The organism is Microbacterium invictum (assembly GCF_014197265.1).
In the GTDB taxonomy this organism is placed as follows: domain Bacteria; phylum Actinomycetota; class Actinomycetes; order Actinomycetales; family Microbacteriaceae; genus Microbacterium; species Microbacterium invictum.
On sequence record NZ_JACIFH010000001.1, the window covers coordinates 1,471,304 to 1,527,989 of the forward strand.

Below are 56,686 nucleotides of genomic sequence, written 5' to 3' on the forward strand. Positions count from 1 at the left end.
CTGAGCGTCGGCGCACTCGTGGCCGCGCTGGCCGCCCTGGGCGTCGCGATCTTCGGGCGCCGACGCCGCGGCTGACACATCCCGCACGGGCGCGGGTGAGAAGATGGACGGGCTATGCCGACTCCGCCTCCCGCCACCCCGCCCGTGCTCCGCCCGGAGCATCCTCCCGTCCGGCCGCTCGATGAGATCGCGGCCCGCTTCTCGTACGAGGTGCGCGGCGATCTGACCGGCCGCAGTGCCACCGGCGTCACCCTCGCGACCAGCGATCTGCGAGCGGGCGACATCTTCGTCGGCATCCACGGCGTCCGCCGTCACGGCGCCGAGTTCGCAGCCGAAGCGGCCGAGAAGGGCGCTGTGGCGATCCTCACCGACGCCGGCGGCGCGGAGATCGCGCGGGATGCCGGACTGCCGATCCTCGTGACCGACGACCCCCGAGGACGCATGGCCGATCTCGCGGCATGGGTCTACGGCAACGTCGGTGCGATGCCCGTCATGCTCGGCGTGACCGGCACCAACGGCAAGACTTCGACGGTGCACCTGCAGGATGCGCTGCTGCGTCAGCTGGGTCTGACGTCGGGCATGTCGTCGTCCGCACGCCGCCATATCGACGGCGATGTCGTGATGGCCCGGCTGACCACCCCGGAGTCGAGCGAACTGCATGCGCTCATCGCGTACATGAAGGAGCGCGGCGTCACCGTCATGGCTTTCGAGGTCAGCGTGCAGGCGATCGTCCGGCACCGCGTCGACGGCGTCTTCTACGACGTCGCAGGGTTCACGAACCTGCAGAACGACCACATGGACGACTTCGCCGATATGGAGGAGTACCTCGCGGGCAAGCTGCGCATGTTCCGCTCCGACCGCGCGGGCCGCGCCGTCGTCTCCCTCGACACTCCCGCCGGGCGCCGCGTCGTCGAACACGCCGACATCCCGGTCACGACCATCGCGACCGCCGAGATCGCCGAAGACGCCGAGCTGGCAGCCACCGCCCAGTGGCAGGTGCGTATGCTCGACGAGGCCATCAACGCGACCGTCATGGAGCTGACCGGCCCCGACGGGCAGCGGCTCGTCACGACCGTTCCGGTCACGGGCCCGCACATGGCGGCCAACGCGGGGCTCGCGATCGTGATGATCCTGGAGTCCGGTGTTGCCACATGGGAGCAGATCGTCGACACGCTCGCCCGGGACGGCGGCATCCGCGCCGAACTCCCGGGCCGCACGGAGGTGGTCACCACCGGCCGCGGACCCACGGTCTACCTGGACTTCGCCCACACCCCCGACGGCTTCGAGATGACCGCCCGGGCGGTGCGCCGCCAGACCAAGGGCACGCTGCTGATCATGTTCGGCGCGGACGGCTCACGCGACACGACCAAGCGTCCCGCGATGGGGCTGGCTGCGGCGCACAACAGTGACATCGCGATCGTCACCGACCACCACCCGCGCTGGGAGGACCCGCAGGAGATCCGCGACGGCCTGTACTCCGGCGCGGCACAGGCGCCGCCCGCCGGCGGCCTGTTCAACATCACGCCGCCCGAAGACGCGATCGTGAAGGCCGTCTCGATGGTCGGCGAGGGCGACGCGATCCTGTGGTTCGGCCCCGGGCACCAGGACCACCGCGAGATCCAGGGCGTGCGCCACCCCTACAACCCGCGCGCCATGGCCCTGAAAGCCCTCGCCGACGCCGGCTGGTGACGTCCGGCGAGACCGAGTGACCGCTGTGCAGCCGCACGGGTGACCATCGTCGACGGCAGATGGTCAGAACGGGTCGGAGGCGAACCAGCCGAAGCTCGCGGGCCCGACGTCGTCCGGTTCGGCAGGGGCCCCATCGGGCTCGGTCCCGAGCATGCGCCGGGTGAGGTGGCGTCGCGCGCTCATCAGCTCGTCGAGCGCCGCCCGCAGGTGGGCGTCGGCCATGTCTTCGCCCTGTGCTGCGGCCAGCAGCACACTCCGGCGGATCAGCTCCTTGGCGAACGAACCTGTGACGCCGTCCGTGCGTGCGGCGGCAGCGGTCAAGGTCTCGTCGGTGAGATCCAGCCCGTGCGCGTAGTGGCGGAACAGGCGCTCGCGCTCTCCGAGTGCGGGCAGCGGGACCTCGACGGCGAGGTCCACTCGACCCGGGCGCTCTGCGAGTGCCCGTTCGAGCACCTCGACGCGGTTCGTGGTCATCACGAAGGCGACGTCGGCGTCGCCGTCCAGTCCGTCCAGCGCCTCCAGCACCTCGAACAGCAGCGGCTGCGGTGAGGTGTGTCGCTCCATCGCGACCAGGTCGATGTCCTCGAGGACGACGATCGAGGGCTGGAAGGTGCGTGCGATCTCTGCGGCGGCGCTGATGAACCGGATGCTGGTGCCGGTGAGCAGGATGACCGTCGTGCCGACCGATCGGGTCAGCAGATGCCGGATGGTGAGCGTCTTGCCCGTTCCCGGCGGCCCGTACAGGAGCACTCCGCGTTTGAGGTGCTGACCCGCAGCGCGCAGGAGTTCGCGGTGCTCGCCGATGCCGATGACGTGCTGCACGATCTCATCGAGCACTCCCTCGGGGAGGATGACGTCGTCGACCGTGACGATCGGCCGGTTCAGGAACGTCGCCCCCGCATCGCTGCGCCCGAACTCGGTCGGCGTGAACGAGAGGACCTGGCCGCGCAGCACGCTGTGCTCCACCATCAGCGCGCGCACGCGCGCCAGGAAGGAGGACACGACGTCCGGGTCGGCGCCCATCACCTCGAGCACGGCGGACGGCCGCCCCATCTGCTCTGATGCGGCACGCTGGGTCAGCGCGATCGGCGCGCCCTCGTGCATGAGCAGCCGCACCCCCATCGCCACCACGCGACGGCTCGTGGCCGGCCCCGTCGCCCGCTCGGCGAAGTCGACCGGGCCGGGCGCGAAACGCAGGTACGCGTTGCTCACCAGTTCGGCCATGCTGTTGTGCAGTCGCTGCTCGCCGCCGCTGACCCCCACCAGCCGGCCGCCCGCCTCTGCGGCGATCAGTTCCAGCGCGATGTCCGCATCGACGAGTCGATGGTCGGCGATCACCTCCTGCACCACCGCGATCTGAGCCGCGTCGACGTTCAGGTGCTCACTGATCAGATCGCCCAGCGGGGTGCGCGTGGGCCGGAGCTCCTGTTGCTGCAGGGCGTTCACATGCTCGAGGTACCGCGCGACTTCGCGCATCAGATCCCGGTCTTGATCGCCCACTGTCCATCCTCCACGTGTCGGAGTTCGTACCGTAGCAGGGGCAGGAGTCGCCGAACCGGCATCCATCGCCTTTTGTGGTCCTACCACAACGGCGGAGCCATCGATCTCGTTCCCCGCTTAGCGGTATCGTGCACGATCGGAGAGTGGTCTGACCACGAGTTCTAGCCTGGAGCAACGGACCCGCCGACACACCGCTCGGCATGCCGGCAGGCCCGACTCCCACAAGGACGAAGGAAGCACCATGACCACCGTCACCCCCGACAACGTCGACACGATCCCCGCCGCCTGGAGCGGCTTCACCCCGGGCGAATGGCAGGACGGCATCGACGTCCGCGACTTCATCCAGCGCAACTACACGCCCTACTCCGGCGACAGGGCCTTCCTCGCCGGGCCGACCGCCCGCACCACCCGCATCTGGGACGCCCTGTCGGGCATGTTCCCGGCCGAGCGCGAAAAGGGCGTGTACGACATCGACGTCCACACGCCGGCCGGCATCACCGCGCACGCCCCCGGATACATCGGCACGGACGAAGAGGTCATCGTCGGCCTGCAGACCGATGCTCCCCTCAAGCGCGCGATCATGCCCAACGGCGGGTGGCGCATGGTCGAGGGCGCCCTCGACACCTACGGCTACGAGATCGACGAGACACTCAAGACCGTCTTCACCCGATATCGCAAGACCCACAACCAGGGCGTCTTCGACGTCTATCCCCCGAGCGTGCGGGCCGCACGCAACTCGCACATCATCACCGGCCTGCCCGACGCGTACGGCCGCGGCCGGATCATCGGCGACTACCGCCGCGTCGCCCTCTACGGCGTCGACGCCCTGATCGCGGCGAAGAATGTCGACAAGCTCACCCTCGACACGACCCCGTTCAGCGAAGAGATCCTACGGCGCCGCGAAGAGCACGCCGAGCAGATCCGCGCCCTCGGCGAGCTGAAGCAGCTGGCCGCCTCGTACGGGTTCGACATCTCCGGCCCCGCCACCAGCGCCCGCGAGGCCGTGCAGTGGCTGTACTTCGCCTACCTCGGCGCGGTCAAGGAGCAGAACGGCGCCGCGATGTCGCTCGGCCGCACCTCGACGTTCCTCGACATCTTCATCGAGCGTGACCTGCAGGCCGGCGCCGTCACCGAGTCCGAGGCGCAGGAGATCATCGACGACTTCGTGATCAAGCTGCGCATCGTCCGGTTCCTCCGCACCCCCGAGTACGACGCCCTGTTCTCGGGCGACCCCACCTGGGTCACCGAGACGATCGGCGGCATGGGCGAAGACGGACGCCCCCTCGTGACGAAGAACTCGTTCCGCTACCTGCAGACCCTGTACAACCTGGGCCCCGCCCCCGAGCCGAACATGACCGTCTTCTGGAGCCCCGAGCTTCCGCAGGGCTTCAAGGACTACTGCGCGCAGGTGTCGATCGACACGTCGGCTGTGCAGTACGAGTCCGATGAGCTCATCCGCGCCGCGTGGGGCGACGACGCCGCGATCGCGTGCTGCGTCTCGCCGATGCGCATCGGCAAGCAGATGCAGTTCTTCGGGGCACGGGTGAACCTCGCCAAGACCCTCCTGTACGCCATCAACGGCGGCCGAGACGAGGTCACCGGAAAGCAGGTCTCCCCCCTGGCCGCCCCGGTCGGCGACGGGCCGCTGGAGTTCGACGACGTCATGGCGAAGTTCGACCTGACGATGGACTGGCTCGCCGAGACGTACGTGGAAGCACTCAACTGCATCCACTGGTCGCACGACAAGTACGCCTATGAGCGGCTCGAGATGGCACTGCACGACAAGGACGTGCTGCGCACCATGGCCTGCGGCATCGCCGGCCTGTCTGTGGCCGCCGACTCGCTGTCGGCCATCAAGTACGCCACCGTCACCCCGGTGCGCGACGAGCGCGGCGTCGTCGTCGACTACGTCACCGAGGGCGACTTCCCGACGTACGGCAACGACGATGATCGAGTGGATGCCATCGCCGTCGACCTCGTCGAACGCTTCATGGCCAAGATCCGGCGTCACCCCATGTACCGCGACGCGCTGCCCACCCAGTCGGTGCTGACGATCACCTCGAACGTCGTCTACGGCAAGGCGACCGGAAACACCCCCGACGGCCGCCGCGCGGGCGAGCCGTTCGCACCCGGCGCCAACCCGATGAACGGCCGCGACACCCACGGCATGCTCGCCTCCGCCCTGTCGGTCGCGAAGCTCCCCTACGCCCAGGCGCAGGACGGCATCTCGCTCACCAACACGGTGGTCCCCACGGGCCTGGGCCGTACGAAGGGCGAGCAGGTGCAGAACCTCGCCGGTCTGCTCGACGCCTACATCGGCTCGAACGGCTATCACATGAACGTCAACGTGCTCAACCGCGAGACGCTCGTGGATGCCATGGAGCACCCCGAGCAGTACCCGCAACTCACGATCCGCGTGTCCGGCTACGCCGTGAACTTCGTGCGGCTGACCCGCGAGCAGCAGCTCGACGTGCTGTCGCGCACGTTCCACGGCTCGGTCTGAGCGGGAGCAAGGACGTGACCTGACATGCCTGCGACCCTGATCCGCGTCCCCACCGAGGCCGACGCGTCGACCGGCACGGCGCTGCCCGGCGGTGCAGCACCGCTGCCCGACGACGCGACGCGTCTGGACCTGCCCGTCCAGGCGCGCCGCGTCGGCGCCGGCGTCGACGGACTGACGGTCGAAGACCTCGACCGTCATGAGCGACTCGCGGCCATGCGCGACGGCCGTCTCGGCTCGGTGCACTCCTGGGAACTGGTGACCGCGGTCGACGGCCCCGGCACGCGGCTCACGACGTTCGTGAACGGCTGCCCGCTGCGCTGCCTGTACTGCCACAACCCCGACACCTTCGCGATGAAGGACGGGCAGCTGGTCATGGCCGATGAGATCCTGTCGCGGGTCCGGAGGTATCTGGGAGTTTTCCGGGCCACCGGCGGGGGCATCACCCTGTCGGGCGGCGAGGTGCTCATGCAGCCCGCCTTCGCCGCTCGCATCCTCCGCGGGGCGAAGGAACTCGGCGTCCACACGGCACTCGACACGTCCGGGTACCTCGGCGCGCACGCAACCGATGCGATGCTCGACGACACCGACCTCGTGCTCCTCGACGTCAAGAGTGGCGACCCCGACACCTACCAGCGTGTCACCGGCCGTGAGCTCGCCCCCACCCTCGCGTTCGGCCGCCGCCTGGCCACCATGTCCCACGGACCCGAGGTGTGGATCCGGTTCGTCCTGGTTCCGGGTCTCACCGACGACGTCGACGACGTCGAGCGGGTCGCCGCGTACGCCGCATCGCTGAACGAGATCCGCACCGGCACGGTCACCCGCGTCGAGGTGCTGCCCTTCCACCAGATGGGCCGAGACAAGTGGGACGCACTCGGCCTGCGGTACGAACTGGCCGGCACGCCGGCACCACCGGCAGCGCTGGTGGACCGCGTGCGCGACCAGTTCCGCGTGCACGGTCTCATGACGTATTGACGCGGCATCCGGCACAGATCCTCTTCGCTATGCTCTTCGCGGAGGACACCCGCATGGCGCAACCCCACACCCCCTGGGTGTCCATCGTTGTTCCTGTCTTCGATCCCGGTCCGTGGATCCGGCCGCTGCTGGATTCGTTCGACGCGCAGACGCTGCCGCATGAGGACATGGAGGTGCTGCTCGTCGACGACGGCAGCACCGACGGCACCGAGCGCCTGCTCGACCGGTGGACGGCCGACCGTGCATGGGCCCGGGTGATCCACCAGCCGCCGTCGGGATGGCCGAGCCGCCCACGCAACACCGGGCTCTCGCAGGCGCGCGGCGAGTACGTGTACCTCGTCGACCACGACGACTGGCTCGCCCCCGACGCCCTCCAGCAGCTTCGCGACTTCGCCCGCGGGACCGGCCCCGACGTCGTCGTCGGCCGCATGGCCGGAATGGGTCGCAAGGTGCCCAAGGTGCTCTTCCGCAGCACCGTCACCGACGCCCACTCCCCCGCCCAGCCGCTGCAGGACAGCATGACCACCCATGCGCTGTTCCGCCGCGAGTTCCTCGACGAGATCGGTCTGCGCTTCGACGAGGAGCTCCGGCGTCTCGAGGACCACCTGTTCATGGCGCACGCCTACACCGAGGCGCGGCAGGTCGCCGTGTACGGTGACTCGACCGTATACATCCACGCCGAGCGCGACGACGGTGAAGGTGCCGGCTACCGGCGGTATCGGGCGAACGAGTACTACCCGGCGCTGCGCCGGTGCATCGACACGATGGTCGAGGCTCTGCCGGCGGGACCGGAGCGCGATGCCTACCTGACCCGATGGATCAGGATCGAGCTCGTCGGGCGTCTGCAGTCGGATGCCGTGCGCTGGCTGCCGCGCGATGAGCGCGACGCGTTCTTCGCCAACGTGCAGCAGGTGCTCGCCGAGCACGTTCCCGCCGATGCCGCCGCGTCGCTGTCGCCGGCGTGGCGCTGGCCGGGCGCACTGGCGCGCACCGTGAGCGCAGACGAGTTCTACCGCGCCGAAGACGCGATGACGACGGCGCTGCGAGCGCAGGTGGCCGATCGGCCGGGCAGCGCCGTGCTGAGGGACGTGCTGTCGCAGGCCGCACTGGAGCGGGCGATCACCGCGCTGGGCGAGGACGAACCCCTGCCGGCCGGCCGGGCCGCGTCCGATACGCGCCAGGCGTCACGGCGGCGACTGCGGCTGCGCGCGATGGGCCTGGTCAGCCGCTTTCCCGGGGGCGGGCTGCACCGGGTGATGGTCACCTGGGGCCGCACCCCACGACTGCTCGCCCGACGGGTCGCTGCCGTCGGCACCGTCATCGCGCCCGTGGTCGCAGCCGTGCTCGTGGGCCTGCCGGTCTGGTCGCTCATCGTCACGGCGGCGGGGCTGGCGCTGACCACCTGGCTCGCGCTGCGCTCACTGCGCGGGTGGCCCACCGCCGCGCGCCAGGCGCTCGCACTCCTGCCCGGTGTGGTCGCCGTCGTGGCGGCTCCCGCCGGCGGCACAGTGGCCGCCACCGTCGTGGCCGGAACCGCGATCGTCGCCGCACTGTTCATCGACGCCCGGTGGCGCCGTACCGACGTCCGCGCGCACGCGTCGCGGACGGGTGGGCCGTTCGCCCGGCTCGGCTGGATCGCCCTCACCGCCGCCGGCGTGAGCGCGCTGGTCCTGGCTGCCGACGCGTGGGCGCTGCTGGCCTGACGTAATCGGCTCAGCGTGAGGCGATCGTGCGGTCCGCGGCATCCCGGGCCCATCGCTCCGCCTCGGCGAGCGCGGCGCGATCCAGCGCCGACGGCGCATCGTGCCGGTCCACGACGCGCTGCACCGTATCGAGGATGCCGAGGAAGTCGAGACGCCCCTCGTGGAACGCGTCGACGGCCTGCTCGTTCGCGGCGTTGAACACGGCGGGATACGTGCCGCCCGCGCGACCGACCTGCTTCGCGAGGCCCACGGCGGGGAAGGCGGCGTCGTCGAGGGGCTCGAAGGTCCAGGACGACGCGGTGGTCCAGTCGAGCGGACGCCCGACGCCGGCGACGCGGTGCGGCCAGTCGAGACCGAGCGAGATCGGCAGCCGCATGTCGGGCGGCGACGCCTGGGCGATCGTCGACCCGTCGATGAACTCGACCATCGAGTGCACGATCGACTGCGGGTGCACCGCGACGTCGATCTGGTCATACGGGACGCCGAAGAGCAGGTGGGCCTCGATCACCTCGAGCCCCTTGTTGACCAGCGTCGCCGAGTTGGTCGTGACGACCCGGCCCATGTCCCAGGTCGGGTGAGCGAGCGCCTCGGCGGGGGTGACATCGGCGAGCGACTCGCGGGTGCGACCGCGGAACGGGCCTCCGGATGCCGTGAGCACCAGCCTGCGCACCTCTTCGGGCGTGCCCGAGCGCAGCGCCTGTGCAAGCGCGGAATGCTCCGAGTCGACGGGCACGATCTGGCCCGGGGCGGCGAGCGCGGTCACGAGGTCGCCGCCGACGATGAGCGACTCCTTGTTCGCCAGCGCCAGGGTGCTGCCGGTCTCGAGCGCCGCGAGCGTGGGACCGAGCCCGACCGAACCGGTGATGCCGTTGAGCACGACGTCGGCAGCCACATCGCGCACGAGCTGTTCGGCGTCATCGGCACCGAGCGCGGTGTGCGCGACCCCGAACTCGGCGGCCTGCGCGTCGAGCTGCGTGCGGTTGCTGCCTGCGGCGAGGCCCACGACCTCGAACCGGTCGCGGCGCTCGCGGATGACGTCCAGCGCCTGCGTTCCGATCGACCCGGTGGAGCCGAGGATCAGGACGCGACGCATGACGCCAGCCTACCGGCGCGCGCCGGCCCGGGTCACTCGGTCGCCGCGGCCTTCTGCGCGCCGAGGATGTCGACGACGAACACGAGCGTCTCACCGACGAGGTCGTCTTCGTTGATCTCACCCTCGCCGTAGCCTTCGGCGGGCGGGATCACCGCCACGACCTGCGAGCCGACGGTCTGGCCGACGAGCGCCTTCTGGAACCCCTCGACGAAGCGCGTCGTCTGCTCGGCGATCGGCACTCCGCCCCGATCCCATGTCGAGTCGAAGACCTCGCCGTTCGAGACGCGCACGCCGTGGTACTGGATCAGCACGTAGTCGCCCTCCTGCACGGTGTAGCCGTCGCCCTTCTTGGCCGTGGCGACCTCGGTCTCGTCGGGTGTGCCGGTGTCGCCGATCGTCACCGACGGCGCGCCGTCCTCGGCGACGGTGACCTCCGGCATCCCCTCGGAAAGCTCCTGCGGCTCGCCGGTTGCGACGGTGGGGACGGTGCTGAGGACGTCGAAGACGTAGATCTCGGCGTCGGCGGTCTCGGATGCCGGGAGGGCGGCGACCACGCGCTGCCCGGGCGCCGGGCAGCCGAGGATCTGGCCGAGCGGGCTTTCGGCGGACACCTGCGAGGGCATGACCTCGCCGGGCTCGTACCCGATCGTGATGATCTCGTCGCCGGTCTCGGCGCTGTAGGCGGTGAAGGCGTACGAGATGAAGTCGCCGGACTCGACCGGGTCACCCTCTCCCTCGGCGACGATCGTCACCTGCGGCTCGGTGAACTCGAGCGGTGCGGTGAAGGTCGCGGTGGACGGCGTGCCCGGGTCGCCCTCGACCGTGACCGAGTCCGATGCCTCGCCGGGATCGGGGAGCGCCGCGCACAGATCGTCCGAGGCCGACGGTGTCTCTGACGCGTCGGGTTCGGCCGTACTGCCGCACCCCGCGAGCAGGAGCATCGCGATGGCGACGGTGGACAGGGCGGCGATCGGACGCAGGCGCACGGAGAGACCTCACAGTGTGTGGAGCGGGGGAAGCTCTCATCCTGCCGCACTTTCTTCTGTCCCCGCTGTGAGAAGCGCCATGCCCGGATCGGCATGAAAATCGGAGTACCCTCGACGGGTGACCGATGCGCAGCCGCCTGCCCCCGACGAGGCGCCCTCCGCCTCTGAGGAGCTGCCTCGGGCCGGATTCCTGTACTACTTCGTGCGGTGGGGCATCGCACCGCTGGCCCGGCTGATCTACCGTCCGCACATCGAAGGCCGGCAGAACATCCCCCGCACGGGACCGGTGATCCTCGCGAGCAACCACCTGTCGTTCATCGACTCGTTCGTGATTCCCACGTTCGCACCGCGCCCGGTCTACTACCTCGCGAAGTCGTCGTACTTCGACGGCACCGGTGTCATCGGGTGGCTCAGCCGGCAGTTCTTCACCGCGCTGGGGGCCACGCCCGTGCAGCGCGGCGCCGGCCAGGCGGCGATGGACGCGCTCGAACAGCAGAAGCGCCTGCTGGAGTCCGATCGTGCGATCGCGCTCTACCCCGAAGGCACCCGGTCGCTCGACGGCCGGCTGTACAAGGGCCGCACGGGCGTCGCCTTCCTCGCGCTGCAGACCGGCGCGAAGGTGGTGCCGGTCGGACTCGCCGGCACGAATGAGGCCATGCCGGTGGGTGCGAAGTGGCCGAAGATGCGCCCGCGGGTCACGATCCGGTTCGGTGAGCCACTCGACCTCTCGCATCACGGGACGGCGTCGTCGGGCAAGGCCCGGCGCCTGGCGACCGACGAGATCATGTCCGCGATCCACGCCCTGTCGGGGCAGGAGCTCGCGAACGCCTACAACGAGGCGCCGGCGCAGAACCCGGTCGAACGCATCCGGCAGGCCCTCCCGCACGAGCGCCGCTGACGCGCCGGCGCTACGGCGTCGGGCCCGCGACGGTGACTGTCGGCTCGTGACGCACGGGGAAGTTCACCGAGTTCGCGATGAAGCACCAGGCATTGGCCTGTGCGTGCGCCGCGATCGCGGCATCCATCATCTCCGCGGTCTCGACCTCGACCCGCGGCCGCAGCGTGACCTCGGTGAACGCGCCGCCGCCGCGCCCGTCCAGGGCCATGGTGCCGGTGGCCTCGTCGGTGTACGAGACGACGACCACACCCGCGGTCACGCAGGCGTGCAGGTAGGAGAGCAGGTGGCATTCGCTCAGCGCGGCCAGCAGCAGGTCTTCCGGGTTCCACCGGGTCGGGTCGCCGCGGAAGGGCTTGTCGGCGGATGCCGCGAGGTCGGGCTTGCCGTCGATCGAGATCGTCACGGCACGGTCGTAGTCCCGGTATCCGCTCGTGCCGGTGCCCCGGTTGCCGGTCCAGGTGGTCCTCAGCCCGTAGTGGTGCTCGCCGATCATGGCGTCAGTCTCGCATGCGGGGTGGATAGGCTGGGAGCGTGGCGCAGACACTCTCAGTCTCAGATGCAGTCGAGCTGGCCGTCGTCGAGCGCAGCGGATTCATCGAGTCCCGGCATGCCGGTGCCGCCATCGTCCTCGACCCCGAGGGCACGCCCGTGCTCACCCTCGGCGGGGTGGATCAGCCGATCCTCCCCCGGTCGAGCCTCAAGCCGCTGCAGGCCCTCGCGTGCGTGACCGCCGGGGCCGCGCTCGAGGACGAACGGCTCGTGCTGGCGACCGGCAGTCACTCCGGGACCGACCGGCACGTCGCGATCGTCCGGGACATCCTCGACGCGGCCGGTGTCGAGGAGTCGGCGCTGGGCTGTCCGCCGGCCTGGCCGGGCGATTCGGCCACGCGCGACGAGCTCATCCGCGAGCTCGGGCAGCCCGACCGCCTGCGCATGAACTGCTCGGGCAAGCACGCCGCCATGCTGCTGGCCTGCCGGGCGAGCGGGTGGGACACCGACGGCTACCTCGATCCGAGCCACCCCCTGCAACTGCACATCCGCGAGGTCGTCGAGCGGCTGACCGGAGCCAAGACGCTCGCCACGGCCGTCGACGGCTGCGGCGCGCCGGTGTACGCCATGCCGCTGTCGGCGCTGGCGCGCGCGATCCATCGCATCGGCACGTCGTCCGAGCGTTCGCCTTTCGCGCTGCACCGCAGCGCCGGACTGCTCGTGCAGGCCGTGCGCGCCCATCCATGGGCGATCGACGGTCCGGGCCGGGCCGACACGATCGCGATCGAGTCGCTCGGCGTCTTCGCCAAGGGCGGGGCCGAGGGCGTCATGGTGATGGTCGCGCCCGACGGCACGACCGTGGCGCTGAAGATCCTCGACGGCAGCGGGCGCGCCGCCACCGTCATCGCTCTCACCCTGCTCGTGCGCATCGGTGCCCTCGCGGCCGCCGACGTCGCGCAGACGCTCACCAGGCTTCCGCTGACCATATCCGGCGGCGGACAGGACGTCGGCTCCATCAGGCCGACCGTGTAGCGGCTCCCACAAGGAGCACGGGAAGGAAGAACGATGAGGATCTGCGTTCCCACCGAGGTGAAGAACAGCGAGTACCGGGTGGCACTGACGCCGGCCGGCGTGCACGACCTCGCCTCGGCCGGGCATGAGGTGTTCGTACAGCGCGGGGCGGGCCTGGGGTCATCCATGCCGGACGCCGAGTACGAAGACGCCGGTGCCACTCTGCTCGATGATGCCGCCGAGCTCTGGGCACGGGCCGAACTGCTGCTGAAGGTCAAGGAACCCGTCGAGAGCGAGTACGGGTACCTCCGCGAGGACCTGACGCTGTTCGCCTACCTGCATCTGGCGGCCGACCGCCCGCTCACGCAGCGACTGGTCGATGCGCGCGTCACGGCCATCGCGTACGAGACGGTGCAGGGTGCGAGCGGCGGGCTGCCGCTGCTGGCGCCGATGAGCGAGGTCGCCGGGCGCCTGGCCCCGACCGTCGGCGCGGCCACGCTGCTGCGCTCGGCGGGTGGTCGCGGACTGCTCATGTCGGGTGTTCCGGGCACCAGACCGGCGACGGTCACGGTGATCGGCGGGGGCGTCGCCGGTGCCAACGCCGCCGTCATCGCCGCGGGACTCGGCGCCGACGTCACGATCTTCGACACCAACATCGCGCGCCTGCGGCTGCTGGACGATCACTTCCGGAGCCGGGTGAAGACGGCGGCGTCGAACCCGCTCGACCTGGACGCGCAGGTGGTGGCGAGCGACATGGTGATCGGCTCGGTGCTGATCCCCGGGGCGAAGGCGCCGAAGCTCGTCACCAACGAGATGGTCAGCCGCATGCGCCCCGGATCGGTGCTCGTCGACATCGCCGTCGACCAGGGCGGATGCTTCGAGGACAGCCGGCCCACCACCCACGCCGACCCGACCTTCACGGTGCACGACACAGTGTTCTACTGTGTGGCCAACATGCCCGGTGCGGTGCCGAACACGTCCACCTCGGCACTGACGAACGCGACGATGCCCTACATCCGGCGCATCGCGGCGCTGGGCTGGCGCGAGGCGCTGCGCACCGATGCGGGACTGGCCGCGGGGCTCAACGCCGCCGGCGGCGCGGTCGTCAACGAGGGCGTCGCGAACGCCCACGACCTCCCCCCGACGCCCGTGGCCGACGCGCTGCGCTGACCGACGCGTTGAACTGACACCCGTCAGCGACGCGCCGCCGCGGAAGCGGTCAGCGACGCCCCGCGGCGGCCCGGGTCTCCGGAGCGGGGCCGGGCAGCAGCACACGCCTGACGGCCTCGTCGCGGTCGGCGCGGTGCAGCCACGCGCGTCCCGCCCCGGCGAGCGCGAACGGCGGGAGGTCGCGGCTTCCCGTCACCGACCGGTACTCGGCGGCGCACGCGGCGTCGACGAGCAGGTCGGCATCGGTGCGCGCAAGTGCCAGCATCCGCCACTGCGCGAGCCACGCGTCCGGCGGTCCCCACACGACGGCGCCGGGCGGCAGCTTCCGCGTGCCGGCGGCCGCAACCTCGTCGAGTGCGTGGGTGGGCACTCCGGCATCCATCCACTCGCGCAGCACGGCGCGCGTCGCGGCGCCGCCCGGCGTGACGAACGCGGTCGCGCGCCGACCCGGGTAGTGGCACGCCGCGGCCTGGCCCCGGGCGTGCCTGAGATCGTCGATGGATGCCGCGGGCGCATCGCCCGGGTCGGCGACCTGCAGCAACGTCCGGCCCCATCGGCCGCGCCCAGGAGGAGCGTCAGGAACGTGGTCGCGACTGTCGCCGCCGGCAGCGACATGGTCGGCGCGCGAGGGCAGAGCCAGCAGCAGACGTCGCGGCAGCAGGTCGGCGATGCGCGCGACGGGGCCACCCAGGCGCTGGGTGGAGAGCACGAGCAGGATGCCGCGGGCGCGCGCCTCGCGGGCGCTGCGCTCGAGGCGCTCCGCCGCCTGGATGGCGTAGTCGCCCGGCAGTCTGGTAAGGAGTGCGTCGACGTCGTCGACGAGCACGACCGTGCCCCGCTCGGCAGCGGTGATCTCGCCGATGGCGTCCCACGCCTGCTCGGGTGAGCCGCCCACCCAGTGCTGACGCGCCGCCTGGGCTGCGATGGCGCGCAGCACCGTGGTGCGGCCCGCGCCGGCCTGGCCGACCACCACGAGGCCGGGCTCCCCCGGATCGAGCACGACGGTCGGCTGCCGCTGGTGCTCGGGTTCGTCGGCCACGCCGAGCACGATCGCCTCCGGACGGCGCAACGGCTGGAGCGGGATCTTCTCGGGCAGGGCGGGCAGCCAGGGCCGGCGTGCCTTGCCGGCGCCCGCGTGCCGGACGGCGAGCGCGGCGATCGTGCCGGGTTCGCAACGGGCGACCCGTACGGTGCGAGCCGCGCTGTCGGCCGCCCTGCGGACCAGCGCGGTGCCCACCGCATCGGCTGCGCCCGACAGCAGCGCCGCCTCGTCTGTGCCCAGCACGGCGCGGGAGTCGCCGGCGTCGGCGACGCGAAGGCTGATCCGCAGCGGCGCATTGGCGAGCACGGCGTCGCGGAAGACGCCGGCGGCGCGCTGCGACGCGAGGACGAGGTGCATGCCCAGCGCCCTTCCCCGTGCGGCGATGTCGCCGAACAGCTCGTGCAGTGCGGGGTGCGCGGCAACCAGCGCGGCATACTCGTCCACGACGATCACCAGACGCGGCAGCGCACCATCGGCCTCGGCGACGTCGCGCGCATCGGCATCGGCGAGCACACGCTCGCGGTGGCGGATCTCGGCGCGCAGACTCTCGACGGCCCGCAGTGCCGCAGTCTCATCGAGGTCGGTGAGCACCCCGGTCACGTGCGGCAGCGGTTCGAGTGCATCGAAGGTGCGCCCCCCTTTGAAATCCACCAGCAGGAAGCACACGTCGGACGGCGTGTGCGCAGCGCACAGGGCCACGATCCAGCTGGTGAGCAGTTCGCTCTTACCCGAACCGGTGACGCCGATGACGATCGCGTGCGGGCCGTCGGCGACGAGGTCGAGAACTGCCGGCCGGTCGGCCGTCGTCCCGATCGGCGCGGCGAGACTCGACGGATGCGGCCGGGGCGCCGCGTCGAGAAGGGCCGTGAGGGTCGTGGGGGCATCGGCCGCGCCGGCGAGGGTCGCGGCGCGGTCACGCAGCGCCTCGGCCACCGCCGCCGCCTGCCCGGCCGACACCGCTTCGACGCGCACGTCCCGCGAGGTGCCGTCGTGGTCGAGGCGTGCCGTGTCCGCTCCCGTGAGGGTGAGCACGGCCGCGCAGCGAGGAGGCGGCGGGGCGCCGGGGGCGACTCGCACGAGCGGGATGTCGATGTCGTTCGGCAGCCGGCGCCCCGCGTCGCCGGCGTACAGCGTGCGTCCGCCGTGCGCGTGCGGCAGACCCGGCGGGCAGAGGGTGCCCTCATCGAGCACCCGCACCGTGCCGGGAGGCTGCGCGAGACACACCTGGAGCGCGAGCGCGCGCACGACGGCCGCGGCGGGCGTGGGCGGGCCGACGACGGCGACTCCCGCGTGCAACGGCACGGTCACCGGGGCGTCGTCGAGCCGCTGGGCGCGCCGGCGCAGGTCGCGGGCGCGCGCGGTGTCGTCGCCACCCGAGACGCGCACGGCACTGGCATCCAGCCCTCGCCCGATGACGAGCGCGTCGCCGCGCCCGGGGACGGCCCGCCAGACGTCGTCGCCGGTGCGGGCGTAACCGGCGACGTCCGGGTAGCGCACCCACCGCGCATGCCGCTCACGATCGTGTCGCCGTCGCAGCGATGCGTCGGCACGGTCGAAGGCGGCGTCGGCCTCGCGTGCCGCTGCTCGCCGCTGCTTGCGCCTGCCGCGCAGCCCGTCGAGCACGGACGCGGCCGCCATCAGCGGGCCGAGTGCCGCGAACCACAGGGCGAACATCGAGCCGGTCACGCGCCACAGCACGACCGCGCCCACGACCGGCACGATCGCCGCCATCAGCGGCAGCGGAGGCCGGGAGACGGGCGCGGGCGGCGTCGGCAGACGCAGCGGCTCGTCAGCACCCGGCGGCTCGGCCGAGTGCAGGGGTCCGTGGGTGCCCGTCAGGTCATCGCCTTCGAGATGTTCGTCGGTGGCCGGTCGGCCAGGGTCTGCAGTGCGCACGTCCGACAGTCAAGCTCGACTGCGCCCCGTCACGGCGCGACCTCGACCGGTCGGTGGAGGGATCGGCTCAGTCCGCCTCTGGGGAGGAGGCGACGCGTTCCACGTTCAGCACGATGATCGTGACGTTGTCGCGACCGCCGTTCTCGAGGGCGGCCTCGAGCATGGCGGAGATCGCCTCGGCGGGGTCGTCGTGAGCGAGCAGGAAGTGCAGGATGCCGTAGTCGGTGAGTTCTTTGGTCAGCCCGTCGCTGCAGATGACGAAGCGGTCGCCATCGACCACTTCGAGGCGGACGTAGTCGGGGACGACATCGTCGCTCGGTCCGACGGCACGCGTGATGACGTTGCCGTAGGGGTGGTTCTCGGCCTCTTCGGGGCTGAGCCGGCCCGACGAGATCAGCTCCTGGACGACCGAGTGATCGGTCGTGACCTGGGCGAGGCTGTCGTCTCGGAACAGGTACACCCGCGAGTCGCCGATGTTCAGCGTCACCCAGGTGGGCTCGTCGCCGGTGAGGTCGAGGTACACGCCGGTCACCGTGGTGCCGGTGCCGTCGTCGGTGGCTCCCGGGTGGGCCGAGATGTCGGCGACCGCACGCGAGAGGGCCTTCTCGATGGTCTTCGGGGTGACCGCGCCCTTCTCCGCGACTGCGGAGAGCCGCTCGATGGTGCTCGAGCTGGCGATCTCGCCGCCGATGTGGCCGCCCATGCCGTCGGCGACCACGAACAGCGGATAATGCGCGAGCATCGCGTCCTGGTTCACGTCACGGCGCCGACCGCGATCGGTCACCTCCGCCCAGCGCAACTCGAACGTACCGTCCGAGGTCGGGACAGTCCGTGACTGGGTCGTGGGCTCGGGCACGCTCCACCCTTCCCTGGTCGACGACACCGCGCCTTCACACTCTAGTGGACGCCGTTCGCTGTGCTCGGTTGTCACGCGGCCGGGTCGGGAACGAGGGGGAACAGCGCATCGACGGCGTCGAGGTCGTCGGACGTCGGCATCCAGGCGGATGCCGCTGCCGCATTCGCCTGCACCTGGGCCGGCGTGGTGGCGCCGGCGATGACGCTGGTCAGCTCCGGGCGCGACAGCAGCCAGCCGATCGTGGCCTGCAGCATCGTGATGCCGCGCTCGTCGCAGAACGCCTGGAACTGTTCGAGCGCGTCCCACGGCGCATCCTCGTGCAGCTGCGGCCGCTGCCGCATGATGCGGCTGTCGGCGGGGCCGCCCGACCGGGTGAACTTCCCGGTGAGGAGCCCGTTGTGCAGGGGGAAGTACGGCAGGAACCCGAGTCCGAACCGCTCCACGGCCGGCAGCACGTCCCGCTCGGCGCCGCGGCGCAGCAGGCTGTAGTGGTTCTGCGCCGATACGAACGCGGTGGACCGGCGGTCGCGGGCGGTGAAGTCCGCCTCGGCGATCTGCCATCCGGTGAAGTTCGAGTGGCCGATGTAGCGCACCTTGCCCTCGCGGACGAGATCGTCGAGCACATCGAGCGTCTCGTCGATGGGCGTGCCCGGATCGGGCGTGTGCAGCTGGTACAGGTCGATCCAGTCCGTCTGCAGACGGGCCAGTGACGCCTCCACGGCGCGTCGCACGTAGCTGCGCGATCCGCGCGAGCCGGCGATGATTCCCGCACCGAACTGGCTGTGCCCGAACTTGGTCGCAAGGACCACCTGGTCGCGTCGCCCGCGGAGCGCCTCGCCCATGAGCGTCTCGGACAGCCCGGGCTCCCTGCCGTAGATGTCTGCCGTGTCGAGGAATGTGACACCGGCATCCAGTGCCGCATCGATGACCGCCGTGGTGCCTTCGAGAGTCTCGGTGACGCTGCCGGCCCGGCCGAAGTTGTTGCAGCCGAGGCCGACGGCCGGCACGAGCAGGCCTGACGGGCCCAAGCGGCGCTGAGGAATGTCCATGTACTCCACGCTACTGGCCCGGCGCCACCGGGAGCGCCGGATCCTGGTCCTCGTCGGCCGGAGCCTCGAACTGCGCGTTGTACAGGCGCCAGTAGGCGCCTCGGGCAGCCAGCAGCTCGTCGTGCGCGCCCTGCTCGACGATCGCGCCGTTCTCCATCACCAGGATCAGGTCGGCGTCGCGGATCGTCGACAGCCGGTGGGCGATGACGAACGCGGTGCGGTCTTCGCGGAGCCTCGACATGGCGCGCTGGATGAGCAGCTCGGTGCGCGTGTCGACCGAGCTGGTCGCCTCGTCGAGGATCAGCAGGCGCGGATCGGCCAGGAACGCGCGTGCGATGGTGACCAGCTGCCGTTCGCCGACGCTGAGGTTGGTGGCCTCGTCGTCGAGCTCCGTGTCGTACCCGTCGGGCAGCGCGTGAACGAACCGGTCGACGTACGCCGCGGTGGCCGCCGCGACGATCTCCTCCTCGGTCGCGTCGGGACAACCGTAGGCGATGTTCTCGCGGATCGTGCCGGCGAACAGCCAGGTGTCCTGCAGCACCATCCCGGTGCGCGAACGCAGGTCCTGCCGGGTCATCCGGCGGGTGTCGAGCCCGCCGAGGGCGATCGTGCCCTCGTCGACGTCGTAGAACCGCATGATGAGGTTGACGAGCGTCGTCTTACCCGCTCCCGTAGGCCCCACGATGGCCACGGTGCTCCCCTGCCGCGCCTCGAGCGAGAGATCGTCGATGAGGGGCGTGTCGGGCGTGTACCGGAACGAGACACCGTCGAACGACAGGTGTCCCTCGATCTCGGAAACCGTCTCGGACGGCTCGGGATCGGGCGTCTGCTCGTCCTCGTCGAGCAGCTCGAACACGCGCTCGGCGCTGGCGATGCCCGACTGCAGCAGGTTCGCCATCGAGCCGAGCTGACTGAGCGGCTGCGTGAACTGCCGCGAGTACTGGATGAAGGCCTGCACATCGCCGATCGACATGAGTCCGCCCGCGACCTGCAGGCCGCCGACGACCGCGATCGCGACGTAGACGAGGTTCCCGATGAACATCATCGCGGGCATGATGATGCCCGAGAGGAACTGGGCGCCGAAGCTCGCGCGGTACACCTCGTCGTTCTCGGTGCGGAAGTCGGCCTCGGCCTCGGCCTGGTGGCCGAACACCTTCACGACCGCGTGTCCGGAGAACGTCTCCTCGACGCGGGCGTTGAGGACGCCGGTGGCCTTCCACTGCGCGACGAACAGCTTCTGCGAGCGCTTGGCGATGACCACGGTGATCACGAGGGTGAGCGGAATGGTGACCAGTGCGATCACGGCCAGCAGCGGCGAGATGACGAACATCATGATGAGCACGCCGATCACCGTCAGCAGTGAGATCACCACTTGAGAGAGCGTCTGCTGCATCGTCTGGCCGATGTTGTCGACGTCGTTGGTGACGCGGCTCAGCAGCTCGCCACGCTGCACCTTGTCGAAATACGACAGCGGCAGCCGGTGGATCTTCTCCTCCACCCGCATGCGCAGCCGGTGCATCGCGCGCTGCACGATCCCGTTGAGGATGAGTCCCTGCAACCAGCCGAAGATGCTGCCCAGCACATAGATGACGATGACGGCGAGGATGATCCCACCCAGGTGACCGAAGTCGACACCCGCCCCGGGCGTGAACTCCATGGCGGCGAGCATGTCGGCCTGCTGCTGGTTGCCCGAGGCGATGAGCTGGTCGATGACCTGCTGCTGGGTGGCGCCCTCGGGCATCTGCAGCGAGATGAAACCGGCGAACACCACGTTGGTGGCCTCGCCGAGGATCTTGGGACCCATCACCGTCAGCGCCACCGAGAGCACCCCGAGCAAGAGCACCATGATCAGCTGCGGGACGTCCGTGCGCAGCTCGCCGAGCAGTCGTTTGGCGCTCGGGCCGAAGTTCTGCGCCTTCTGACCGGGGGCCATCACACGGGGGCCGGGACCGGGACCGCTCATGCCGCCTCCTCCGCTGCGAGCTGTGATTCGACGATCTCGCGGTAGGTCTCGCTCGTTTCCAGCAGTTCGTCGTGCGTGCCGCGGCCTACCATCCGCCCGTGGTCGAGCACGATGATCTGGTCGGCGCCCTGGACCGTCGACACGCGCTGCGCCACGACGATGCGCGTCGCCTCGGGAAGGTGCGTGTCCAGCGCGCGCCGCAGCGCGGCATCCGTCCGCAGGTCGAGGGCGGAGAACGAGTCGTCGAAGATGTACAGCTCGGGTCGCTTCACGAGGGCCCGCGCGATGGCGAGCCGCTGCCGCTGGCCGCCCGACACGTTGGTGCCGCCCTGGGCGATCGGCGCGTCGAGCCCCTCGGGCAGCGCCTCGACGAAGTCCCTCGCCTGGGCGAGCTCGAGCGCGCGCCACAGGTCCTCGTCGCTCGCGTCGGTGTCCCCGTAGCGAAGATTGGATGCGACCGTTCCCGCGAACAGGAACGCGCGTTGCGGCACGAGGCCGATCCGCTGCCAGAGGTCGTCCGGATCGAGGCGGCGAACGTCCTCGCCGTCGATACGCACCGCTCCCGCGGTGACGTCGAACAGCCGCGCGATGAGGCCGACGAGAGTCGTCTTGCCGGATCCGGTGGAGCCGATGACCGCCGTCGTGGTTCCTGGCTCGACCGTGAAGGTGAGGTCGTGCAGCACGGCCTCCTCGGCACCGGGGTAGGTGAATGCGACCGCGTCGAACTCGACCCGCCCACGGCCGGCGGGGGCGCTCACGGGGTCGGCCGGCGCCTCGACCGACGGGTCGGTGTCGAGCACTTCGCCGATGCGGTTCGCGCAGACGGCCGCGCGCGGGATCATGACGAACATGAAGGTCGCCATCATCACGCCCATGAGGATCTGCATGAGGTAGTTGAGGAACGCGAACAGGGTGCCGATCTCGACGCCGTTGTTCTGCACCTGGAACGCCCCGAACCAGATGACGGCGACGCTGGAGACGTTCATGACGAGCATGACGGCCGGGAACATGAGCGCCATCAGGTTGCCGGCGCGCAGGGCGGTGTCCATGACGTCGGTGCTGGCACGTTCGAACCGCGCGTGCTCCTGGTCTTCGCGGACGAAGGCGCGCACCACGCGGATGCCGGTGAGCTGCTCGCGGATGACCTGGTTGACGCGGTCGATGCGCGCCTGCATCTGCGTGAATGCCGGCACCATGCGCACCACGATCAACCCGACGATGATGAGCAGGACGGGGATGGCCACGACCATCAGCCAGGCGAGCCCCGCATCCTGCCGGATCGCCATGATCACACCGCCGATGGCGAGCATCGGCGCCGACACCATGACGGTCGCCGACATCTGCACGAGCATCTGCACCTGCTGGACGTCGTTCGTGTTGCGCGTGATCAGCGACGGCGCGCCGAACTGACCGACCTCGCGCTGCGAGAACGCGACGACGCGGTGGAACAGGGCGCCGCGCAGGTCACGGCCCATCGCCATGGCGAGTCGCGAACCGAAGTATACGGCGACGATCGCGCACACGACCTGCACCAGGCTCACTGCGAGCATCACGCCACCGGTGCGCCAGATGTAGTCGATGTCGCCGACGACGACACCCTTGTCGATGATGTCCGCGTTGAGCGTCGGCAGCTGCAGCGAGGCGATCGACTGCGCCAGCTGGAACACGACGACGGCCAGCAGCAGCGGCCACGCGGGGCGCAGATAGCGCACCAGGAGTCTGCCGAGCACGAGCTTCCCTTTCCTGCGCGCGGGCAGAAGACGCACCACACGCGAGGATCGACGCTACGCCCGTGCGCCGGGCATCCTCAAGTCCGGCCGTGCGCTGTCAGCGAACCGGCCGCGGTCACGCCTTCGGCGGCTCGTCGGTGGGAGGCTCGGCTGCCGGGGGCTCCGCTGCCGGTGGCGGGGTGGATGCCGGGGGCTCCGCTGCCGGTGACGGGGTGGATGCCGGGGGCTCCGCCGCCGTCGGCGGGGTGGGTGCCGGGGGCTGATATCCGGGAGGCGGCTGGTACCCGGCGGGCGGGGCCTGATAACCCCCGGGGGGCTGGTATCCCGGAGGCGGCTGGTAACCCGCGGGGGGCTGGTAGCCGGCAGGCGGGTAGCCGGGCGCCGCGGGGTATCCCGGCGGAGGCGGCTGGTGCCCGGCGACGGCCTGCACCGGGACGCCGTCCCAGACCGTCCGGTCGGCGAAGAACGAGTTGGCCCCCCACGGCACCGGCGCGACCGCGGTGTTCCACCGGGACGAGTCGAACGCGAGGATGCCGAGCCACACCGGGAACAGCAACACGGCCAAGACCACCCAGGCGGGCTCCTTCTGCAGCTTCAGGCCCACGCGCCAGGCCGCGACGGCCAGCACGGCATACGGGATCAAGGTCACCGCCGGCCCGATGACGGGCAGCCAGTTCAGCACGACAGAGGCACCGATGCCGATCAGGACGAGCCAGGGGCTGAGATCCCCCAGCTTGGAGAACACCATCAAGTTGTAGACGGGAACCCAGGCGCGCCATTTCCCCTGCACGCCGGCCTTCTCGAAGACCTTCATCAGGAAGAGCGCCGTGATGACGTACAGGGCCGCGCCGAGCAGGAGCCCGAAGCCGAACAGCAGGAAAGCACCGGCAGCGAAGCCGTAGTCGTAGTACCCGGACATGTCGTCCCTCCCCGTGGCGGCGCCGTGGCGGTCACCGATCCTCGGACGCAGCCGGGGACGCAGCCATCGTAGCGACCCGGCCGGACCGAGCAACAGAGCACGACTCGGGTGCTCGCCTCTCCCTGCCCGTGCGATCGAGTCGCTAGCCTGGCGTGAACCGGAGTGAGACGGTGACCGGAATGAGAGGGACACCCATGAGTGACGCCGACAACCAGACTCCCCCACCGCCGAACCGCTCGGCCGCCGAGGCGGCCCGGGCTGCGCCGGTCGATCCGGACGACACCGGCGTCCCGGCACTGGGTGACGACCTGGCCCAGACCGGTCGCGGATTCCTGTCCGCGCTGTTCGACGTCTCGTTCCGCACATTCATCACGAGGCGACTGGCCGGCGCGTTCTACGTGGTCGGCCTGATCATCATCGCCATCGCGTTCATCTACAACTTCGTCGGCGGTCTGATCAACGGCATCAGCGCCCTGACGTGGAACCCGGGCGCCGGCATCGCCCTCATCCTGTCGACGGTGATCATCGTGCCGCTCGTGGCGTTCCTCGCCGTCGTCGTGCTCAGGTTCGTCATCGAGGGTGTCGTGGCGCTCATCGCGATCGCCGAGAACACCGAGCGCACCGCGGAGAACACGCGCGGACGCTGATCGGGTCAGACGACCAGCTCGAGCTCACCGGCCACACCGGGACGCAGCGTCCAGCCCGCCTCTGCCGACCACTGCAGCAGAGACGCGAGGCTGCCGGCTCGCGGACCGGCCAGAGCCAATGCGCGCACGAACTCGCCCTTCGCGTGCTTGTTGAAGTGGTTGAGTGCGCGGGCGGTGCCGTCGGGCCCTTCGGTGACGACGCGCACATACGCGCTCGACGTCGTCTCGGGTACCGGGCCCAGTGCCGTGTAGGCCTCAGAGCGAAGATCGAGCACGAACCGCGCCGCGGTCGCTTCCAGTGCCGCCGTGACCGGACCGGCCCACAGCCGGCGAAGCGGTGGCAGGTCCGGCAACGATGTCCCGGCTGCCAGACGATATGAGGGGATGCCGTCGAGCGCCCCCACCGGGCCGAACGGCGCCGAGTGGATGAGCACGTGAGCGCCGAGCCAGCGGCGCGCCGCGGCGGGGAGGGTCGCCGCATCGAGCGCATCGAACAGGACGCCGGTATAGCGGTCGACCGCGGGCAGGGTCGGCGCCGTGCGCAGTGCGGCATTGTGCGCGATCTCTCCGCGTTGCCGCTCCGACAGCTTCAGCACGCGCGCCGCGCGCTCGGCATCGCGACTGAGGTCGACCAGGGCCTCGGCGACCGCCGCGCGTTGCGGCGCCAGTTCAGGCAGCGCAAGGCGCTCGACCGCGAGCGGCGCGCCGGTGCCGCCGGCGCGCTTGGTCTCGGAAGGGGGCAGGAGTATCAGCATGGGAGACGACGAAGAACGCCGCCCGGATCGATCCGGGCGGCGTTCTGCCGCATATCAGGAGGTGAGTGTCGCGTGACCGGCGACGATGGTGAGTTCGTCGCCCTCCATCGACAGGAAGCCGGAGTGGGCGTTCGCGATCACCTTGGCGCCATCGGCCTGCGTGATGCGGACCTGACCCTCGGCAAGGATCGCGAGGACGGGCTCATGACCGGTCATGAAGCCGATCTCGCCCTCGACGGTCTTGGCGACGACGAGGCTCGCCTCACCGCTCCAGACCTCCTCCTCAGCGGAGACGAGGGTGACCGTCAGCGCCATGTCAGCCGTTCTCCTTCTGGATCTGCGCCCAGCGCTCTTCGACATCGCCGATGCCGCCGACGTTGAAGAACGCCTGCTCGGCGACGTGGTCGAAGTCGCCCTTGACGATCGCGTCGAACGACTCGATCGTCTCCTTGATCGGGACCGTGGAGCCTTCGACACCGGTGAACTTCTTCGCCATGTAGGTGTTCTGCGACAGGAACTGCTGGATGCGGCGCGCGCGCGACACGACGACCTTGTCCTCTTCGGACAGCTCGTCGACACCGAGGATCGCGATGATCTCCTGCAGTTCCTTGTTCTTCTGCAGGATCTGCTTCACGGCGGTGGCGACGCGGTAGTGGTCATCGCCGATGTAGCGCGGGTCGAGGATGCGGCTGGTCGAGGACAGCGGGTCCACGGCCGGGTACAGACCCTTCGACGCGATCTCACGCGAGAGCTCGGTCGTCGCGTCGAGGTGCGCGAACGTCGTCGCCGGGGCGGGGTCGGTGTAGTCGTCGGCGGGCACGTAGATCGCCTGCAGCGAGGTGATCGAGTGACCGCGCGTCGAGGTGATGCGCTCCTGGAGCACACCCATCTCGTCGGCCAGGTTCGGCTGGTAGCCCACCGCGGAGGGCATGCGGCCCAGCAGCGTCGAGACCTCAGAGCCGGCCTGCGTGAAGCGGAAGATGTTGTCGATGAACAGCAGCACGTCCTGCTTCTGCACATCGCGGAAGTACTCCGCCATGGTCAGCGCCGACAGCGCGACGCGAAGTCGCGTTCCCGGCGGCTCGTCCATCTGGCCGAAGACGAGGGCGGTCTTGTCGAAGACGCCCGCCTCCTCCATCTCGTGGATGAGGTCGTTGCCCTCACGGGTGCGCTCACCGACACCGGCGAACACCGACACACCACCGTGATCCTGCGCGACGCGCTGGATCATCTCCTGGATGAGGACGGTCTTGCCGACTCCGGCGCCGCCGAACAGGCCGATCTTCCCACCCAGCACGTACGGGGTGAGCAGGTCGATGACCTTGATGCCGGTCTCGAACATCTGGGTCTTCGACTCGAGCTGGTCGAAGTTCGGCGCCGGGCGGTGGATGCCCCAGCGCTCGGTGACCTCGATCGTCTCGCCCGGCTCAGCGTTGAGGACGTCACCGGTCACGTTGAACACACGACCCTTGGTGACGTCGCCGACGGGAACAGTGATCGGACCACCGGTGTCGCGCACCTCCTGGCCGCGGACCATGCCGTCCGTCGGCTTCAGGGAGATGGCACGGACGAGGTCGTCACCCAGGTGCTGGGCGACCTCGAGCGTGATCTCGGTGGATTCTTCGCCGATCGTGATCGTCGTCTTGAGCGCGTTGTAGATGTCGGGGATCGAGTCGTGCGGGAACTCGATGTCGACGACCGGGCCGGTGACGCGCGCGACGCGACCGACGACCGTGGTTTCGGCCTTCTCGGCTGTGGCGGTGGCAGTCATTCTCTGTCTCTTTCGGTGTGGTCTTACTTGCCCGACGCCAGAGCGTCGGCGCCGCCGACGATCTCGGCGATCTGCTGCGTGATCTCGGCCTGACGCGCGTTGTTGCGCAGCCGTGTGTAGTCGGTGATGAGCTTGTCGGCGTTGTCGCTGGCGGACTTCATGGCCTTCTGCGTAGCCGCGTGCTTGGCCGCCGACGACTGCAGGAGCGCGTTGAAAACGCGGCTCTGCACGTACACCGGCAAGAGCGCGTCCAGCACGGTCTCGGGGCTGGGCTCGAACTCGTACAGCGGATACACCTGGTTCGACGCGGCCTCGGCCTCATCGGCCTCGACGACCTCGAGCGGAAGCAGGCGCACCGTCTCGGGCGACTGCGTCATCATGCTGACGAAGCGGTTGTACACGAGGTGGATCTCGTCGACGCCGCCCTGGTCTTCACCCGTGCGGTCGTAGGCGTCCAGCAGGGCGCCCGCGATCTGCTCAGCGGTGTTGAAGTGCGGGGTGTCGGTGTCGCCGACCCACTCACCGGCCGCCGTGATGCGGCGGAACTGGAAGAATCCCACCGCCTTGCGGCCGACGAGGTAGTATGCGACATCCTTGCCCTGCGAGCGCAGGAGCTCACCCAGCTGCAGACCCTCGCGGAGGATCTGCGAGTTGAACGCCCCCGCCAATCCGCGGTCGGAGGCGAAGATCACCACGGCCGAGCGCCGGATGACCTCACGCTCCTGCGTGAGCGGGTGGTTGATGTTCGAGTGCGTCGCGACGGCCGAGACGGCCCGCGTCACGGCACGCGCGAAGGGCGACGACGCGCGAACGCGTCCCATCGCCTTCTGGATGCGCGAAGCCGCGATGAGTTCCATCGCCTTCGTGATCTTCTTGGTCGTCTGAGCAGAAGAGATCTTCTGCTTGTAGACCCGGAGCTGTGCGCCCATGGATTCGTCTCCTCAGTCGCTCAGCCGCGACGGCCCTTGACGATCTTCTCCTGGTTCACGTCTTCTTCGTGAGCTGCGGCGACCTCTTCGTGACCCGGCTTGTTGATGGCCTGGCCCTTGCCGCCCTGGAACTCCAGGATGAAGTCGTCGGTGACCTTCGCGAGCTCGCCCGCGATGTCGTCGTCGAGGACGTTCGACTCACGCAGACGATCGAGGATCGTCGTGTTCCGCTTCAGGTAGTCGAGCAGGTCGCGCTCGAAGCGCAGCACGTCCTCGACCTCGATCGTGTCGAGCTTGCCGTTGGTGCCGGCCCAGATCGAGACGACCTGCTCCTCCACCGGGTACGGCGAGTACTGCGGCTGCTTGAGCAGCTCTGTCAGGCGGGCACCGCGCGCCAGCTGACGACGCGAGGCCGCGTCGAGGTCCGACGCGAACATGGCGAACGCCTCGAGCGAGCGGTACTGGGCAAGCTCCAGCTTGAGCGTGCCGGAGACCTTCTTGATCGACTTGACCTGGGCGTCACCGCCGACGCGCGAGACCGAGATGCCGACGTCCACCGCGGGACGCTGGTTGGCGTTGAACAGGTCGGACTGGAGGAAGATCTGGCCGTCGGTGATCGAGATCACGTTGGTGGGGATGTAGGCCGACACGTCGTTGGCCTTCGTCTCGATGATCGGGAGACCGGTCATCGAACCCGCGCCCAGTTCGTCCGACAGCTTCGCGCAGCGCTCGAGCAGACGCGAGTGCAGGTAGAAGACGTCACCCGGGTACGCCTCGCGGCCCGGCGGGCGGCGCAGCAGCAGCGAGACGGCGCGGTAGGCCTCGGCCTGCTTGGACAGGTCGTCGAAGATGATGAGGACGTGCTTGCCGCCGTACATCCAGTGCTGGCCAATGGCCGAGCCGGTGTAGGGGGCGAGGTACTTGAACCCGGCGGGGTCGGATGCCGGGGCCGCGACGATCGTCGTGTACTCCATGGCACCGGCGTCCTCGAGCGCGCCCTTCACCGAAGCGATGGTCGAGCCCTTCTGGCCGATGGCGACGTAGATGCAGCGGACCTGCTTGTTGACGTCGCCCGACGCCCAGTTGTCCTTCTGGTTGATGATCGTGTCGATCGCCAGTGCGGTCTTGCCGGTCTGGCGGTCGCCGATGATGAGCTGACGCTGGCCGCGGCCGACGGGGATCATGGCGTCGATCGCCTTGACGCCGGTCTGCATCGGCTCGTGCACGCTCTTGCGCTGCATGACACCCGGTGCCTGCAGCTCGAGCGCGCGGCGGCCCTCGTTCGCGATCTCGCCGAGACCGTCGATGGGGTTGCCGAGCGGGTCGACGACGCGGCCGAGGAAGCCGTCGCCGACGGCGACCGACAGCACCTCACCGGTGCGGGTGACCTTCTGGCCGGCGACGATGCCGGAGAAGTCGCCCAGGACGACCACGCCGATCTCGTTCTCGTCGAGGTTCTGCGCGAGGCCCTCGACGCCGTTGTCGAAGCGGACGAGCTCGTTCGCCATGACGCCGGGCAGTCCCTCGACGTGGGCGATGCCGTCTCCGGCGTCGACGACGGTTCCGACCTCGGTCGCGGCGGCGGCCGTCGGCTCGTACGCGGCGACGAAGTCTTTCAGCGCGTCACGAATGACGTCGGGACTGATGGACAGTTCTGCCATGGTCTTCCTTCTATGTCTGTCGGAGGGCGCCTGCCCTGCCGTGTCCGCTCCCGTTGGAGCGGTGAGTTCTAGCCGGCCAGCCGCTGACGCAGGTCGCCGAGGCGGGATGAAACGGTGGCGTCGATCACGTCGTCGCCGATCTCGACGCGCACGCCGCCGACGACCGTCGGGTCGACGACGATGCTGAGCGCGACGTCGGTGCCGTAGCGCTGGCCGAGCGAGGCGCGCAGACGCGAGATCTGCGCGTCGCTGAGCGCGCGGGCGGCGTGCACGGTGGCGACCGTGCGACCGCGCTGGTCTGCGACGATCCGCAGGGCACGACCGAGCAGGGTGCGCACACGACGTCCACGCGAGTGCTGCACGAGCGATGAGACGATCAGAGTGGTCGGCTCGCTCGCGCGGCCGGCCAGGATCGACTCGATGAGAACGCCCTTGGCCTTCGCATCGCCGAGGCGGCTGCCGAGCGCGAGTTCGAGCTCGGCACTGCCGGCCACGGCACGCGACACCTCGAACAGCTCGGCATCGATATCGGTCGTCGGCGCGGCGACGGCGGCAGCGCGGATCGCGACTTCCTCGACTGCGCTGATCAGGTCGTCGGTCGACGACCACCGCTGCACCGCGATGGTGCTCAGCAGGGACTGCGTGACCGGCGCGAAGCCGCCGAAGACGTCGGTGACGACCTTCGTGCGTGCTTCTGCCGACGCGACGGCCGCAGACAGCGCGCCGCTCAGCTGCGGCGTCTCGCCCAGGGCGCCGGCCGCAGCGAACAGTTCGCGGGCGACGTCGAGATCGACGCCGTTCGCGTCGTTCAGCGCCGCGGTGGTCGCCGCGAGCGCCTGAGTGGTCGCGCTGCCCATTACTTCGTCGCTCCCTCGGAAGCTTCGAGGTCGGCCAGGAAACGGTCGACGACAGCCTGTGCCTTCGCATCGTCGGAGAGTGTCTCGCCGATGACGCCGCCGGCCAGGTCGAGCGCGAGCGTGCCGACCTCGCTGCGCAGCGAGACGAGAGCGGTCTGGCGCTCGGCCTCGATCTGCGTGTGTGCGGCGGAGGTCAGACGTGCTGCCTCACTCGACGCGGTCTCCTTGGCCTCGGAGACGATCTTCTTGCCGTCCTCGCGGGCGGCATCACGGATCTCGCCGGCCTCCTTGCGCGCCTCGGCGAGCTGCGAGGTGTACTCCTCGAGCGCGGCCTCGGCCTTGCGCTGGGCTTCGTCGGCCTTCGCGATGTTGCCCTCGATGGCGGCGGCGCGCGCGTCGAGGAGATCCTTCATCTTCGGAAGGGCGACCTTCCAGAAGACGAAGAGGATGACGACGAAGCACACGGCCGACCAGATGATGTCGTACCACGCGGGGATGAGCGGGTTGTGCTCCGCCTCCGCCTCCGCGGCGTACGCGACAAGAGCGTTCAGCATCCTGTCTCCTTAAGTCTGGTGTGCGGGATCAGAAGCCGAAGATGAAGGCGGTCGCGATGCCGATGAAGGCGAGCGCCTCGGTGAAGGCGATACCGATCCACATCAGGACCTGCAGGCGACCGGCCAGCTCGGGCTGACGGGCGACGCCCTCGATCGTCTTTCCGACGACGATGCCCACACCGATGGCGGGGCCGATGGCGGCGAGGCCGTAGCCGAGAGTCGCGAGCGACCCGGTGACATCGACGTTCACAGCGGCCAGAACCGTAGTTGCGTCCACGGGGGTGTTTCCTTTCGATTGGGTGGGAGGGCGGATGCCCGCCCGCTCAGTGCTCTTCTGCTACCGCGAGCTGGATGTAGACCGCGGTGAGGATGGTGAAGACGTATGCCTGGAGGACGGCCACCAGGATCTCGAAGACCGTGAAGGCGAGGCCGAAGGCGAGCGAGCCCGCCGCCAGCACCGACCACCAGCCGCCGAGGTCCAGGAGGAAGAAGTGCGTGGCCGCGAAGAACAGGACCAGCATGAGGTGTCCGACCATCATGTTCATGAGGAGTCGGAGGGTCAGCGTGACGGGGCGCACCAGGAAGGTCGAGATGAACTCGAGCGGGGTCACGATGATGTAGAGGAACGGCGGCACACCGGCGGGGAACAGCGAGTTCTTGAAGAAGCCCTTGGGGCTCTTCTTGATGCCGGCGTAGATGAACGTCACGTAGCTGACGGCGGCCAGCAGCAGCGGCACCGCGATGATGCTCGTGCCGGCGATGTTCATGAACGGGATGATGCCCGTCAGGTTCATGAACAGGATCATGAACATCATCGTCGTGAGGATCGGCAGGAAGCGCTGGCCGTCCTTCTTGCCCAGCAGGTCTTCGGCGATGTTCACGCGGACGAAGTCCAGCCCCATCTCGACGACGCTCTGGAAGCGGCCCGGGACGACGGTCATGCGACGCGTGCCCAGCCAGAAGATCAGGACGACCGCGATCGTCGCGATGAACTGGATGATGTGGATCCGGTTGATGACCAGATCGCCGATCTGGAAAATCGCTTCCGGGAAGAATTCATCGATCGACGGGCCGTGGAACTCAGGCCCGCTCTCGGCGGTCTTGGCGATCAGGGTCGCAGCTTCAGTAAACAGCACTGGCTCCAGCTTCGGGGCATCGGTGTAACCCGAGGCAACGATGGTCGGTGAGCGTCGATGCGCAATCGCTCAGCGGGGAGGCGAGCGGGCGCAGAAAACAGCCTATCAGGACTCGCGACCGCTCCCGACCTCCGGGGCGGCGTCACTGCCCGGATCCTCCGCGTCGTCCTGTTCGGTCAGGTCGGCGGCGGTGGGCAGCGTCACATCGCTCACGTGCGGAATGCGCATGCGGGTCATGACGATGACGTCGATGACGAGGGATGCCACGACGCTGACGACCAGCGCGATGAAGAACACCGTGGGGTTCAGCCACTCCTGCCCGCGCAGGAGCATGAGCGCCACGATGAACAGCACGAACTTCAGCAGCCACCCGCCCATGACCGCCCCGAAGAAGATGGGCACGTACAGCGGGTCGCCGTACCAGCGGTTGGCGACGAGGATCGTGATGCCGGTCAGTGCCAGGAACACCGCGGCCAGCACGACGGCGACCAGCGCGCTCCACAGTCCTTCCATGCCGGCGACGGCATAGCCGACGACAGCGCCGATCACGGCGAGCAATGCCGTCGCCGCCGCGGACCACAGCAGAGTCGTCCGCAGGATGCGGTTGCTGGAGAGGCTCTGGCTGGTCATGAGGCATGTTCCTGTTCGGTGGGGGCGGACGTCCGAGCCGCGAGCGCAGCCCGCGAAGGAGTGAGGGTGACGACGAGACACGCGACCACGCCGATCGCGAGGTACACGACACCGGGCCAGTACAGGCCCGGCCAGTCCGCCGTCGTGCCGATGTACATGATGAGGACCGAGAGGCTGACGATCGTCGCCCACGCGTAGAAGATGAGGACCGCATCACGGTCGGAGTGACCCATGTCGAGCATGCGGTGGTGCAGGTGCTTGCGGTCGGGGCTGAACGGGGACTTTCCCCGCGACATCCGGCGGACGACCGCCATCCCGAAGTCCAGCAGCGGCAGCAGCACCACGACGAGGGGCAGCAGGATCGGGATGAACGCGCCCAGCAGCTGCGAGCGGCCGAACACGTCGTTGTCGCCCAGCGCGCCCGGGTCCAGCTGCCCGGTCAGCGTGATCGCCGAAGTGGCCATGAGCAGCCCCAGCATGAGCGCACCGGAGTCTCCCATGAACAGTCGCGCAGGGTTCCAGTTCATCGGCAGGAAGCCGATGCAGACCCCGACCAGCACGATGGCGATGAACGATGCGCGGTTCGAGTAGCTGTCGATGCCCGCGTCACGGGCGACCAGATAGGTGTAGACGAAGAAGACGGCGTTGGTGATCAGGCAGACGCCCGCGACGAGCCCATCGAGTCCGTCGATGAAGTTGACCGCGTTCATGACGATCACGATCGCGAACACCGAGAGCGTGAAGCTCTGCCAGCTCGACAGCAGCAGCTGGCCGCCGAAGGGGATCGCGAAGATCTGAATGCCCCCGAAACCCACGACGATGCCGGCCACCAGGAACTGCGCCCCCAGCTTGATCAGCCAGTCCAGGTCCCACAGGTCGTCGGCGACCCCGATCAGCACGATCAGCAGCGCAGCGGCGTAGATGGACCACATCACCTGCGGGTCCTGCCAGATGATGGCGAAATACGGCACCTGCGACGATAGGGCGAACATCCCGCTGAATCCGAGGAACATCGCGACCCCGCCCAGGCGCGGCGTCGGGTTCTTGTGCACATCCCGTTCCCGGATGCCGGGGTAGAGCTTGTAGCGCATGCTCACGCGCCACACGATCCAGGTCAGGACGAATGTCAGCGCGCCGGTGAGGATGACGGTGAAGATGTAGTGCTTCACGCGTCGTCACCGGGCTCGTCCGGCTCCGCTTCGAGCAGATCCCCGAGGACCCCCCGCAGCGCCGCACGATCGACCGCTCCTTCGCGAAGCACCCGCACCGGTCGCTCGGTGTCGCCGACCAGACCGGTCGCGTCGATGATGGTGGACGCCACACCCGTGCTGGCGGGTCCCCCGTCGAGGTACACGGACACACGGTCCCGGAGCATGTCGAGCGCTTCGTGGACGGCCACGGCAGCGGGCTTGCCCGTCAGGTTGGCGCTGGACACGGCGAGCGGCCCGCACTCCTCGAGCAGTTCGAGGGCGATGCGCTCGGCCGGCATCCGCACCGCGACGGTGCCGGCGGTGTCGCCGAGATCCCACGACAGCGACGGCTGCGCGGGCAGCACGATCGTGAGCCCACCCGGCCAGAACTCCTCGACCAGCCGCTCCACCGCTTCAGGAACCTCGGCCACCAGGGCGCGCATCGTCGTGATGCCGGCCACGAGAACCGGAGGCGGCGACTGTCGCCCGCGTCCCTTCGCCTCCAGCAGCCGAGTCACCGCGCTCGCGTTGAACGCGTCGGCGGCGATGCCGTACACCGTGTCGGTCGGCACGACGACCAGCTCGCCGCGGCCGATCGCCTGGCGGGCGGCCCGCATGGCGGGGAGCAGCTGCTCGCTGTCGCGGCAATCGAAGACGGGAGACATATCCGCAACATTCTACGGTCGGGGCGCTGGGAGACCGCGAGCGTCAGGGGCGGAGGACCGTCGTCGCGCGGTCGCGCGTGGTCAGGTCGGGGTGCGTCGCGGCGGCACGCCAGCCGTCGGCGGTCAGGAGCGCACGGATCGGCGCGCCCTGCCACTCGCCGTGCTCGAGGATCAGCGTCCCGCCGGGATGCAGCAGCCGCAGCGCGACGCCCGACAGCGTCCGGACGACGTCGAGCCCGTCCGCGCCGCCGTACAGGGCAGCCGGCGGGTCCCAGTGCCGTACCTCGGGATCGCGTGGGATCGCGTCGTCGGGCACGTACGGCGGGTTGGAGACCACGACCGAGACGGTGCCGTCGAGTTCTGTGAACGCGTGGGCGAGGTCGATGAAGGCGAGGCGCGCGTTGCCGGCGTCCACTTCGGCGAAGTTCTCCTTCGCCCAGACGAACGCGTCCACCGAGTTCTCGGCCGCGTGGATCTGCGCGTGCGGCACCTCGGTGGCCATCGCGAGCGCGATCGCGCCCGAACCGGTTCCGAGATCGACGCCGATCGGCGCCGGCGAAGGCGTGGCGCGCAGAGCGTCGACGGCGAGCTGGGCGACCATCTCGGTCTCAGGGCGCGGCACGAACACGCCGGGACCGACGCGCAGCTCGAGATGGCGGAACGCCGCACGGCCCGTGATGTGCTGCAGCGGCTCGCGCGATGCGCGACGCGCGATCAGTGTCTGGAGGCTTTCGGCAACGGCATCCATCACCACGTCGCCGCGCATCGCGGCGGCAGCCAGCTCGCCGCGACCGACGCCCAGGACGTGCGCGGCCAGCAGCTCGGCGTCGGCGTCGGGAGAGGGCACGCCGGCGGCGGCGAGCGTCGCGGCGGCGGTGCGGATGAGATCGGTCAACGGCAGCGCGGCCGGATCTGCGGTGGAGGTCATGGGCGCGCACCAGCATAGTCGTGACGATTCGTCATATTGGCCGTGACGACACCGCATCCCCGTACGCTGGGGCGGACACCTCCGCACCGCCCGAGCGGACCCGACACGTACGAAAGGCACGCCATGCCCGGCATCCACTCCGACATCACGAGCGCATTCGGCAACACCCCGCTCGTTCGCCTCAACCGACTCTCCGAAGGCCTCGCGGGCACCGTGATCGCCAAGCTGGAGTACTTCAACCCCGGCTCCAGCGTGAAGGACCGCATCGGTGTGGCGATCGTCGACGCCGCCGAGGCAGCGGGTGCGCTGAGCGCCGGCGGCACCATCGTCGAGGGCACGAGCGGCAACACCGGCATCGCCCTGGCCCTGGTCGGCGCGGCGCGCGGCTACAAGGTCATTCTGACGATGCCGTCGTCGATGTCGGTCGAGCGCCGCCAGCTACTGAAGCGCTTCGGTGCCGAGATCGTCCTCACCGACCCGGCCGGCGGCATGAAGGCCGCCGTCGCCAAGGCGCAGGAGATCGTCGCCGAGACTCCCGGCGCGATCCTGGCCAGCCAGTTCGAGAACGCCGCCAACCCGGCCATCCACCGGTCCACAACCGCCGAGGAGATCTGGCGCGACACCGACGGCGCCGTCGACGTCTTCATCGCCGGTATCGGCACGGGCGGCACCATCACCGGTGTCGGCCAGGTGCTCAAGGAGCGCAAGCCCGACGTCAAGGTCATCGCCGTCGAGCCGACGGCGTCGCCCCTGCTGTCGCAGGGCACGCCCGGGCCGGCGAAGATCCAGGGCATCGGCCCGAACTTCGTCCCCCCGATCCTCGACACGAGCGTGTACGACGAGGTCGTCACCGTCGAGTTCGACGACGCGATCGCCACCGCGCGCGACCTCGCCGCGCGGGAGGGCATCCTCGCCGGCATCTCCGCCGGTGCGGCCGTGTGGGCGGCGCTGCAGGTGGCTGCGCGCTCCGAGAGCGAGGGCAAGAACATCGTCGTGATCGTGCCGGACACCGGCGAGCGCTACCTGTCGACCGCGCTGTTCGAGGACCTGCGCGAGGACTGATTCTGCACGCGATACCGGGCGGCGCTGCTTCGGCGGCCCGCCCGGTACGCTGTCTCCGAGGAGCACCATGACCCGCATCGGCCCGATTGCCCGCATCCGTGAAGACGTCGCGGCGGCGAAGCTGCGCGACCCGGCCGCCCGAAGCGGCGTCGAGATCGCGGTGCTGTACTCGGGGCTGCACGCGATCTGGTCGTACCGGCTGGCCCACGCGCTGTGGGTGCACGGCATCCGGTTCCCGGCGCGCGCGATCTCACAGGTGACGCGCTGGATCACCGGCATCGAGATCCACCCGGGCGCGACCATCGGTCGCCGCTTCTTCATCGACCACGGCATGGGCGTCGTCATCGGCGAGACCGCCGAGGTCGGCGACGACGTCATGCTCTACCACGGGGTCACGCTCGGCGGACGGACCCGCGATGGCGGCAAGCGGCATCCCACCCTCGAAGACGGCGTCGCCGTCGGCGCGGGCGCGAAGATCCTCGGTCCGATCACGATCGGTGCAGGCTCGGTCGTCGGCGCGAACGCCGTCGTGACCAAGGACGCCCCCGCCGACTCGGTGCTCGTCGGCGTTCCGGCCAAGCCTCGCCGTCGCACCGAGAACCTCGACACCCGCGCGCTGCTGACGGCGCCCGAGTACTACATCTGACGCCGACGCGGCTTGCGTTTCGCGGCCGGGCCTCGTCCCACCGGCGATTCAACAGTCAGTTCGGCACAGTCTCGCACCACAACACTGTGCTCGAGCGACTGCTGAGCGCCCGGGTGCCCGCCCGCCGGGGCGCAGCGGGTCACGCCGCTCGGCGGTCGGCGACCTTCTTCTTGAGGAACAGCGGCGGCAGCAGCCAGGTGGCGAGCGCCGTCACGAGCCACACGATCACCGGCGCGAGGATCCACGCCAGCGGCTCCGAGATGCCCAGCCCGGCGCCGGGGATGAGCACGACGATCAGCAGGGCGACGAACGTCGAGATGATCCCGATGCCGCCGAGCATGGCCGAGGCGTGCCGGCGGGTGATCTTGAACACCCAGGGCGCCAGCACGCTCTGGATGACGGCGAAGATGACGACCGCGAGCACGAAGCCCCACCAGTCGCTCCAGTCGATGTGGAAGCCGGGCAGGATCAGGTCGGCGGCGATGAGGCCGAGAGCCGCGGAGACGACGAAGATCAGCGCGCGGATCAAGAAGGTGATCATGCGTTGACGCTATCGCCGAACAGCGTATACACGTCGCAGGCACCACACGTCATCATCATTCTTGCAATCCGGTGTGGAACAGCGTCAAAGTGACGGCCGTCCTCGAGGAAGCGGAGTTGATGGGATGGACGCACTTGGGCGCTGGCGATCAGGACGGCGTTGGTCCTTCTTGGTGTGACCGACTTGCTTGCACCGATGGCCACAGCCGCCGAACAGCGCACCAGCTCACACGATGAGTTCCCATCGGACGTCACCGCCCGGGAAGACGATGCAGCGGCGCCGTCGAAGGCACCGAACGGGCCTCAGCGCTGATCCCGGCTCTGCCGTGAGGTTTCTCGTCGAGGAGTCTCCTGCGGGCGGCTGAGTCCGTAACAAGGTCGCAGCGCACGAGCGAGGTCGGAGTCGCGTCCTACATCCGGTTCAGACGGCCTCGGACCCGACCGCGGCCAGCTGCGCCTCTTCGTCGGCAGCGATCGCCGACTGGACGATCGGCTCGAGCGCACCGTCCATGACCTGGTCGAGGTTGTACGCCTTGTAGCCGGTGCGGTGATCGGCGATGCGGTTCTCGGGGAAGTTGTACGTGCGGATCCGTTCGGAGCGGTCCATGCCGCGGATCTGCGAGCGGCGGGCGTCGGAGGCGGCGGCATCCCGCTCCTCCTGCTGCCGCGCCAGGATGCGGGCACGCAGCACGCGCATGCCGGCTTCGCGGTTCTGGAGCTGTGACTTCTCGTTCTGCATCGACACGACGATGCCCGTCGGCACGTGCGTGATGCGTACGGCCGAGTCGGTCGTGTTGACCGACTGTCCGCCGGGGCCGGATGACCGGTAGACGTCGATCTTCAGATCGTTCTGGTCGATCTGCACCTCTTCGGGCTCGTCGACCTCGGGGAACACGAGCACGCCGGTCGTCGAGGTGTGGATGCGTCCCTGCGACTCGGTGGCAGGAACCCGCTGCACGCGGTGCACGCCGCCCTCGTACTTCAGGTGCGCCCACACGCCCTGCGCCGGATCGGTCGAAGAACCCTTGATCGCGACCTGGACGTCCTTGTAGCCGCCCAGATCGGACTCGTTGCGCTCGAGCATCTCGGTCTTCCACCCCTTCGAGGCGGCGTACTGCAGGTACATGCGCAGCAGGTCGGCGGCGAACAGAGCCGATTCGGCGCCGCCCTCCCCCGCCTTGATCTCCATGATCACGTCGCGGGCGTCGTCCGGGTCGCGTGGGATCAGCAGACGCCGCAGCTTCTCCTGCGCCTCGGCGACCCCGGTCTCGAGAGCCGGGATCTCGTCGGCGAACGCGTCGTCCTCCTTGGCCAGCTCCCGGGCGGCGCTCAGGTCATCGGATGCCGTGACCCACGCGTCGTAGGCCGCGACGATCCTCGAGAGCTCGGCGTAGCGTCGGTTCACACGCTTGGCGCGCGCGGCATCCGCGTGCACAGCCGGGTCGGAGAGCTCCTCCTGAACCGCCCTGTGCTCCGCGATCAGCCCCTGGACCGACTCGAACACCGTCGCTCCGCTCAGCGGATGCTGTTCTCGTGACCGTGGCTGTGTCCGCCACCGTGGGTGTCACGGGCCGGCGCCGGCATCGACTTCTGCATCTGCACGAGGAACTCGACGTTCGACTGCGTCTCCTTGAGCTTGCCGAGCACGACCTCGAGGGCCTGCTGCGGGTCGAGACCCGCGAGGGCGCGACGCAGCTTCCACGTGATCTTGACCTCGTCACTGGACAACAGCATCTCTTCGCGGCGGGTGGACGACGCGTTGACGTCGACGGCCGGGAAGATGCGCTTGTCGGCGAGCTGACGGCTCAGGCGCAGCTCGCTGTTGCCGGTGCCCTTGAACTCCTCGAAGATGACGTCGTCCATCTTCGAGCCGGTCTCCACGAGCGCAGTCGCGAGGATCGTGAGCGATCCGCCGTTCTCGATGTTGCGCGCGGCGCCGAAGAAGCGCTTGGGCGGGTACAGCGCCGACGCGTCGACACCGCCGGTGAGTACACGGCCGCTGGTCGGAGCCGAGATGTTGTAGGCCCGGCCCAGCCGCGTGATCGAGTCGAGCAGCACGACGACGTCGCGGCCGAGCTCGACGAGGCGCTTGGCGCGCTCGATGGCCAGCTCGGCGACGGTGGTGTGGTCTTCAGCAGGGCGATCGAAGGTCGAGGCGATGACCTCGCCCTTGACCGTGCGCTGCATGTCGGTGACCTCTTCGGGGCGCTCGTCGACGAGAACGACCATGAGGTGGACCTCGGGGTTGTTCGTCGCGATGGCGTTCGCGATCTGCTGCAGCACGATCGTCTTGCCGGCCTTGGGCGGCGCGACGATCAGGCCGCGCTGTCCCTTGCCGATCGGTGCGACCAGGTCGATGATGCGCTGTGTGAGCTTCTCGGGGGCGGTCTCCAGGCGCAGACGCTCCTGCGGGTACAGCGGCGTGAGATTGCCGAACTCGACGCGGGTGGCGGCATCGTCGACCGACAGGCCGTTGATCGCGTCGACCTTGACGAGCGCGTTGTACTTCTGGCGGCTGGACTGCTCGCCCTCGCGCGGCTGCTTGATCGCGCCGACGACGGCGTCGCCCTTGCGCAGGTTGTACTTCTTCACCTGGCCGAGCGAGACGTAGACGTCGCTCGTGCCGGGCAGGTAGCCGGTCGTGCGGACGAACGCGTAGTTGTCGAGGACATCGAGGATGCCGGCGATCGGGATCAGGACGTCGTCCTCGCCGATCTCGGGCTCGAACTCGTCGGCCACGCCGCCCGGACCGCGACGCTTGTTGCGCTGGCGGTTGTTGCGGCTCTGGTTCTGGTTGTCGTCGTCGGCGTCGGACTGCTTGTCGTCGTTCTGGGCGCCGCCCTGGTTGCCGTTCTGGGCGTTGCCGGTGCCGCCGCTGCGGTTGCGGTTGCGGTTTCGGTTTCGGCTGCGCGAGCGGCCGGAGCCCTCATCGGACTGGCTGTCGCCGTCGGCGTTCGCGTCGGCGGAGCCGGCGTCCGTCGTGTCGGCCGAGCCGGCATCGGCCGGCTTGGCGTCGGACTCCGCGGCGTCGGACGAGCCGGCGCCGTCGCCTGCCTCCGCGGTGGCGGCCTCTTCGGCGGCCTTCGCGGCAGCGGTCGACTTGGTGCTCGCGCGGCGGTTGCGGGGCGCACGAGCCGGCTTCTCGGCCGGTGCGTCGTCGGTCGTGGTCTCCGCGGCGGACGCCTCGGCGTCGGCGGGCTGCGCTGCGTCGGTCGCCGTGGGCGTCTCGGCGTCGGCGGGCTGCGCGACGTCGGTGGCCGCGGACGCTTCAGCGGCGGACGCGTCGCCCTCGGCCGGCTGCGCGGCCTCGGCGGCGGGCGCCTCGGCGGGAACATCGCTGCTCTTGGCACGGCGCGGTGCGCGCTTGCGCGGGGCCCGAGCCGGCTTCTCGTCGGCGACGGGCGCCTCGGCGGCGGGCTGGTCGGCGTCGGCGACCGGCGCTTCGGTGGCAGCGGGCTCCGCGCCGGCGGTCTCGTCCGCAACCGGCGCCTCGGCGGCGGATGCCTCGGCCGGCTCGTCGGCGACGACCTCAGCAGCGGACGCGTCCTCGGCGTCCGCGGGTGCTGCGGCAGCGGCATCCGGAGTCTGCTCGGTCACCGTGTCGGTGTTCGGCTGCGCGGCTGCGTCGTCTGCAGTGGCGTCTTCGATGTTCTGGATCTCGGAGATGGACTCCACGAGTGCTCCTTTGTCAACGGTGGAAAGTTCTTGTACCGCATGAAGGCCCTGTCCACGACAGGTACCGACCGTCCCGGCGCGCACAGCCACGGGAGAGGCATGTGCTGCAACGGGGGGTTATGCGATGGTTCGCAGATCTGCGACGGAGGTCAGATTCACGAGTAGCCCGTGGAACCCTCCGTATAGTCCCTCACTGTACCACCCCGTACGTCGACGGCGAGCATGAGGGCCTCCCACGGAGTGTCCGTGACGCGGGTGGCGAGCTCGGCGGCGGCGAGCCGCTTGCCCGGCCCGTCGGCGAGCACGAGGACGCTGGGACCCGCCCCCGAGACCACCGCCGCGAACCCTTCGGCACGCAGCGACTGAACGAGCCTGTCGGTCTCGGGCATGGCCTGCGCCCGATAGGACTGGTGCAGCTTGTCCTCGGTCGCGGCCATGAGCAGCTCGGGGCTCTGGGTGAGCGCCGCGATCAGCAGCGCCGACCGCGAGACGTTGAAGACGGCATCCTCCCGCGTCACCTGCAGCGGCGCCAGCTCGCGGGCCGCGGAGGTCGACATCGTGAAGCCCGGCACGAACACCAGCGGCGAGACGCCGCGGTGCACGAGCAGCTTCTTGGACTGCGGGCCGTCCGGCTCCATCCAGGCGATGGTCAGCCCGCCGAACAGCGCGGGGGCGACGTTGTCGGGGTGCCCCTCGAGCTCGGTCGCGAGGCGCAGCAGCATCGACGGGCCGAGTTCGACGTCGCCGGCCAGCAGGCCCTTCGCAGCCAGCAGCCCGGCGACGACGGCCGCGCCCGACGAGCCCATGCCGCGGCCGTGCGGGATCGTGTTGTGGGCGGAGAGGTGGATGCCGGGCATCTGCCGCCCGCACGACTCGAAGGCGTAGGCGATCGCGCGCACCACCAGATGCGAGGCATCGGTGGGGACTTCGCCCTCGCCCTCCCCCGTCACCGTGATCTCGACGCGGCGGTCGGGCAACGTCGTCACCGTCAGCTCGTCGTACACGCTCAGGGCGAGCCCCAGCGTGTCGAAGCCGGGCCCGAGGTTCGCGCTCGTGGCCGGCACGCGCACCGCGACCGCGCGGCCGGGTGCGATCAGCGACGCCGCCGTCATGCGCGGGCGGCGGCCAGGTCGAGCACGGCGGCCACCTCGCTCGTGGTCGCGTCGACGACGACGGGCTCGACCTGCGAGCCGTCGGCGTTGCGCAGCGCCCACTGCGGGTCCTTGAGCCCGTGGCCGGTGACCGTCAGCACGACCTTGGCGCCGGCGGGGATGACCCCGGCTTCGGCACGGTCGAGCAGACCTGCGACGCTGATCGCCGAGGCGGGCTCGACGAAGACGCCGACGGTGGATGCCAGGAGTTTCTGCGCCGCGAGGATGCGCTCATCGTCGATCGCGCCGAACCATCCGTCGGTCGCGTCGCGGGCTTCGAGGGCGAGTTCCCACGAGGCGGGGTTGCCGATGCGGATCGCGCTGGCGACTGTCTCGGGATTCTTGACGACCTCGCCGCGCACCAGCGGCGCCGAGCCCTCGGCCTGGAAGCCGAACATGCGCGGCACGCGCGTGGCCACGCCGCGGGCGGCCTCTTCGCGGTACCCGCGCGAGTACGCGGTGTAGTTGCCCGCGTTTCCGACCGGGATGAAGTGGAAGTCGGGTGCGTCACCGAGCTGCGAGACCACCTCGTAGGCCGCGGTCTTCTGCCCCTCGATGCGGTCGGGGTTGACCGAGTTCACCAGGTGCACGGGGTAGTTGTCGGCGAGTTCACGGGCGATCTCGAGGCAGTCGTCGAAGTTGCCGCGGATCTGGATCAGCGTGCCGCCGTGAGCGACCGCCTGGCTGAGCTTGCCCATCGCGATCTTGCCCTCGGGCACCAGCACCGCGGCGGTGATGCCGGCGTGCGAGGCGTACGCGGCGGCCGAGGCGGAGGTGTTGCCGGTCGAGGCGCAGATGACGGCCTTGGCGCCGTGCTCGACGGCGCGCGAGAGCGCGACGGTCATGCCGCGGTCCTTGAACGAGCCGGTCGGGTTCATTCCCTCGAATTTCACGTGCACGTCCGCACCGGTGATCTCCGACAGCGACCGCGCCGGAATGAGCGGTGTACCGCCCTCGCCGAGCGTCACGATCGTCGAGGCGTCGGTCACCCCGAGCCGGTCGGCGAACTCCCGCAGGACTCCCTGCCACACATGTGCCATTTCAGTCTCCTTCCACCCGCAGTACCGACACGACACGGTCGACGACGCCGCTGGCGGCGAGTCGGTCGACGGTGTCGCCGAGGTTCTGCTCCAATGCCGTGTGCGTGCCGATCACGAGACGTGCGGCACCCGGCTTTCCATTGCCTTCGCTGATGACGGTCTGCTCGACGGTCGCGATCGAGACGCTGCCGTCGCTGAGGATGCCGGCGACCGTGGCGAGCACGCCGGGCCGGTCGCTGACTTCGAGCGTGATCTGGTAGCGGGTCTGCACGCGGCCGACCGGCAGGATCGGCAGGTTCGCGCGGGTGGACTCGCCCACCCCGGTGCCGCCGGCGATGTGCCGCCGGGCGGCCGAGACGACGTCGCCGAGTACGGCGGACGCGGTCTGGATGCCGCCGGCCCCGGCCCCGTAGAACATGAGGTCGCCCGCGGCTTCGGCCTGCACGAAGACGGCGTTGTTGGCGCCGCGCACGTTCGCCAGGGGATGCTCGCGCGGCACCAGCGCGGGGTACACCCGCACCGAGATCGCCTCGCCGTCGCCGTCTGCGACCCGCTCGCACACGGCGAGCAGTTTGATGACGTAGCCCGCACCACGGGCGGCGGCGATGGTCTGCGCGTCGATCGCGGTGATGCCCTCGCGATGCACCGCGTCGAGCGGGACGGCGGTGTGAAAGGCGAGGGATGCCAGGATCGCGGCCTTCTGGGCGGCGTCGAACCCGTCGACGTCGGCGGTCGGATCCGCTTCGGCGTAGCCCAGGGCCTGCGCGTCGGCGAGCACCTCGGCGAAATCGCTGCCTTCGCGGTCCATGCGGTCGAGGATGTAGTTCGTCGTCCCGTTGACGATGCCCATGATGCGGTGCACGCGGTCGCCGGCCAGCGAATCGCGCAGGGGCCGGATGATCGGGATGGCTCCGGCGACCGCCGCCTCGTACGACACGGTCGCGCCGACCTGGTCGGCCGCCTCGAACAGCTCCGGACCGTGCGTGGCCACCAGGGCCTTGTTGGCGGTGACCACGTCGGCACCGGAGTTCAGCGCCTCGAGGATGCGGCTGCGCGCCGGCTCGATGCCGCCGGTCAGCTCGATCACGATGTCGGCACCGACGATGAGCTGGTCGGCGTCGGTGGTCAGCAGCTCGCGCGGCAGTTCGACGTCGCGCGGGGCGTCGACGTCGCGCACGGCGATGCCGACGAGGTCGAGAGCGGCGCCGGCGCGGTCGGCCAGCTCGTCGGCGTGGGTGCGCAGCAGGTGCGCGACCTGCGAGCCGACGGCGCCGGCGCCCAGCAGAGCCACGCGGAGGCGGCGGAATTCGGTCATGCGTTTCCCTCGGTCACGGTGCCGGCGTCACGGGCCAGCAGATCCTCGATGGTCTCCCCGCGCACGATGACGCGGGCGCTGCCGTCCCGCACGGCGACGACCGCCGGGCGGGGCAGGTAGTTGTAGTTGCTCGCGAGCGAGAAGCAGTACGCACCGGTGGCGGGCACCGCGAGGAGGTCGCCGGGCACGATGTCGGCGGGCAGGTACTCGTGGTCGACGACGATGTCACCGGACTCGCAGTGGCGTCCGACGACGCGGGCGAGCGCCGGCGCGGCGTCGCTGGTGCGCGAGGCGACGCGCGCCGAGTACTGCGCGCCGTACAGCGCGGTGCGGGCGTTGTCGCTCATGCCGCCGTCGACGCTCACGTACAGGCGCTCGAGGTCGTCCGAGACGCGCACCGGCTTGACGGTGCCCACCTCGTACAGGGTCACCCCGGCACGGCCGACGATCGACCGGCCCGGCTCGAACGCGAGATTCGGCATCGGGATGCCGCGCACCTCGCACTCGCGGGCCACGGCGTCGACGATGCCATCGGCGAGCTGCTCGATCGGGGTCGGGTCGTCGACCGACGTGTACGCGATTCCGAAGCCACCGCCGAGGTTCAGGACCGGCACGTCGCCGCCGGCGAGCAGTTCGGCGTGTGTCTCGACCAGGCGCGCGGCCGACTCCTCGAAGCCCGAGACACCGAAGATCTGAGAGCCGATGTGGCAGTGCAGCCCGAGGAATCGCAGCGCGGGGAGTTCGCGGATACGGGCGACGACGGCACCGGCATCCACCAGCGGGAAGCCGAACTTCTGGTCTTCGTGCGCCGTCGCGAGGAAGTCGTGCGTCTCGGCGTGCACCCCGGTGCTGACCCGCACCAGGACGTTCTGGACGATGCCGCGGCGGTCGGCGATCGCGGCGAGCCGCTCGATCTCGATGGGGCTGTCGACGATGACGGATCCGACGCCGACCTCGACGGCCTGCTCGAGTTCGCCGATGAGCTTGTTGTTGCCGTGCAGCCCGATGCGCGCGGGGTCGGCGCCGGCGGCGAGAGCGACGGCGAGCTCTCCCCCGCTGGCGACGTCGACGGCGAGGCCCTCGCCGGTGACCCACCGGACGACCTCGGTGCTCAGGAACGCCTTGCCGGCGTAATAGACGCGGGCCTGCACGCCGTGGCGGGCGGTAGCGGCCCGGAACGCTTCGCTCACGCGGGTGGCGCGGGCGCGCACCGCGGCCTCGTCGAGCACGTACAGCGGGGTGCCGAACTGCTCGCGCAGCGTCGTGACCGGCACACCGCCCAGTTCGAGCACGCCGCTCGCGTCACGAGACGCGTGCTCGGGCCACACCTCGGTGGCCAGCGCGTTCACGTCGTCGGGCACGACGAGCCAGGCGGGCACCGGCGGGCGGAGTTCAGAGGCGGACACGCGATCACCTATCGGGTGGAGGGGTTCTGCGAGCGGAGATTCACGCCCCGGCAGTCATTGCAGTCTAGAACACCGGCCGTGGCGGACCGTTTCGGTGACACCGCATGACCTACGCGCAGGAACCGGGCTGCTGGAGGGTCTCGTCGGTGATGATCTCGCCGTCGATCTCGAACTCGGCCACGATGTCGTCGCGGTTCACCTCGACGCCGTTGAGCATGACACCGGCCGGCAGCTGGTCGGCGATGCACACCTGCCAGTCGCGGATGACCGTGCCGGCGATCGCGCCGAACTGGCGCGAGAGCGCCTCGGCGGTGATCTCTGTTCCCGCGACCCGCAGGGTCGACGGAGTCAGCACGAGGTCGCCGCCGGCGGCGCTGGGTACGAGGGTGATGCCGACCGGAACGGTGAGCGCGAACAGCTGCAGCTCCATCGAGATCTCGATCGCCGGCGCGTCGATGACGACCGTGTCGGCCGGGAAGTCCTCGATCGTGCCGAGGAGTGCCGTCAGCTGGGCCTCGTCGAGCGTGATCGTGGCCGAGGCGGCATCCATCGGCCCGTCACCGCGCACGGGGACCCCTGTCGCGTGGACGCTCACGTCACCGGAGAGTTCGCCGAACACGACGTCGTCGCTGGCGATCGTGATCTCGTCGATCTCGCCGCCGATCAGCTGCGGCAGGACCGGACCCGGGACGTCGACGTCGACCTGCTGGTCGGCCGGGAGTGACAGCTGAGTGATCACCTGCTCGCGGACGGTGTTCACGAGCAGGTTGCGCGCGATCTGCTCGCCGGCGATCCAGGCGACGACGACGAGCACCACGACTGCCGCGGCGGCAACGAGCCACGGCCACACGGCGCGCTTCGGCTTCGTCGCGGGCCGGCCGGGCGTGGCCAGCACCCACTGCGCTGCCGGGTCGGGGATCGGCGCGGTGTCGTGCGTGTCGTCGGTCACGTCACATCCGCTCGGGGGCGCTCACGCCGAGCAGATCCAGCCCGTTGCGCAGCACCTGGCCGGTGGCGTCGTTGAGCCACAGGCGGGTGCGGTGCACGTCGGTGACCTCTTCGTCACCCAGCGGGGTGACGCGGCAGTTGTCGTACCAGCGGTGGTAGAGACCGGCGAGCTCTTCGAGGTAGCGGGCGACGCGGTGCGGCTCGCGCACCTCGGCGGCGAACGCGACGATGCGCGGGAACTCCTGCAGAGCGCCCAGCAGCGCCGACTCGGTCTCGTGGGTGAGCAGCTCGGGCGCGAAGATGTCACGCTTGACGCCGGTGTCGGCGGCGTTGCGGCCCACGTTGTGCGTGCGGGCATGCGCGTACTGCACGTAGAAGACGGGGTTGTCGTTCGTGCGCTTCTGCAGCACCTCGGGGTCGAGGGTCAGCGGCGAGTCGGCCGGATACCGTCCGAGCGAATACCGCAGCGCGTCGGTGCCGAGCCAGTCGCGCAGGTCGTCGAGCTCGATGATGTTGCCGGCGCGCTTGGACAGCCGCGCCCCGTTGACCGACACGAGCTGCCCGATGAGCACCTCGATGTCCGTGTCGGGGTCGTCCCCGGCGGCGCCGGCGAGCGCCTTGAGCCGGTGCACGTAGCCGTGGTGGTCGGCGCCGAGCAGGTAGATCTTGTGCGCGAAGCCGCGGTCGGTCTTATTGAGGTAATAGGCGGCGTCGGCGGCGAAGTAGGTGTATTCGCCGTTGGACCGGCGGATCACCCGGTCCTTGTCGTCGCCGAAGTCGGTGGTGCGCACCCACACGGCGCCGTCGGCGTCGAACACGTGGCCCTGCGCGCGCAGCCGGTCGACGGCCTCGTCCACGAGGCTCGGCTCCCCGGCGGCGCCCTTCGCGTGCAGGGTGCGCTCGCTGAAGAACACATCGAAGTGCACGTTGAACTTCACGAGCGAGGCCTGCAGGTCGCCGAGCTGCAGCTCGTAGCCCCGGTCGCGTGCGATGGTCAGCTGCTCGTCCTCGCCGAGGTCCAGGATGCCGGGGACGGCGGCCTGCACCCGCTGCGCGAGCTCGTCGATGTAGGCGCCCGGGTAGCCGTCTTCGGGAGTCGGCTCGCCCTTGATCGCCGCCAGCACCGAGCGGCCGAACCGCTCCATCTGGGCGCCGGCGTCGTTGACGTAGAACTCGCGCACCAGGGTCGCGCCGCTGGCGAGCAGCAGACGCGCCATCGAGTCGCCGAGCGCCGCCCAGCGGGTGTGGCCGATGTGCATCGGGCCGGTGGGGTTGGCGCTGACGAACTCGAGGTTGATGGTCTGGCCGCGCTGCGAGTCGTTCGTGCCGAACGCGGCGCCCGCCTCGACGATCGTGCGTGCCAGGGCGCCGGCGGCCGCGGCATCGAGCCGGATGTTGATGAATCCGGGGCCGGCGACCTCGACACCGGCGATGCCGGGGGTCGATGCCAGAGAGGTCGCGATCTCGGCGGCGAAGTCGCGGGGATTCGCGCCCACGACCTTCGCGAGCTTGAGTGCCGCGTTTGAGGCCCAGTCGCCGTGGTCGCGGTTCTTGGGCCGGTCCAGCGGCAGATCCGCGGCCGTCAGTCCCTCGCTCGAGCCGGCGCGTCGCGCCTCGGCAAGCGGGGCGATGACGGCGAGCAGGGCGGCGGAGAGGGCTTCTGGATTCATAACCTCTCAATTCTACGGGGGTCGGTTCCCGGCATCCGTTCCGCTGTGTGTCGGTGAATGGATGCCGGTGTTCGGCGTTGCTCGCGCGGTGACTTACCCTGTTCGCATGAGCCCGCGCGAACACCCGCTGCGCCGCATTCCCACGCGTGTGCGCGCGATGTTCGCGGTGGGCCTCGCGGCGATCGTGCTGGCCGCCGTTCTGCCGGTGTGGACGGCTCCGCAGACGACGGTCGTCGCGGGCGACGGCGTGCAGGTCGAACTGGCCCCCGAGCCGCTCGACCTGCCCGATGAGCCCACCGTCCTGATCTTCGGAGACTCGTGGACGTTCGGGTCGGCGGCATCCGCCCCCACCCTCGGGTACGCATACGTCGTGGCTGAGCTCGCAGGCTGGACCACGGTGGTCGACGGGGTGCGCGGCAGCGGGTATCTGAAGCCGGGACTGGACGGTCCCGCATTCGGCGAGCGGATCGCGGCGCTCGACCCGACCCTGGCTCCGGACCTGGTGATCATCCAGGGCAGCATCAACGACCGGCGCCTGCCGGCCGCGGGCTACGCCGACGCGGTGAACGCCGCGTGGGACGAACTGGCCGCGCTCTATCCGGCCGCACGGATCGTGGTGCTCGGGCCCGCCCCGCAGGTGCTGCCGGTCGAGCGCACGACCGCACGGATCGACAGCGACTTGACGGCGCTGGCCGCGGAGCGCGGCTGGTGGTACATCTCGCCCCTTCGCGAAGGCTGGATCACGCAGGAGAACTACTACACGGTCATCGACACCGGAGTCGGCCGCGACCACCCGTCAACGGTCGGGCACCAGTACCTCGCGCAGCGCCTGGCCGAGGCGGTGACCGCCCTCTCGCGGTGATACCCTCGATCGGTACGCCTCCGTAGCTCAGTGGATAGAGCGCCGGTTTCCGGTACCGTAGGTCGCAGGTTCGACTCCTGTCGGGGGCACCAAGAAATACGCAGATCGCCGCTCGTTTCCGGGCGGCGATCTGGTGTGTTCGCAGGCGAAGATCATCCTCGAGGATGACGCGAATGGGCCGGGCGGCCGACGCGGCGGCGCCACCGGCATCCTTAGCGTCGAGGCATGACCTCTGCGACCGCGCTCTCCCCTCGATCAGACGCTCCCCCGGCACCCGCATCTCGAGGCTCCCGGTCGCGCGGGGTCGCCGCGACGCTGTCGGTCGCCGGCAGCGCGGTCGCATTCCTCATCGCCGGACTCGGCCTACTCACCGCGCCGGTCGCGGCGCTCCTCGTCTTCGGGCCGGCGCTGTTCGACCTGATGTGACGGCTCAATCGCCGGCGGCGATCTCGCCGGCCAGCTCGGCGGCGACGTCGTCGTCCAGGTGCAGCCCCGCCTGGGCCGCGCGTTCGCGCAGCGTGTAGGCGATGGACTCCGCCTTCGCGCCGGGAAGGTCGGCTCGCGTCTGCGCGATGATACCCGCGAGCTTCTCAGCCGTGACGGCGTTATTCTGCGCCATCGCCGGCAGGTCCTGCTCCTTCGCGCCGCGCATCGCGTGCTGCGCCTCGGAGACGGTGGCCGTCGTGCGCCCGCGATCCTGCCCGTGGTGGTCGCCGCCATGGCCGGGCGCCGGCGCGCCATCGGCCCCGAGCGCACCGGCTGCGGGGTCGACGGCCGCGGGATCTGTCGGGGAAGCTGCTTCGGCCGCTGCCGCGTCCGCCGGAGTGACGTCCTTGTTCTCACCGGCATCGGGGAGGTTGCCTCCGGGATCGTCGAATGTGTTCTCGCCGCCGTCGCCCGAAGGCACCCGGTCGGCGGTGGGGTTGTGGTCCATGGTCCAAGGGTCGCGCGCCGCCGGCGCACCGTCGAGGGGGTTGACGATGCCGAAAGGGCGGCGTAGTCAGGCCATCGCCGGATCAGCCGGATCTTTCTCGCGGTCTGTTCCGGGGGCGGACCGCCGTCGCGACCGGTCACCGTATATCTCGCGCCATTCCTTCTCGAGCGCGTCTTCGAACTCGTAGTCCTGCCCGATCAGCCACTCGTCGTCCGCCCGTCTCGCCGGCTGGTCGTCATCTCCGTGCCTGCTCATGTCTGCTCTCCTCGTGTTCGTCACCGGTCCGGAACCGGTGAAGGCCTGTGACAGCGGGACCCTCGATGACCTGACCGGTCGCGGAGAACCGCGATCCGTGCAGTGGACAGTCCCCCGTCTGCTCGGTGTCGTTCCATCGCACCGCCACCAGCTCGCGAGTGGCCACACCAGCTCGCGAGCCGTCGCCAAGCCTGCAAGGCCGCCGGCGACGACCACATCGGCCCGCGCCGGCAGTCCCCCACCGGCGATGATGGCCGGCGCGGTCAGTTCCCAGAGCGAGGCGGGGGTCACGATGCACGCATGGGTGGCCGGTGCGGGATCGGCAGTGGCTTGACCGTGCGCGAACGTGTGCCGATCAGCAGGCCCGCGGCCTCGCGCAGGAGGTCGCCCATCGTCGCAAATGTCGCCGTGCCGATGGCTCGCGCGACCCAGGTGACTTCGTAGCGGCCGTCCGCGCGCTGCTCCACGTACGCGAGCACGTTGTCGGCGTCGCACGAGGCGATGGCACGGTCGCAGAGCCGCCAGGCGTTGTCGCCGAGCGGTTCGAGGACGAGCCGCTCACGGTCGGTGCTTCTCATGGCGGTCTCCGCTCGAGTCACCGGGCTCTTCGATGCGCCGATCGGAGTCGTCGACGACCTCGACGTGTCGGCGGACCTGCCCGGTGACTGCTCTCATCGTTCCCTCTCGCGGGCCCGCCTTCATCGGAGGGTCCCTGCCGTGCAGCAGGGCTTCAGCGTGCGGGCACAGAATCTGATTCCGAAGGGGCTTGACAGTGCCGGAGTGCTCGGATACGCGTTCCGGCATGGCGGCCACCGGCCCCGCTCACTCGGACTCGGTGCCGCTCTCCAGGTGCGGGACTCCGACCGGCTTCGACTCGCTCGACCCTCGCTGGCGCAGGTAGATCGACAGCACCACCATCGCGCCGACGGCGAGCAGCTCGGACTGCCAGTTCTGCAGGGTCCGGTTCCAGAACTCGGGCGACGCGACGTAGTCGGCCCAGGTCTCGGGCGGCATGCCGTGCATCGCGTTCTCGTCGTTCGCGACGACGACACCTGCCAGCGACTGCGCGAGCCACGACAGCACGAAGACCGTGCCCATGACCAGCAGCAGCGAGTTGGAGAACAGCCACAGCCGAAAGCCGCGCACCTTCGCCCAGGCCGGTGAATCCGGCCGGGCGTGCGGACCGACGAGCTGCTCGCGGTCGGTCCCGACACCGGCGTGGCCGGGCTTCTTCGACTCGGGCGACCCGCGCTGGATCAGCCAGATCGTCGCGAAGATGAACAGGAAGAACTGCAGGAACTCGGACTGCCAGTTCTCGGCGACGTCGACGAGGAACCGCGACGAGCCGATGAACTGCAGGTAGCCGACCTCCGGCATCCCGTGCCGGAGCAGTTCCTCGTTCTCGTCGGCGTGCCCGGCCAGCGACTGGCCGAACAGCGTCACCAGGAACAGCAGCAGGAATGCGACGCTCAGGCCGTTGTCCTTCAGGAACCCGCGCACATCACACCCCCATCAGCGGCACGGCGATCATGATGGCGAGCCCGACAGCCATCACGCCGATCCACGTCCAGAAGACGACGAGCGGGCCGCGCTGCGGCGGGTGTGCAGATGACGACATGCCTGGCTCCTGATCTCTCGGTCCCGGCCGCAGCCGGGCGATGGGATCAGAATGGACGCGCGGGGCCGGCGCTTCCAGACCCTTGACGATGGATGCCGGTGTCGGTAACCGGCATCCATTCACTCTCCGCTGACGAGTTTCAGTCCGACGATGCAGCCGACGAGTCCCAGGATCAGCAGGAACTTGATGAGTGAGAACTGCTCGTCGCCGGTGATCATCGCGTAGACGACGGTGATCGACGCGCCGATGCCGACCCAGACGGCATACGCGGTGCCGGTCGAGATGTCGCGCATCGCCCAGGCGAGGCCGCCCATGCTCAGGATGAGGGCGACGCCGAAGACGATCGACGGCCACAGCTTCGTGAAGCCCTCGGACTTGCCCAGGGCGGTCGCCCAGACGGCTTCGAGCACGCCCGAGACGATGAGAATGATCCACGACATGACTGTTCCTCCTGGCCAGTCTTGTCGCGTGCCGGGTACTGATCCGTCGTCCGGGGACCCTGTCGGAGTCCACTCATCAGGGTAGCCACTCCGCCTGGGCAGTGGCAGGGCAGTTCGAGCGTCCGTTCAGGGCGAGACCAGGAACAGCCACTCGAGCATGCCGGGGTTGTGCGCATGGACGAGCACAGCGAACACCACGGCGTCGAACAGCAGGTGCACTGTCACGACGTAGGCCAGCGACCGCGTGCGGATGAAGATCACGGCCTGCAGCAGCGCGAACGGAATCGTCAGCACGGGACCCCACGCCTGGTAGCCGAGCTCCCACAGGAACGACACGAACACGATTGCCTGCAGCACGTTCGCGGCGCCGTCGGCGAAGTGGCGCCGCAGCAGCGCGAAGCATGTGCAGATGAAGAACAGCTCGTCCCAGATGCCGACCGCACCGACGCCCACGAACAGTCGCGCGATGAGCTCGGGCGAGTCCACGACCGGCCAGTTCTGGTAGACGCCCGAGGTGATGAAGTAGAACGGCAGGATCAGCCAGCCGAGCACCAGCACGGCGACCAGCCACAGCCACTGCCACCGCTTCCACCGGTGTCCCCCACGCCAGGGGAACCCGGTCGCCCGGTCGCGGTACACCCAGCGCGAGATGACGTAGGGCACGACGACCGCGCCGCCGAGCGCGAGTGTGAACCGCAGCATCGCGGCGTTGTCGAGCTCGGCCTTCAGCGGGATCGAGCTGACGATCAGCAGGCCGATCGCGATCAATGACAGATCGCGCGTGAGCGAAGGGGTGGATGCCCTGATCCGGCCCCGCTCGATGACGACGGCGATCACGAGTCCGGCCGCGAGCAGCGCCCAGCCGAGCCACGGCACCATGAGCACGAAGAACGCCGGAGCGGCCAGGCACACCAGGAGTGCCGGGACCGTCGCGACGCCGACGACGGGGCGCACCCCGAGATCGGCCACTCCCACGCCGGGCACGTCAGGCTCCGGGGCGGGCCACGCGGCGGTAGACGAGATCGCGGATCTCACGGCCCTTCGCGATGCCCTTGCGCTCGAACGCGGTCATGATGCGACCCTCGAAGCGCGGCGCCCACTCCCCGTCGAACGCGGGGGTGAACTCGGCGGCACCGGCCATCACTTCGCGCATCTGCAGCGCGTAGTCCTCCCAGTCGGTCGCGAGCCGCAGCACGCCACCCTCACGCAGCACGCGAGCCGCGATCGGCGGGAACTCGGGGGCGATCAGGCGCCGTTTGGTGTGCTTCTTCTTGTGCCACGGGTCGGGGAAGAAGATCCACAGCTCGTCGATCGATGCCTCCGGCAGCAGGTGCTCGAGCACCTCGGGGGCGTTGGCCTCGACGAGGCGCAGGTTGTCGGCGCCGGCACGATCGGCGTCGAGCATCGTACGTGCGAGTCCCGCCCGGAAGACCTCGACGGCGAGGAAGTCCGTGTCGGGGGTGGATGCCGCGGCGTGCACGATCGCGTGTCCCTGACCCGATCCGATCTCGACCACGAGCGCCGCGGTGCGGCCGTAGACGGCCGCCGGGTCGATGGCGGTGCCGGGGCGGATACTGGTGGCCGCGGCATCCCGCTGAACCGGCAGCACATACCGCGGCGCCAGGTCGGCCCAGGCGCGCTCCTGCCCGTCACTCATCCGGCCGCTGCGCCGCACGAACGAGACGGGCTTCTCGCGGAACCGCGGCACACCGGAGCCGGCGGCTGCCGCCGGATGCTCGGGCGTCGCAGAGGTCTCGGCGGATTCAGGCTGCGGCATCCCCCCAGGCTACCGGCGGCGCACCGCGCCCCTCACTCGGTCACGAAGTCGATGAGCTCCTCGACCCGGCCCAGGAGTGCGGGGTCGAGGTCGCGATAGGAGTGGACGGCGCCGAGGATCCGCTGCCAGTTGCGGGCGAAGTCGGCCTGCTCCTCGGCGGGCCAGCCCAGCGCGCGGCTGACACCGGTCTTCCAGTCGATCCCGCGCGGCACCTGCGGCCAGGCGGCGATGCCGATCGCCCGCGGCAGCACGCACTCCCAGACATCGACGTGCGGGTGCCCCACGATGCGCACGTACCGGCCGTGCGGACCGCGTTCGACGGTCTGCGCGATCCGTGTCTCCTTCGAGCCCTGCACGAGGTGGTCGACGAGCACGCCGTAGCGGCGCTCGGCGGACGGCGGGTCGTCGCGCAGCAGGTCGCCCAGCAGGTCGACCCCCTGCAGGAACTCGACGACGACGCCCTCGGCGCGCAGGTCATCGCCCCACACCTTCTCGACGAGCTCGGCGTCGTGCTTGCCTTCCACGAGGATCCGCGACGCGCGAGCGACGCGCGCCCGCTGCTGCGGCGCGGCGAAAGAACCCGATGCCGTGCGCGCGGGACGCACCGGCGCCTTCGGCTTCGCGGGAATGAGCTCGACGCTCGCGCCGTCGATGAGGAAGCCGCCGCCGAGAGGGAACAGCCGGCGCCGCCCGAGGCGATCCTCGAGTTCGACGTGGCCGGACTGCGTGCCGATCACCGCCCCGCAGAACCCGTCGCCCGCCACCTCGACGACGAGGTCCTTCTCGGCCTCGATCTTCGGGGCGACGCGGCGCCCCGCGTCACGCCATCCGGCCGCAAGCACATCGCCGCTGTATCTGTCGTCCATTGCTCCTCCGAAATCGCGAGCATAATCGGGCCCGGGCGGGTGGAGCGGGTGCCACGCGCGGGGCACGGAACTGACTTCCGTCCCATGAACCGCGGGGCATAGACTCGCGATGACGGGCGTCGTCCCGTCGCGAAGGGGGCATCTATGCGTTCGCGCCTCGTCCTGGCGCTCATGGCGGCTGTCGCGATCGTGCTGGGTGGCCCCGGCATCGCGCTCGCGACCGATCCGGTCACCCTGGGCTCCGGCCGGGTGCTGGACGACGCGGGGGTGCTCAGCTCCGGCGAGGAAACCGCGATCCAGGAGCGCTACGAGGCCCTGTCGCAGTCGTCCGGCGTCGACCTGTGGGTCGTCTACGTCGATGAGTTCACGAACCCGTCGAGCGCGCAGGAGTGGGCCGACGAGGTCGTCGTCGCCAACGGACTCGGTGTCAACCAGTACCTCCTCGCCGTCTCGACCGATGGACGCCAGTACTACCTGTCCGGTGCTCAGGAGGGTCCGGTCACGTGGGATCAGCTCGACGCGATCGAGCAGGAGCGCATTGGTCCGGCGGCGCAGCGCGAGGACTGGGTCGGCATGGCGATGGCCGCTGCCGACGGGCTGGCCGATGCGGTCGGCGGCGGCACCGGTGGCGCACCGGACGCCGACGAGGGTGGCTCGTCGTTCCCGGTTCTGCTCATCATCGTGCTGCTCGCGGTCGTCGCAGCGGTGATCATCTGGCTCGTGATCCGCTCCCGCAGGAAGAAGGCCGCCGTCCAGGCGGGGCCGGCGACGGCGGACGAACTCGCCAAGATCAGCACCGACGAGCTCGAGCGACGCGCGTCGTCGGCACTCGTCGAGACCGACGACGCCATCAAGACGAGCGAGCAGGAGCTCGGCTTCGCGAAGGCGCAGTTCGGCGACGCGGCGACCGTGGAGTTCCAAGAGGCGCTGACGGAGGCGAAAGCGGGTCTCGACCAGGCGTTCTCACTGCGACAGAAGCTCGATGACGACGTCCCCGACACCGAGGCCGAAGTCCGCACGATCCACGCGCAGGTGCTCGAGCTGTGCGCGGCCGCGAACCAGGGCCTCGACGAGAAGGCCGCCGACTTCGACGAGCTGCGCAAGCTCGAGCAGAACGCCCCCGAAGCCCTCGCGCGTGTGCAGGAGCTGCGCGGCACGGTCGGCGGAGCGACGGATGCCGCGGCCTCGACCCTCGCCGCCCTGGGCGGCCCCTATGCGCCCGAAGCGCTCGCCCCCATCGTGGACAACCCCGAGCAGGCGCGGCAGCGACTGGCCTTCGCCGACGCACA

General features: G+C 69.9%; 54 protein-coding genes, 1 tRNA gene and 1 riboswitch (2 of these 56 cut by a window edge). Of the genes, 15 read left to right on the plus strand and 40 right to left on the minus strand.

The features are described 5' to 3' along the window. Both BKA10_RS07155 and BKA10_RS07160 read left to right on the plus strand, forming a co-directional pair. Positions 1 to 75, plus strand: partial view of a DUF1775 domain-containing protein gene (locus BKA10_RS07155; RefSeq protein ID WP_183499259.1) — the end only. Its footprint begins 624 nt before the window's first position; only the last 75 of its 699 coding nucleotides appear in the window; the start codon falls outside the window, past its left edge; its stop codon occupies positions 73 to 75. A 39-nt stretch (positions 76 to 114) separates the two neighbouring features. Then, positions 115 to 1,689: a Mur ligase family protein gene (locus BKA10_RS07160; RefSeq protein WP_183499260.1), complete on the plus strand. Its 1,575-nt coding sequence runs from the start codon at positions 115 to 117 to the stop codon at positions 1,687 to 1,689. 63 nt (positions 1,690 to 1,752) lie between these two features. Here BKA10_RS07160 and BKA10_RS07165 read toward each other — a convergent pair whose 3' ends face one another. Beyond that, on the minus strand, positions 1,753 to 3,189 hold the full coding sequence (locus tag BKA10_RS07165) for an AAA family ATPase (RefSeq protein WP_248198892.1): 1,437 nt from the start codon (positions 3,187 to 3,189) through the stop codon (positions 1,753 to 1,755). A gap of 241 nt (positions 3,190 to 3,430) precedes the next feature. On the opposite strand from BKA10_RS07165, the gene pflB reads away from it, so the two are divergent. From pflB to BKA10_RS07180, 3 genes are all read left to right on the plus strand, one after another. Next, on the plus strand, positions 3,431 to 5,692 hold the full coding sequence (gene pflB, locus BKA10_RS07170) for a formate C-acetyltransferase (RefSeq protein WP_183499261.1): 2,262 nt from the start codon (positions 3,431 to 3,433) through the stop codon (positions 5,690 to 5,692). Between the two features lie 24 nt (positions 5,693 to 5,716). Next, positions 5,717 to 6,664 (plus strand): pyruvate formate-lyase-activating protein, encoded by a 948-nt coding sequence (gene pflA / locus BKA10_RS07175; RefSeq protein ID WP_183499262.1) that lies wholly within the window; start codon positions 5,717 to 5,719, stop codon positions 6,662 to 6,664. A gap of 77 nt (positions 6,665 to 6,741) precedes the next feature. Beyond that, positions 6,742 to 8,367 carry a glycosyltransferase family 2 protein gene (locus BKA10_RS07180; protein WP_183499263.1) on the plus strand — a complete coding sequence of 542 codons (1,626 nt, stop codon included), beginning with the start codon at positions 6,742 to 6,744 and terminating at the stop codon, positions 8,365 to 8,367. A gap of 10 nt (positions 8,368 to 8,377) precedes the next feature. On the opposite strand, the gene dxr is transcribed toward BKA10_RS07180, so the two are convergent. Together dxr and BKA10_RS07190 are read right to left on the minus strand one after the other, a co-directional pair. Beyond that, entirely contained in the window at positions 8,378 to 9,460 is a 1,083-nt protein-coding gene (gene dxr, locus BKA10_RS07185) for a 1-deoxy-D-xylulose-5-phosphate reductoisomerase (RefSeq protein WP_183499264.1), read from the minus strand. Positions 9,461 to 9,492: 32 nt separating this feature from the next. Next, the gene (locus BKA10_RS07190; protein ID WP_183499265.1) at positions 9,493 to 10,446 is read right to left on the minus strand and encodes an FKBP-type peptidyl-prolyl cis-trans isomerase; all 954 of its coding nucleotides are present in this window, start codon (positions 10,444 to 10,446) and stop codon (positions 9,493 to 9,495) included. A 118-nt stretch (positions 10,447 to 10,564) separates the two neighbouring features. Between BKA10_RS07190 and BKA10_RS07195 the strand changes: the two genes are divergently transcribed. After that, entirely contained in the window at positions 10,565 to 11,344 is a 780-nt protein-coding gene (locus BKA10_RS07195) for a 1-acyl-sn-glycerol-3-phosphate acyltransferase (protein WP_183499266.1), read from the plus strand. A 10-nt stretch (positions 11,345 to 11,354) separates the two neighbouring features. Here the strand turns inward: BKA10_RS07195 and BKA10_RS07200 are convergent, their stop codons facing one another. Beyond that, a complete protein-coding gene (locus tag BKA10_RS07200; protein ID WP_183499267.1) occupies positions 11,355 to 11,837 on the minus strand; it encodes an OsmC family protein in 483 nt (160 codons plus the stop codon). A gap of 38 nt (positions 11,838 to 11,875) precedes the next feature. On the opposite strand from BKA10_RS07200, the gene BKA10_RS07205 reads away from it, so the two are divergent. Next, positions 11,876 to 12,865 carry an asparaginase gene (locus BKA10_RS07205; RefSeq protein ID WP_183499268.1) on the plus strand — a complete coding sequence of 330 codons (990 nt, stop codon included), beginning with the start codon at positions 11,876 to 11,878 and terminating at the stop codon, positions 12,863 to 12,865. A gap of 33 nt (positions 12,866 to 12,898) precedes the next feature. After that, on the plus strand, positions 12,899 to 14,014 hold the full coding sequence (gene ald, locus BKA10_RS07210) for an alanine dehydrogenase (RefSeq protein ID WP_183499269.1): 1,116 nt from the start codon (positions 12,899 to 12,901) through the stop codon (positions 14,012 to 14,014). Between the two features lie 49 nt (positions 14,015 to 14,063). On the opposite strand, the gene BKA10_RS07215 is transcribed toward ald, so the two are convergent. From BKA10_RS07215 to BKA10_RS07240, 6 genes are all read right to left on the minus strand, one after another. Next, on the minus strand, positions 14,064 to 16,952 hold the full coding sequence (locus BKA10_RS07215) for an FtsK/SpoIIIE domain-containing protein (RefSeq protein ID WP_248198890.1): 2,889 nt from the start codon (positions 16,950 to 16,952) through the stop codon (positions 14,064 to 14,066). A 67-nt stretch (positions 16,953 to 17,019) separates the two neighbouring features. Continuing rightward, positions 17,020 to 17,808 (minus strand): protein phosphatase 2C domain-containing protein, encoded by a 789-nt coding sequence (locus BKA10_RS07220; protein WP_183499270.1) that lies wholly within the window; start codon positions 17,806 to 17,808, stop codon positions 17,020 to 17,022. Between the two features lie 71 nt (positions 17,809 to 17,879). Continuing rightward, positions 17,880 to 18,857, minus strand: coding sequence for an aldo/keto reductase (locus BKA10_RS07225; RefSeq protein ID WP_183499271.1), 978 nt, complete (start codon positions 18,855 to 18,857; stop codon positions 17,880 to 17,882). A gap of 10 nt (positions 18,858 to 18,867) precedes the next feature. Next, on the minus strand, positions 18,868 to 20,820 hold the full coding sequence (locus BKA10_RS07230; RefSeq protein WP_183499272.1) for an ABC transporter ATP-binding protein: 1,953 nt from the start codon (positions 20,818 to 20,820) through the stop codon (positions 18,868 to 18,870). Next, positions 20,817 to 22,550 carry an ABC transporter transmembrane domain-containing protein gene (locus tag BKA10_RS07235; RefSeq protein ID WP_183499273.1) on the minus strand — a complete coding sequence of 578 codons (1,734 nt, stop codon included), beginning with the start codon at positions 22,548 to 22,550 and terminating at the stop codon, positions 20,817 to 20,819. The genes BKA10_RS07230 and BKA10_RS07235 overlap by 4 nt, the downstream gene beginning before the upstream one ends. A gap of 115 nt (positions 22,551 to 22,665) precedes the next feature. After that, complete coding sequence (locus BKA10_RS07240; RefSeq protein ID WP_183499274.1) at positions 22,666 to 23,469, minus strand: DUF5684 domain-containing protein; 804 nt, start codon at positions 23,467 to 23,469, stop codon at positions 22,666 to 22,668. Between the two features lie 194 nt (positions 23,470 to 23,663). Here BKA10_RS07240 and BKA10_RS07245 point away from each other — a divergent pair, with 194 nt between their 5' ends. Beyond that, entirely contained in the window at positions 23,664 to 24,116 is a 453-nt protein-coding gene (locus tag BKA10_RS07245; protein WP_183499275.1) for a DUF4282 domain-containing protein, read from the plus strand. Positions 24,117 to 24,121: 5 nt separating this feature from the next. Here BKA10_RS07245 and BKA10_RS07250 read toward each other — a convergent pair whose 3' ends face one another. The 13 genes from BKA10_RS07250 to prmC form a co-directional block, all read right to left on the minus strand. Further along, entirely contained in the window at positions 24,122 to 24,871 is a 750-nt protein-coding gene (locus BKA10_RS07250) for a YaaA family protein (RefSeq protein WP_183499276.1), read from the minus strand. 54 nt (positions 24,872 to 24,925) lie between these two features. After that, positions 24,926 to 25,186, minus strand: a complete 261-nt coding sequence (locus BKA10_RS07255) for a F0F1 ATP synthase subunit epsilon (protein WP_183499277.1) — start codon at positions 25,184 to 25,186, stop codon at positions 24,926 to 24,928. A gap of 1 nt (position 25,187) precedes the next feature. After that, a complete protein-coding gene (gene atpD, locus BKA10_RS07260) occupies positions 25,188 to 26,642 on the minus strand; it encodes a F0F1 ATP synthase subunit beta (RefSeq protein ID WP_183499278.1) in 1,455 nt (484 codons plus the stop codon). A 23-nt stretch (positions 26,643 to 26,665) separates the two neighbouring features. Then, positions 26,666 to 27,571, minus strand: coding sequence for a F0F1 ATP synthase subunit gamma (locus BKA10_RS07265; RefSeq protein WP_183499279.1), 906 nt, complete (start codon positions 27,569 to 27,571; stop codon positions 26,666 to 26,668). A 20-nt stretch (positions 27,572 to 27,591) separates the two neighbouring features. Next, positions 27,592 to 29,232 carry a F0F1 ATP synthase subunit alpha gene (gene atpA / locus BKA10_RS07270; protein ID WP_183499280.1) on the minus strand — a complete coding sequence of 547 codons (1,641 nt, stop codon included), beginning with the start codon at positions 29,230 to 29,232 and terminating at the stop codon, positions 27,592 to 27,594. Between the two features lie 68 nt (positions 29,233 to 29,300). After that, complete coding sequence (locus BKA10_RS07275) at positions 29,301 to 30,089, minus strand: F0F1 ATP synthase subunit delta (RefSeq protein ID WP_183499281.1); 789 nt, start codon at positions 30,087 to 30,089, stop codon at positions 29,301 to 29,303. After that, positions 30,089 to 30,643 carry a F0F1 ATP synthase subunit B gene (locus BKA10_RS07280; protein WP_183499282.1) on the minus strand — a complete coding sequence of 185 codons (555 nt, stop codon included), beginning with the start codon at positions 30,641 to 30,643 and terminating at the stop codon, positions 30,089 to 30,091. The genes BKA10_RS07275 and BKA10_RS07280 overlap by 1 nt, the downstream gene beginning before the upstream one ends. 28 nt (positions 30,644 to 30,671) lie before the next feature. Next, positions 30,672 to 30,920, minus strand: coding sequence for an ATP synthase F0 subunit C (atpE, locus tag BKA10_RS07285; RefSeq protein ID WP_308221553.1), 249 nt, complete (start codon positions 30,918 to 30,920; stop codon positions 30,672 to 30,674). Between the two features lie 46 nt (positions 30,921 to 30,966). Continuing rightward, the gene (gene atpB / locus BKA10_RS07290) at positions 30,967 to 31,779 is read right to left on the minus strand and encodes a F0F1 ATP synthase subunit A (protein ID WP_248198887.1); all 813 of its coding nucleotides are present in this window, start codon (positions 31,777 to 31,779) and stop codon (positions 30,967 to 30,969) included. Between the two features lie 105 nt (positions 31,780 to 31,884). After that, positions 31,885 to 32,409 carry a Cg1360 family ATP-synthase-associated protein gene (locus tag BKA10_RS07295; RefSeq protein WP_241739899.1) on the minus strand — a complete coding sequence of 175 codons (525 nt, stop codon included), beginning with the start codon at positions 32,407 to 32,409 and terminating at the stop codon, positions 31,885 to 31,887. Further along, positions 32,406 to 33,578 (minus strand): MraY family glycosyltransferase, encoded by a 1,173-nt coding sequence (locus BKA10_RS07300; protein ID WP_183499283.1) that lies wholly within the window; start codon positions 33,576 to 33,578, stop codon positions 32,406 to 32,408. Before BKA10_RS07300 ends, BKA10_RS07295 begins: the two co-directional genes overlap by 4 nt. Then, positions 33,575 to 34,264, minus strand: coding sequence for an L-threonylcarbamoyladenylate synthase (locus tag BKA10_RS07305; RefSeq protein ID WP_183499284.1), 690 nt, complete (start codon positions 34,262 to 34,264; stop codon positions 33,575 to 33,577). The genes BKA10_RS07300 and BKA10_RS07305 overlap by 4 nt, the downstream gene beginning before the upstream one ends. A 43-nt stretch (positions 34,265 to 34,307) precedes the next feature. Beyond that, positions 34,308 to 35,192, minus strand: coding sequence for a peptide chain release factor N(5)-glutamine methyltransferase (gene prmC / locus BKA10_RS07310; protein WP_183499285.1), 885 nt, complete (start codon positions 35,190 to 35,192; stop codon positions 34,308 to 34,310). A gap of 123 nt (positions 35,193 to 35,315) precedes the next feature. On the opposite strand from prmC, the gene cysK reads away from it, so the two are divergent. Both cysK and epsC read left to right on the plus strand, forming a co-directional pair. Then, positions 35,316 to 36,254, plus strand: a complete 939-nt coding sequence (cysK, locus tag BKA10_RS07315) for a cysteine synthase A (RefSeq protein WP_183499286.1) — start codon at positions 35,316 to 35,318, stop codon at positions 36,252 to 36,254. A gap of 67 nt (positions 36,255 to 36,321) precedes the next feature. After that, positions 36,322 to 36,900: a serine O-acetyltransferase EpsC gene (gene epsC / locus BKA10_RS07320; protein ID WP_183499287.1), complete on the plus strand. Its 579-nt coding sequence runs from the start codon at positions 36,322 to 36,324 to the stop codon at positions 36,898 to 36,900. Between the two features lie 139 nt (positions 36,901 to 37,039). On the opposite strand, the gene BKA10_RS07325 is transcribed toward epsC, so the two are convergent. The 9 genes from BKA10_RS07325 to BKA10_RS07365 all read right to left on the minus strand — a co-directional run bounded on the left by BKA10_RS07325 (position 37,040) and on the right by BKA10_RS07365 (position 48,645). Further along, positions 37,040 to 37,441: a phage holin family protein gene (locus tag BKA10_RS07325; RefSeq protein ID WP_183499288.1), complete on the minus strand. Its 402-nt coding sequence runs from the start codon at positions 37,439 to 37,441 to the stop codon at positions 37,040 to 37,042. Between the two features lie 420 nt (positions 37,442 to 37,861). Continuing rightward, the gene (gene prfA, locus BKA10_RS07330) at positions 37,862 to 38,944 is read right to left on the minus strand and encodes a peptide chain release factor 1 (RefSeq protein WP_183499289.1); all 1,083 of its coding nucleotides are present in this window, start codon (positions 38,942 to 38,944) and stop codon (positions 37,862 to 37,864) included. Positions 38,945 to 38,955: 11 nt separating this feature from the next. Beyond that, entirely contained in the window at positions 38,956 to 41,115 is a 2,160-nt protein-coding gene (rho, locus tag BKA10_RS07335) for a transcription termination factor Rho (protein WP_308221552.1), read from the minus strand. A gap of 155 nt (positions 41,116 to 41,270) precedes the next feature. Further along, positions 41,271 to 42,227, minus strand: a complete 957-nt coding sequence (gene thrB / locus BKA10_RS07340) for a homoserine kinase (RefSeq protein ID WP_183499290.1) — start codon at positions 42,225 to 42,227, stop codon at positions 41,271 to 41,273. Next, positions 42,224 to 43,306 (minus strand): threonine synthase, encoded by a 1,083-nt coding sequence (gene thrC / locus BKA10_RS07345; RefSeq protein WP_183499291.1) that lies wholly within the window; start codon positions 43,304 to 43,306, stop codon positions 42,224 to 42,226. The genes thrB and thrC overlap by 4 nt, the downstream gene beginning before the upstream one ends. A gap of 1 nt (position 43,307) precedes the next feature. Next, entirely contained in the window at positions 43,308 to 44,621 is a 1,314-nt protein-coding gene (locus tag BKA10_RS07350; protein WP_183499292.1) for a homoserine dehydrogenase, read from the minus strand. Further along, positions 44,618 to 46,027, minus strand: a complete 1,410-nt coding sequence (gene lysA, locus BKA10_RS07355; protein ID WP_183499293.1) for a diaminopimelate decarboxylase — start codon at positions 46,025 to 46,027, stop codon at positions 44,618 to 44,620. The genes BKA10_RS07350 and lysA overlap by 4 nt, the downstream gene beginning before the upstream one ends. A gap of 109 nt (positions 46,028 to 46,136) precedes the next feature. Beyond that, positions 46,137 to 46,976: an LmeA family phospholipid-binding protein gene (locus tag BKA10_RS07360; protein WP_183499294.1), complete on the minus strand. Its 840-nt coding sequence runs from the start codon at positions 46,974 to 46,976 to the stop codon at positions 46,137 to 46,139. Position 46,977: 1 nt separating this feature from the next. After that, on the minus strand, positions 46,978 to 48,645 hold the full coding sequence (locus BKA10_RS07365) for an arginine--tRNA ligase (RefSeq protein WP_183499295.1): 1,668 nt from the start codon (positions 48,643 to 48,645) through the stop codon (positions 46,978 to 46,980). Between the two features lie 106 nt (positions 48,646 to 48,751). Between BKA10_RS07365 and BKA10_RS07370 the strand changes: the two genes are divergently transcribed. The 3 genes from BKA10_RS07370 to BKA10_RS07380 all read left to right on the plus strand — a co-directional run bounded on the left by BKA10_RS07370 (position 48,752) and on the right by BKA10_RS07380 (position 49,933). After that, on the plus strand, positions 48,752 to 49,507 hold the full coding sequence (locus tag BKA10_RS07370; protein ID WP_183499296.1) for an SGNH/GDSL hydrolase family protein: 756 nt from the start codon (positions 48,752 to 48,754) through the stop codon (positions 49,505 to 49,507). Between the two features lie 16 nt (positions 49,508 to 49,523). Continuing rightward, positions 49,524 to 49,599 (plus strand) — tRNA-Arg (locus BKA10_RS07375). A gap of 133 nt (positions 49,600 to 49,732) precedes the next feature. Next, positions 49,733 to 49,933 (plus strand): hypothetical protein, encoded by a 201-nt coding sequence (locus BKA10_RS07380; protein ID WP_183501269.1) that lies wholly within the window; start codon positions 49,733 to 49,735, stop codon positions 49,931 to 49,933. A 4-nt stretch (positions 49,934 to 49,937) separates the two neighbouring features. Here the strand turns inward: BKA10_RS07380 and BKA10_RS16640 are convergent, their stop codons facing one another. The 8 genes from BKA10_RS16640 to BKA10_RS07425 form a co-directional block, all read right to left on the minus strand. Continuing rightward, a complete protein-coding gene (locus BKA10_RS16640) occupies positions 49,938 to 50,441 on the minus strand; it encodes a hypothetical protein (protein ID WP_241739898.1) in 504 nt (167 codons plus the stop codon). 66 nt (positions 50,442 to 50,507) lie between these two features. After that, positions 50,508 to 50,696, minus strand: a complete 189-nt coding sequence (locus tag BKA10_RS07390; protein WP_183499297.1) for a hypothetical protein — start codon at positions 50,694 to 50,696, stop codon at positions 50,508 to 50,510. Positions 50,697 to 50,983: 287 nt separating this feature from the next. Next, the gene (locus tag BKA10_RS07400; RefSeq protein WP_183499299.1) at positions 50,984 to 51,274 is read right to left on the minus strand and encodes a hypothetical protein; all 291 of its coding nucleotides are present in this window, start codon (positions 51,272 to 51,274) and stop codon (positions 50,984 to 50,986) included. A 244-nt stretch (positions 51,275 to 51,518) separates the two neighbouring features. Further along, on the minus strand, positions 51,519 to 52,196 hold the full coding sequence (locus tag BKA10_RS07405; protein ID WP_183499300.1) for a DUF6766 family protein: 678 nt from the start codon (positions 52,194 to 52,196) through the stop codon (positions 51,519 to 51,521). A gap of 237 nt (positions 52,197 to 52,433) precedes the next feature. Beyond that, positions 52,434 to 52,754, minus strand: a complete 321-nt coding sequence (locus tag BKA10_RS07410; protein WP_183499301.1) for a DMT family transporter — start codon at positions 52,752 to 52,754, stop codon at positions 52,434 to 52,436. 10 nt (positions 52,755 to 52,764) lie between these two features. Then, a riboswitch (guanidine-III (ykkC-III) riboswitch) is annotated at positions 52,765 to 52,829 on the minus strand. Between the two features lie 51 nt (positions 52,830 to 52,880). Continuing rightward, positions 52,881 to 53,738, minus strand: a complete 858-nt coding sequence (locus BKA10_RS07415; RefSeq protein ID WP_248198885.1) for a CPBP family glutamic-type intramembrane protease — start codon at positions 53,736 to 53,738, stop codon at positions 52,881 to 52,883. A 1-nt stretch (position 53,739) separates the two neighbouring features. Further along, positions 53,740 to 54,531, minus strand: coding sequence for a tRNA (guanosine(46)-N7)-methyltransferase TrmB (gene trmB, locus BKA10_RS07420; protein ID WP_183499302.1), 792 nt, complete (start codon positions 54,529 to 54,531; stop codon positions 53,740 to 53,742). Positions 54,532 to 54,563: 32 nt separating this feature from the next. Next, positions 54,564 to 55,397, minus strand: coding sequence for a DUF3097 family protein (locus tag BKA10_RS07425; RefSeq protein WP_183499303.1), 834 nt, complete (start codon positions 55,395 to 55,397; stop codon positions 54,564 to 54,566). Positions 55,398 to 55,541: 144 nt separating this feature from the next. On the opposite strand from BKA10_RS07425, the gene BKA10_RS07430 reads away from it, so the two are divergent. Further along, positions 55,542 to 56,686 carry the 5' portion of a TPM domain-containing protein gene (locus BKA10_RS07430; RefSeq protein WP_183499304.1) on the plus strand. 919 nt of this gene lie beyond the right edge of the window, so only the first 1,145 of its 2,064 coding nucleotides appear in the window; it begins with the start codon at positions 55,542 to 55,544; its stop codon lies off the right edge, out of view.

Excerpts from the sequence above, each read along its gene's own strand:
- BKA10_RS07160 (WP_183499260.1), top strand. The coding sequence starts at position 115 with ATGCCGACTCCGCCTCCCGCCACCCCGCCCGTGCTCCGCCCGGAGCAT.
- pflB (WP_183499261.1), top strand. The coding sequence starts at position 3,431 with ATGACCACCGTCACCCCCGACAACGTCGACACGATCCCCGCCGCCTGG.
- pflA (WP_183499262.1), top strand. The coding sequence starts at position 5,717 with ATGCCTGCGACCCTGATCCGCGTCCCCACCGAGGCCGACGCGTCGACC.
- dxr (WP_183499264.1), bottom strand. The coding sequence starts at position 9,460 with ATGCGTCGCGTCCTGATCCTCGGCTCCACCGGGTCGATCGGAACGCAG.
- BKA10_RS07200 (WP_183499267.1), bottom strand. The coding sequence starts at position 11,837 with ATGATCGGCGAGCACCACTACGGGCTGAGGACCACCTGGACCGGCAAC.
- ald (WP_183499269.1), top strand. The coding sequence starts at position 12,899 with ATGAGGATCTGCGTTCCCACCGAGGTGAAGAACAGCGAGTACCGGGTG.
- BKA10_RS07225 (WP_183499271.1), bottom strand. The coding sequence starts at position 18,857 with ATGGACATTCCTCAGCGCCGCTTGGGCCCGTCAGGCCTGCTCGTGCCG.
- BKA10_RS07230 (WP_183499272.1), bottom strand. The coding sequence starts at position 20,820 with ATGAGCGGTCCCGGTCCCGGCCCCCGTGTGATGGCCCCCGGTCAGAAG.
- BKA10_RS07240 (WP_183499274.1), bottom strand. The coding sequence starts at position 23,469 with ATGTCCGGGTACTACGACTACGGCTTCGCTGCCGGTGCTTTCCTGCTG.
- BKA10_RS07245 (WP_183499275.1), top strand. The coding sequence starts at position 23,664 with ATGAGTGACGCCGACAACCAGACTCCCCCACCGCCGAACCGCTCGGCC.
- BKA10_RS07250 (WP_183499276.1), bottom strand. The coding sequence starts at position 24,871 with ATGCTGATACTCCTGCCCCCTTCCGAGACCAAGCGCGCCGGCGGCACC.
- BKA10_RS07255 (WP_183499277.1), bottom strand. The coding sequence starts at position 25,186 with ATGGCGCTGACGGTCACCCTCGTCTCCGCTGAGGAGGAGGTCTGGAGC.
- atpD (WP_183499278.1), bottom strand. The coding sequence starts at position 26,642 with ATGACTGCCACCGCCACAGCCGAGAAGGCCGAAACCACGGTCGTCGGT.
- BKA10_RS07265 (WP_183499279.1), bottom strand. The coding sequence starts at position 27,571 with ATGGGCGCACAGCTCCGGGTCTACAAGCAGAAGATCTCTTCTGCTCAG.
- atpA (WP_183499280.1), bottom strand. The coding sequence starts at position 29,232 with ATGGCAGAACTGTCCATCAGTCCCGACGTCATTCGTGACGCGCTGAAA.
- BKA10_RS07275 (WP_183499281.1), bottom strand. The coding sequence starts at position 30,089 with ATGGGCAGCGCGACCACTCAGGCGCTCGCGGCGACCACCGCGGCGCTG.
- BKA10_RS07280 (WP_183499282.1), bottom strand. The coding sequence starts at position 30,643 with ATGCTGAACGCTCTTGTCGCGTACGCCGCGGAGGCGGAGGCGGAGCAC.
- BKA10_RS07295 (WP_241739899.1), bottom strand. The coding sequence starts at position 32,409 with ATGACCAGCCAGAGCCTCTCCAGCAACCGCATCCTGCGGACGACTCTG.
- BKA10_RS07305 (WP_183499284.1), bottom strand. The coding sequence starts at position 34,264 with ATGTCTCCCGTCTTCGATTGCCGCGACAGCGAGCAGCTGCTCCCCGCC.
- prmC (WP_183499285.1), bottom strand. The coding sequence starts at position 35,192 with ATGACCTCCACCGCAGATCCGGCCGCGCTGCCGTTGACCGATCTCATC.
- cysK (WP_183499286.1), top strand. The coding sequence starts at position 35,316 with ATGCCCGGCATCCACTCCGACATCACGAGCGCATTCGGCAACACCCCG.
- epsC (WP_183499287.1), top strand. The coding sequence starts at position 36,322 with ATGACCCGCATCGGCCCGATTGCCCGCATCCGTGAAGACGTCGCGGCG.
- BKA10_RS07325 (WP_183499288.1), bottom strand. The coding sequence starts at position 37,441 with ATGATCACCTTCTTGATCCGCGCGCTGATCTTCGTCGTCTCCGCGGCT.
- thrB (WP_183499290.1), bottom strand. The coding sequence starts at position 42,227 with ATGACGGCGGCGTCGCTGATCGCACCCGGCCGCGCGGTCGCGGTGCGC.
- thrC (WP_183499291.1), bottom strand. The coding sequence starts at position 43,306 with ATGGCACATGTGTGGCAGGGAGTCCTGCGGGAGTTCGCCGACCGGCTC.
- BKA10_RS07350 (WP_183499292.1), bottom strand. The coding sequence starts at position 44,621 with ATGACCGAATTCCGCCGCCTCCGCGTGGCTCTGCTGGGCGCCGGCGCC.
- BKA10_RS07365 (WP_183499295.1), bottom strand. The coding sequence starts at position 48,645 with ATGAATCCAGAAGCCCTCTCCGCCGCCCTGCTCGCCGTCATCGCCCCG.
- BKA10_RS07370 (WP_183499296.1), top strand. The coding sequence starts at position 48,752 with ATGAGCCCGCGCGAACACCCGCTGCGCCGCATTCCCACGCGTGTGCGC.
- BKA10_RS07380 (WP_183501269.1), top strand. The coding sequence starts at position 49,733 with ATGACCTCTGCGACCGCGCTCTCCCCTCGATCAGACGCTCCCCCGGCA.
- BKA10_RS16640 (WP_241739898.1), bottom strand. The coding sequence starts at position 50,441 with ATGGACCACAACCCCACCGCCGACCGGGTGCCTTCGGGCGACGGCGGC.
- BKA10_RS07390 (WP_183499297.1), bottom strand. The coding sequence starts at position 50,696 with ATGAGCAGGCACGGAGATGACGACCAGCCGGCGAGACGGGCGGACGAC.
- BKA10_RS07400 (WP_183499299.1), bottom strand. The coding sequence starts at position 51,274 with ATGAGAAGCACCGACCGTGAGCGGCTCGTCCTCGAACCGCTCGGCGAC.
- BKA10_RS07410 (WP_183499301.1), bottom strand. The coding sequence starts at position 52,754 with ATGTCGTGGATCATTCTCATCGTCTCGGGCGTGCTCGAAGCCGTCTGG.
- trmB (WP_183499302.1), bottom strand. The coding sequence starts at position 54,531 with ATGCCGCAGCCTGAATCCGCCGAGACCTCTGCGACGCCCGAGCATCCG.
- BKA10_RS07425 (WP_183499303.1), bottom strand. The coding sequence starts at position 55,397 with ATGGACGACAGATACAGCGGCGATGTGCTTGCGGCCGGATGGCGTGAC.